Source organism: Aquiflexum gelatinilyticum, from assembly GCF_024813435.1.
Classification (GTDB): Bacteria; Bacteroidota; Bacteroidia; order Cytophagales; family Cyclobacteriaceae; genus Cognataquiflexum; species Cognataquiflexum gelatinilyticum.
This window is the reverse complement of sequence record NZ_JANAEZ010000007.1, coordinates 230,685-274,290: the sequence shown is the minus strand read 5'-3', so window position 1 is coordinate 274,290 and position 43,606 is coordinate 230,685. Positions and strand designations below refer to the sequence as shown.

The 43,606-nt window shown below is 40.9% G+C and carries 38 protein-coding genes (1 of these 38 running past the window's edge); 18 read left to right on the top strand and 20 right to left on the bottom strand.

Features of this window, described 5'->3' with window-relative positions; genetic code table 11:
* Positions 1-57 precede the first annotated feature (57 nt).
* The 3 genes from NK987_RS16215 to NK987_RS16205 form a co-directional block, all read right to left on the bottom strand.
* Entirely contained in the window at positions 58-987 is a 930-nt protein-coding gene (locus NK987_RS16215) for a homoserine kinase (RefSeq protein WP_259264701.1), read from the bottom strand.
* Positions 987-3,440 (bottom strand): bifunctional aspartate kinase/homoserine dehydrogenase I, encoded by a 2,454-nt coding sequence (gene thrA, locus NK987_RS16210; protein WP_259264700.1) that lies wholly within the window; start codon positions 3,438-3,440, stop codon positions 987-989. The genes NK987_RS16215 and thrA overlap by 1 nt, the downstream gene beginning before the upstream one ends.
* A 406-nt stretch (positions 3,441-3,846) precedes the next feature.
* Entirely contained in the window at positions 3,847-4,188 is a 342-nt protein-coding gene (locus NK987_RS16205; RefSeq protein WP_259264699.1) for a cupin domain-containing protein, read from the bottom strand.
* A 79-nt stretch (positions 4,189-4,267) separates the two neighbouring features.
* Between NK987_RS16205 and NK987_RS16200 the strand changes: the two genes are divergently transcribed.
* Positions 4,268-4,696, top strand: coding sequence for an META domain-containing protein (locus NK987_RS16200; RefSeq protein ID WP_259264698.1), 429 nt, complete (start codon positions 4,268-4,270; stop codon positions 4,694-4,696).
* Between the two features lie 180 nt (positions 4,697-4,876).
* Here NK987_RS16200 and NK987_RS16195 read toward each other — a convergent pair whose 3' ends face one another.
* The 6 genes from NK987_RS16195 to NK987_RS16170 all read right to left on the bottom strand — a co-directional run bounded on the left by NK987_RS16195 (position 4,877) and on the right by NK987_RS16170 (position 12,640).
* Positions 4,877-5,479, bottom strand: coding sequence for a DUF2179 domain-containing protein (locus NK987_RS16195; protein WP_258422111.1), 603 nt, complete (start codon positions 5,477-5,479; stop codon positions 4,877-4,879).
* A 173-nt stretch (positions 5,480-5,652) separates the two neighbouring features.
* On the bottom strand, positions 5,653-6,834 hold the full coding sequence (locus NK987_RS16190; protein ID WP_258422112.1) for a CynX/NimT family MFS transporter: 1,182 nt from the start codon (positions 6,832-6,834) through the stop codon (positions 5,653-5,655).
* A 105-nt stretch (positions 6,835-6,939) separates the two neighbouring features.
* Entirely contained in the window at positions 6,940-7,974 is a 1,035-nt protein-coding gene (hemH, locus tag NK987_RS16185; protein WP_259264697.1) for a ferrochelatase, read from the bottom strand.
* Between the two features lie 287 nt (positions 7,975-8,261).
* Positions 8,262-8,963: a hypothetical protein gene (locus tag NK987_RS16180; RefSeq protein ID WP_259264696.1), complete on the bottom strand. Its 702-nt coding sequence runs from the start codon at positions 8,961-8,963 to the stop codon at positions 8,262-8,264.
* Between the two features lie 629 nt (positions 8,964-9,592).
* Positions 9,593-11,932, bottom strand: a complete 2,340-nt coding sequence (locus NK987_RS16175; protein ID WP_259264695.1) for a M1 family metallopeptidase — start codon at positions 11,930-11,932, stop codon at positions 9,593-9,595.
* 126 nt (positions 11,933-12,058) lie between these two features.
* Positions 12,059-12,640: a HupE/UreJ family protein gene (locus tag NK987_RS16170; protein ID WP_259264694.1), complete on the bottom strand. Its 582-nt coding sequence runs from the start codon at positions 12,638-12,640 to the stop codon at positions 12,059-12,061.
* 89 nt (positions 12,641-12,729) lie between these two features.
* Between NK987_RS16170 and NK987_RS16165 the strand changes: the two genes are divergently transcribed.
* Positions 12,730-13,218, top strand: coding sequence for a DUF6702 family protein (locus NK987_RS16165; RefSeq protein ID WP_259264693.1), 489 nt, complete (start codon positions 12,730-12,732; stop codon positions 13,216-13,218).
* A gap of 37 nt (positions 13,219-13,255) precedes the next feature.
* Here the strand turns inward: NK987_RS16165 and NK987_RS16160 are convergent, their stop codons facing one another.
* Positions 13,256-13,768, bottom strand: coding sequence for a 3-hydroxyanthranilate 3,4-dioxygenase (locus tag NK987_RS16160; RefSeq protein WP_259264692.1), 513 nt, complete (start codon positions 13,766-13,768; stop codon positions 13,256-13,258).
* Between the two features lie 124 nt (positions 13,769-13,892).
* On the opposite strand from NK987_RS16160, the gene NK987_RS16155 reads away from it, so the two are divergent.
* Complete coding sequence (locus NK987_RS16155) at positions 13,893-14,879, top strand: dipeptidase (RefSeq protein ID WP_259264691.1); 987 nt, start codon at positions 13,893-13,895, stop codon at positions 14,877-14,879.
* Positions 14,880-15,112: 233 nt separating this feature from the next.
* Complete coding sequence (locus NK987_RS16150) at positions 15,113-16,390, top strand: leucine-rich repeat domain-containing protein (RefSeq protein WP_259264690.1); 1,278 nt, start codon at positions 15,113-15,115, stop codon at positions 16,388-16,390.
* A 270-nt stretch (positions 16,391-16,660) separates the two neighbouring features.
* Here NK987_RS16150 and NK987_RS16145 read toward each other — a convergent pair whose 3' ends face one another.
* Together NK987_RS16145 and NK987_RS16140 are read right to left on the bottom strand one after the other, a co-directional pair.
* The gene (locus tag NK987_RS16145) at positions 16,661-17,812 is read right to left on the bottom strand and encodes a 6-bladed beta-propeller (RefSeq protein WP_259264689.1); all 1,152 of its coding nucleotides are present in this window, start codon (positions 17,810-17,812) and stop codon (positions 16,661-16,663) included.
* Positions 17,813-17,857: 45 nt separating this feature from the next.
* On the bottom strand, positions 17,858-18,868 hold the full coding sequence (locus NK987_RS16140; protein WP_259264688.1) for a dipeptide epimerase: 1,011 nt from the start codon (positions 18,866-18,868) through the stop codon (positions 17,858-17,860).
* 90 nt (positions 18,869-18,958) lie between these two features.
* On the opposite strand from NK987_RS16140, the gene NK987_RS16135 reads away from it, so the two are divergent.
* The 4 genes from NK987_RS16135 to NK987_RS16120 all read left to right on the top strand — a co-directional run bounded on the left by NK987_RS16135 (position 18,959) and on the right by NK987_RS16120 (position 22,132).
* Entirely contained in the window at positions 18,959-20,446 is a 1,488-nt protein-coding gene (locus tag NK987_RS16135; protein ID WP_259264687.1) for a M14 family zinc carboxypeptidase, read from the top strand.
* Between the two features lie 86 nt (positions 20,447-20,532).
* Entirely contained in the window at positions 20,533-21,264 is a 732-nt protein-coding gene (locus NK987_RS16130; RefSeq protein ID WP_259264686.1) for an SIMPL domain-containing protein, read from the top strand.
* Positions 21,265-21,326: 62 nt separating this feature from the next.
* Positions 21,327-21,548, top strand: a complete 222-nt coding sequence (locus tag NK987_RS16125; RefSeq protein ID WP_259264685.1) for a DUF433 domain-containing protein — start codon at positions 21,327-21,329, stop codon at positions 21,546-21,548.
* A 191-nt stretch (positions 21,549-21,739) separates the two neighbouring features.
* On the top strand, positions 21,740-22,132 hold the full coding sequence (locus tag NK987_RS16120) for a hypothetical protein (RefSeq protein WP_259264684.1): 393 nt from the start codon (positions 21,740-21,742) through the stop codon (positions 22,130-22,132).
* Positions 22,133-22,193: 61 nt separating this feature from the next.
* On the opposite strand, the gene NK987_RS16115 is transcribed toward NK987_RS16120, so the two are convergent.
* The 4 genes from NK987_RS16115 to NK987_RS16100 form a co-directional block, all read right to left on the bottom strand.
* Positions 22,194-23,747, bottom strand: a complete 1,554-nt coding sequence (locus NK987_RS16115; protein WP_259264683.1) for an outer membrane protein assembly factor BamB family protein — start codon at positions 23,745-23,747, stop codon at positions 22,194-22,196.
* Positions 23,748-23,997: 250 nt separating this feature from the next.
* Positions 23,998-25,569 carry an Rne/Rng family ribonuclease gene (locus NK987_RS16110; protein WP_241124873.1) on the bottom strand — a complete coding sequence of 524 codons (1,572 nt, stop codon included), beginning with the start codon at positions 25,567-25,569 and terminating at the stop codon, positions 23,998-24,000.
* 184 nt (positions 25,570-25,753) lie between these two features.
* Complete coding sequence (locus NK987_RS16105; protein WP_259264682.1) at positions 25,754-26,572, bottom strand: tetratricopeptide repeat protein; 819 nt, start codon at positions 26,570-26,572, stop codon at positions 25,754-25,756.
* Positions 26,573-26,592: 20 nt separating this feature from the next.
* On the bottom strand, positions 26,593-26,901 hold the full coding sequence (locus tag NK987_RS16100; RefSeq protein WP_241124871.1) for an HU family DNA-binding protein: 309 nt from the start codon (positions 26,899-26,901) through the stop codon (positions 26,593-26,595).
* Positions 26,902-27,055: 154 nt separating this feature from the next.
* On the opposite strand from NK987_RS16100, the gene mutY reads away from it, so the two are divergent.
* The 7 genes from mutY (at position 27,056) to NK987_RS16065 (ending at position 37,672) form a co-directional block, all read left to right on the top strand.
* Complete coding sequence (gene mutY, locus NK987_RS16095; RefSeq protein WP_259264681.1) at positions 27,056-28,144, top strand: A/G-specific adenine glycosylase; 1,089 nt, start codon at positions 27,056-27,058, stop codon at positions 28,142-28,144.
* Between the two features lie 38 nt (positions 28,145-28,182).
* Entirely contained in the window at positions 28,183-28,626 is a 444-nt protein-coding gene (locus tag NK987_RS16090) for a single-stranded DNA-binding protein (protein WP_259264680.1), read from the top strand.
* 63 nt (positions 28,627-28,689) lie between these two features.
* On the top strand, positions 28,690-30,039 hold the full coding sequence (gene gldE, locus NK987_RS16085) for a gliding motility-associated protein GldE (protein WP_259264679.1): 1,350 nt from the start codon (positions 28,690-28,692) through the stop codon (positions 30,037-30,039).
* Between the two features lie 405 nt (positions 30,040-30,444).
* Positions 30,445-34,935 (top strand): glutamate synthase large subunit, encoded by a 4,491-nt coding sequence (gltB, locus tag NK987_RS16080; RefSeq protein WP_259264678.1) that lies wholly within the window; start codon positions 30,445-30,447, stop codon positions 34,933-34,935.
* 1 nt (position 34,936) lies between these two features.
* Complete coding sequence (locus tag NK987_RS16075; protein ID WP_259264677.1) at positions 34,937-36,409, top strand: glutamate synthase subunit beta; 1,473 nt, start codon at positions 34,937-34,939, stop codon at positions 36,407-36,409.
* Positions 36,410-36,674: 265 nt separating this feature from the next.
* Positions 36,675-37,154 (top strand): lipocalin family protein, encoded by a 480-nt coding sequence (locus NK987_RS16070; protein WP_258422133.1) that lies wholly within the window; start codon positions 36,675-36,677, stop codon positions 37,152-37,154.
* Between the two features lie 26 nt (positions 37,155-37,180).
* Positions 37,181-37,672, top strand: a complete 492-nt coding sequence (locus NK987_RS16065; protein WP_259264676.1) for a hypothetical protein — start codon at positions 37,181-37,183, stop codon at positions 37,670-37,672.
* A gap of 70 nt (positions 37,673-37,742) precedes the next feature.
* Here NK987_RS16065 and NK987_RS16060 read toward each other — a convergent pair whose 3' ends face one another.
* On the bottom strand, positions 37,743-38,204 hold the full coding sequence (locus NK987_RS16060; RefSeq protein WP_259264675.1) for a DUF4890 domain-containing protein: 462 nt from the start codon (positions 38,202-38,204) through the stop codon (positions 37,743-37,745).
* 170 nt (positions 38,205-38,374) lie between these two features.
* On the opposite strand from NK987_RS16060, the gene NK987_RS16055 reads away from it, so the two are divergent.
* Complete coding sequence (locus tag NK987_RS16055; protein WP_259264674.1) at positions 38,375-38,815, top strand: gamma-glutamylcyclotransferase; 441 nt, start codon at positions 38,375-38,377, stop codon at positions 38,813-38,815.
* Between the two features lie 46 nt (positions 38,816-38,861).
* On the opposite strand, the gene NK987_RS16050 is transcribed toward NK987_RS16055, so the two are convergent.
* A complete protein-coding gene (locus NK987_RS16050) occupies positions 38,862-39,761 on the bottom strand; it encodes a hypothetical protein (protein WP_259264673.1) in 900 nt (299 codons plus the stop codon).
* 108 nt (positions 39,762-39,869) lie between these two features.
* Positions 39,870-41,213 carry an NAD(P)/FAD-dependent oxidoreductase gene (locus NK987_RS16045; protein ID WP_259264672.1) on the bottom strand — a complete coding sequence of 448 codons (1,344 nt, stop codon included), beginning with the start codon at positions 41,211-41,213 and terminating at the stop codon, positions 39,870-39,872.
* A 152-nt stretch (positions 41,214-41,365) separates the two neighbouring features.
* Here NK987_RS16045 and NK987_RS16040 point away from each other — a divergent pair, with 152 nt between their 5' ends.
* Positions 41,366-42,073, top strand: a complete 708-nt coding sequence (locus NK987_RS16040) for a YebC/PmpR family DNA-binding transcriptional regulator (protein ID WP_259264671.1) — start codon at positions 41,366-41,368, stop codon at positions 42,071-42,073.
* Positions 42,074-42,139: 66 nt separating this feature from the next.
* A complete protein-coding gene (gene yjjX, locus NK987_RS16035; protein ID WP_259264706.1) occupies positions 42,140-42,709 on the top strand; it encodes an inosine/xanthosine triphosphatase in 570 nt (189 codons plus the stop codon).
* Positions 42,710-42,990: 281 nt separating this feature from the next.
* On the opposite strand, the gene NK987_RS16030 is transcribed toward yjjX, so the two are convergent.
* Positions 42,991-43,606 carry the 3' portion of an NTPase gene (locus NK987_RS16030; RefSeq protein ID WP_259264670.1) on the bottom strand. It continues 374 nt past the right edge of the window, so only the last 616 of its 990 coding nucleotides appear in the window; the start codon falls outside the window, past its right edge; the stop codon is at positions 42,991-42,993.

Below are 43,606 nucleotides of genomic sequence, written 5' to 3'. Positions count from 1 at the left end.
ATCAGCTCTCGTTTCTCGCTTCTTTTCTCAAATCTCAAGTCTCACATCTCACATCTCCTACACCACAAACGCTCCGCGTTTATTCACTTCCGACACATACACGTCGACGCCAAGGCCGATTTTTTGGAAAACTTCTTTGGCTTTTTCACCGGCTTCGTGTGCAATGTCTCCATTTGGAGAAAGGACAAATATGGTCGGTCCTGAACCTGAGATTCCTGAACCCAAAGACCCGATGGACTTGATTGCGTCCCGCAATTCATAAAATCCAGGAATCAGCAATGCGCGGGAAGGCTCGGCGATGACATCTTTCAATGACCTGCTGAGCAAAGCCAAGTCGGACTTATACAATGCCGCTATAAACCCGGCAATATTTCCGGATTGCATCACGGACTCTTTGAGGGAAATCTGCTTACGCAGTACACTTCTCGAATCGGATGTTTTCAATTCAATATGGGGATGTACCAAGGTACAGAAAATGCCTTCGGGAACCGGTAGCTTCACAATATCCAAAGGATCATAATCCCTGATCAACACAAAACCGCCCAAGATAGATGGAGCAACATTGTCCGCATGGGCTGAACCGCAGGCGATCCGCTCTGATTCCATAGCGAAAGGAACCAACTCTTCTTTGGTAAATGGATTGCCCAAAAGCACATTCGCAGCTTCCAATGCCGCTGCAGCACTTGCAGCCGAGGAACCCATTCCTGAACCGAGCGGCAATCCTTTTTCAAGGAAAATATCAATCCCCTGATTCGAACCAAGCTTGTTGAGCATGGCTTGAATGGCTACAGAACAGGTATTCTTCTCTGCTTCCAAAGGAAGTTTTCCCCCGTCTCCTTCGATTCCTGTCACTCTCAATATCCCATCCTGATTGAAAGACACCGTCACCTTGTCGCCCAATCTATCGATGGCAAATCCCAGGATATCAAATCCGCAGGACACATTGGCGACAGTTGCCGGGGCGAAAGCTGTAACGAATTGTCCCATTATCTGGAGAAATTACCCAAGCGTATCACATCTGCAAAAACTCCTGCTGCGGTCACATCTGCTCCTGCACCGGGACCTCTAATGATCATCGGGAAGTCATGATAGCGCTCGGTGGTAAATAAGATCATGTTATCAGATCCTTTCAAAGTATAAAAAGGATGCGAACTGTCAAGGGAGTTCAAACCCACTTTTGCTTTGCCGTTTTCCAAAACAGCCATGAACCTGAGTTTCTCGCCTTTGGATTTGGCTGTCTCCAACATTTGGGCAAACTCACCATCGTGCGCTTGAAGTTTGACAAAAAACTCCTCTATTGAGGCTGTTTCCCTGCAATCTTCCGGTACCATACTTTGAATAGTAATATCTTCAAAGTGTAAGTCCTGCTCGGCTTCCCTTCCCAAAATCAGGATTTTTCTACCCACATCCATGCCACTCAAATCATCCCTTGGATCCGGTTCGGTATAGCCTTTTTCCTTGGCAACTTTGACCACTTCCGAAAATGGCGCTCCTTTTTCCAGTTCACTGAAAATATAATTCATCGATCCGCTCAAAACTGCTTCAATCCGCAACACCTTGTCTCCGCTCAGCATCAAATCCTGAAGGGTGTTGATGACCGGGAGGCCGGCAGCCACATTGGTTTCATAGAGAAACTTCACTCCCCGCTTGTAGGCGAGTTTTTTCAGGGACTTGTAATTTTCCAATGAACCTGAGTTGGCTTTTTTGTTCGGAGTGACGATCGCTACTTTGGCTTCCAAAACCTGCTCGTAGGTATCCGCGACTTCCTGACTTGCTGTGCAGTCCACAAATACCGTGTTTGAGAAGTTCATGTCTTCCATCTGTGTGATAAATTTCTGCAAATCCATCGGCTGTGCACCTTTGGAATCTTCAGGTGCGGGGCAATTTGCCAAATCAAATCCATCCTCATGGAAAGCCATAAACCTTGAATTGGCAATGCCGTGGATCTGCACATCCAAATCGTTTTCTTTCTGAAGTTTCTTTCTCTGGAGGGAAATCATCCTGATCAAAGCCTTTCCGATCAATCCGACGCCTATTAAAAAGACGTGCAATACTTTGTTTTCCGAAAGGAAAAATGCCTCATGGAGTGCATTGAGGGCTTTTTGAAGATCGGCTTGGGAGACGACAGCAGAGATATTCAATTCAGAGCTTCCCTGCGCAATGGCGTATACGTTGACGTTGTTTCTGCCCAAAGCCATAAACATCCTGCCACTCGCACCGGGATTGTGTTTCATATTTTCCCCCACCGCTGCGACTACGGCCATCTCCGAAACCACGATCACAGGATCCATTTCCCCGTTCCTGATTTCATTGATAAATTCCTTTTCTATCGCTTCTTTGGCTAGGTGCACTTCATTGGTACGGATGGCCACACAGATACTGTGCTCCGAAGAGGCCTGACTGATAAGGATGACATTGACTCCGGCATCTGCCAAAGCCCCAAAAACCCTATAGCTAACCCCGACAACTTCAATCAACCCTGCGCCTTGAATATTCAACAAGGATATTCCTGCCAGAGAAGAAATCCCTTTGATCAGCTTTCCGGTTGGCGCGTCACTGTTGATCAGGGTTCCAGAGTGCTCGGGTTCAAAGGTGTTTTTGATATAAATCGGAATTCCCTTGCGCATCGCTGGTTGCATGGTCGCAGGGAAAATTACTTTTGCCCCAAAGTGGGAAAGCTCCATGGCTTCGTTGTATGTCAACTGAGGAATGGTAAAAGCTGAATACACAAGTCTTGGATCCGAAGTCATCACGCCGGACACATCTGTCCAGATTTCCAGCAGGTCCGCGGTCAAGGCTGATGCAAAAATCGCAGCTGTATAGTCCGAGCCGCTTCTGCCTAGCGTGGTGGTTTCGCCTTTTTCGGTAGAGGCTACAAAGCCAGTGATGATTTTCATCCCCGGATGGGAATGGAAGTAATCCTGGATCAGGTCATTGGTGACCGGAAAATCCACCTTGGCATTCCCAAAGCGGTTATTGGTACGGATGACTTCCCGCGCATCGAGGTAGTGGGTATCCAAACCTTCGACTTTCAAGGCTTCTGCCAAAACAAAAGCCGACAGCCTTTCGCCAAAACTTCCCACATAATCCAAAGTCTTGGGAGAACATTCTTTGATCAGGTAAATCCCGTGGAAAAGGTCCTCCAATTCATTGAAGCGGACTTTGACATAAGTCAGGACGGTGGATTGCTGCTGAATCGGTATCAGTTGTCTGACCAAATCATAATGCCTGTCTTCCAAAACCTTGATCTCATCGGTGTAGGATTTGTCACCTTCGCGGGCCTTGACCGCACTTCGAAGCAAAACTTCCGTGACGCCTCCCAATGCAGAAAAAACAACTGCAATTTCATCCTTTTTGGCCTGTTTCTTAATGATCTGAAACACCTTCCGGATATTTTCCTGATTGGCTACTGACGATCCTCCGAATTTTAAGATTTTCATAAAAATGAATTTTTTGATTTTGGCGTATATACAATGCTGTTGAGGTCCAAAATGGACCTAAAGATAAGGGGTCTATATGGATTTGAAAACGGGAATTAACCCGTAATGGTGGTGGTGGTAAAAAACATGGAGGTACATCCACCCAAAACACAGCTGTCTCCTGCAAGGGAGAGGTTCAAATTGATGAGTTCATTTGCTGTGAAAAACATAGAATGCTTTTTTTGATGCGGCAATCTTAAGGACAATTTCCCGAAATGCAAAAATGTTTTGTTGTTATTTTAAAGAATTGAGACTTTTATTACCATTTTATCAGTCAATTTGAAAAAATCTTAATATAAATTTAACCATATAGCCAGTATAATATTTGGGAAAGGAAAATAGCTAGGTCTACAGTTAACCGCTATTTTTATTCAGTCCCCAAAAAATCTTCTCGAAAGGGACTGAACACATCGATCAACACTCCCGGTTCGATGCATACCACTCCATGCAGGACGTTTGGCTTGACATAATATCCATCCCCGGTTTTGATCCTTTTGGTTTCCCCTCCGATGGTCATATCATAAATGCCGCTTTTCACATACGTCACCTGACTATGGGGATGGCTGTGTAGCTTACCGACCGCGCCTGCTTCAAATTTTACTTTGACCATCATGACCTGCTCATCATATCCATACATTTTCCTTTGGATTCCCTGGTCAGCCTCCTCCCAAGGTAGTTCGTTTTCAATTTGAAATGGCGTACTTGTCATCAGGTTAAAATAAAGGATTGAAATTTGATTTTTTTGGGATTCCCTCACTAAATTAGGTCAACTCTTCAAATGTAATCTTATGAAAAAATTATCAGGTATCCTTATTTTGACGATTTTCTTGGGTTTATCTTCCTGCAGCTCCGTTGGAAACTTGAATCCGTTGAGCCTTTTGACAGGAAATAATTGGGTGCTGAACTCCATGTTGGGAAAAGCTTTGGATCCTGCAAAGTTTGCCGGAGGCTTACCATTTCTCAATTTTCAGGAAGGTGGAAAATTAGCAGGGTTTGCCGGATGCAATAATTTCAACGGCAAATTCAACCTTGAAGGAACTTCCCTGAAATTGGACCCGGGTGCCATGACCAGAAAAGCCTGTGAGGGAGATGGAGAAAAAGATTTCACCTCCGCCCTGTCCCAAGTGGCCAACTTCAAAGTCAACAAAAACAAACTAACCTTACTCGACGGGGCAGCCAAAGAACTGATGAGTTTTATTCCGCAGGCGAAACCTTAAAGAAAAAGATATTTATGGATATTTGATATTGGTGGATATTGGACCGAAGTGGAAGTTAAAGTAGAATTTGATGTTTTCAGAGCAAGAAAGGGAATAACAAAAAAATCGGAGATGGATTTTATTTCGTCTTCGATAATCTTATAACCTTCCAACTTTTTAACCTTCTAACATTTTCAACCTCTACTTCCTCACCCTACTCCACACTTTCGTAGTAAACCTTGGTCGGTCTTCCATCACATTGAGGTCGTCTTCACTGATTCTTTTGACGCTTTCGATGGTGTAGAATGCTTTGTCATTGATTGACTTTACTTTTCCGATAAAACCTGTGAGGTCATCCCGCTTCATAACGGTAAACAGCAAATTGACTTTACCATATCGACCTTCAGCGCCCACAGAGGTAAACCTGAAATTCTTTTCTTTCATATATTCTATCAAAGCCGGCATTGGTTCAGGAGTAATCACACGAACCAAAACTCTTCCCAAAGCGAGTTTTTCTTCGATGGTCATCCCAACGAATGTTCCCATCGCAAAGCCTCCTGCGTAAGCCACATAGGACATGGGATTGTTGACATTCTGAAAAATCTGCCCAATAGCCAAAAGCCAGATCAAGGACTCGAAAAAACCCAAAATTGGCGCGATTTTCTTTTTGCCGTTCATGACAAACATGATCCTGAGCGTATTGATAGACACATCCATCACCCTAGCGCAGAATATCAGGAAAGGCATAATCAGGTAATTGAATACTTCAGGTGGAATTCCCATTGAAGTAAAGTACTCTTGCATCGCAGTTTATTTTTATTTACAAAGGTAACAGCTTCACAAGTTGGAAACGTTGGAAACCAAAGAATATTCTTTGATTTTTGTCCACTGTCCACAGACCACGGACGACAATAGGCTAAACTGAACACCAAGCCATTAAACTTTAAAGGAGATTTTGACAATTCACTTTTTCGAAATCAGATGACTTTGGCAACTCCAGATTTTGATCCAAAATAGATAAACAGAACCGAACAGGTAAGCATCAGGTAAATCAAAAAATCCCAATCGTGAAAAATATCGAAAGTAATCCCAAAAACTAGCGGCCCCAAAGCTGCAAGGTAATAGCCGGTGGATTGGACCATTCCTGAAAGTGAGGCGGTGGTTTTTTGATGGTGGGTTCGCAATCCGATCAGGGTATAGGCAAGGGAGACACTTGAACCCAATCCCAATCCCGCCAAGGCAAGTCCGGCATAATTCACCCAATGTGTTTGACTGAAAAGTGAGGAAAAACCGATCAGATACATGCAACCTATCACCACGACGATGCCGACTTGGTCCTTGAACCGAACCGCAATCATCGGAGCCAAAAATGATCCGATCAGTCCGATCATCTGCATGATAGAAAGAATCAATCCAGCCTCAACTGCTGAAAACCCCCTCGAAACCAGCATGTCAGGAAGCCAGGCAATGATGGTGAAATACAGCAAAGACTGCACGCCCATAAATAGGCAGATGTTCCATGCCAAGCTCGATTTCCAGACATTTACCTTTGCATGGGTATCTGCAGTCTTTTTGTTTTTGGGATGAAGCTTGACCTGAGGCCACCAAATCAAAATCCCCAATACCAATAATCCCGCCCAAGTCAACAGCGATCCTCTCCATCCCCAACCCAAGTCAATGGCCATCGGGGCAGAAATTCCGGATGCCACGGCAGCAAATAAACTCATACCTGTGGTATAGGATGCAGTAATCAGCCCGATCTGGGTTGGCAAAAGGTGCTTGATCAAGGGAATCAACAACACATTGCAGATGACAATCCCGATTCCGGTCAGGCCTGTTCCGATAAAAAGCAATTCCGGTCCGCCCTGAACCCTTATGACTGTTCCTAAAAGGATCAGGACCAAGGCATAAAGGATGGCTTTTGAATTGCCGAGTTGCTTTCCTATGGCTGCCGAAAAAAGAGAAAAAGTCGCAAAAGTAAGCAGCGGCAAGGTGGTGAGAAATCCTGCCCAACCATTGGAAAGGCCCAAATCCTCCCGGATCATTGGAATCAATGGTCCGACGGCGGTGATCGAAGGCCTCAGATTAAAGGAAACCAACAAAATCCCCAAGATCAGGAACCAAGGTTTTTTGTAGAAGGGTTGGGGTTTGGGAGTCAACTAAGGCAGATATTATTGGTGGTTCCTTTTTTTCAATAAAGACAAGATACGAGAACCGAGAGCCGAGACAATGTGATAGAAGGAATCTCAAAATTTTGCAATCTTTCACGAATTTTCCTCCACTAAATCCTTGACACAGGCTACCCAAGTGTCCCGGGAGTTTAAGCTGGGCACTAGGTCCCATTTTTCACCTCCGAGTTCTTCAAATTGCTCCTTGTATTCTTCTCCTACCTCCACGGTAGTTTCCAGACAATCGGCCACAAAAGCCGGTGAGAAAACGAGTACTTTTTTTACTCCTTTTGCAGATAATTCCTTGATCAGGTCTTCGGTATAGGGTTTGATCCAAGGGTCTTTGCCAAGTCGGGACTGGAAGCAGGTCACTACTTTATCCTCCGGCAAACCCAATTTGGCAGCGATCAGCCTTGTCGTATGGAAGCACTGACCGCGGTAGCAGAACTGGTTTTTCTTGGTGTAGTTGCCACAGCATTTGTCACTGAGTTGGCAGTATCCGTCCACAGAACCTTTTCGGATCTGTCGCTCCGGAAGTCCATGGTAAGAAAAAAGGTACGTGTCGTATTCTTCCTTTTCCATCATTTCTTTTCCCAATTCGGTCCAAGCTTCGACAAAAAGCGGGTGATCGACGAAGTTATTGATAAAAGTGATGTTTGGGATGATCTGCCAGGTACGGGCGATTTCCATGACCTTGTCTACCACCGAACCGTTTGTAGCGGAAGCGTATTGGGGGAAAAGCGGGAGTACGATGATCTTTTTGACATTGGCTTTGTTCAGCTTTTCCAGGCCTTGTTCGATGCTTGGCGTCTGATATCGCATGGCAAATTCCACATGGTATTTTTCAGGATCGAGGACTTTGATGAGTTTCTCCGTCAGGTCTACGGTATGGTACATCAGCGGTGAACCCCTTTCGGTAAAAAGTTTGCGGTATTCATGTGCGGATTTTGGGGCACGGAAAGGTGCGATGATGAGGTTGACCAATGCCCATCTTGGGATAAATGGAAAATCGATAACCCTTCCATCCATCAAAAATTCCCTTAAATATTTTCTGACATCGCCGGTGGCTGTACTGTCGGGAGTTCCGAGGTTGACCAATAGCACACCGATTTTTGCTTTATTTTTACTCATTTCTGTTTCGAATTCTTTATAATTTTAAAGAGAACCAAATTACAGGCTTTTGGTTGGAAAATGCCAATGGATTTGGATAAAGAGTGGATGGGATATGGCACTAGTACTGGGTGTAATTTGAAATTACACCCTTTTATTCTTACCTACTTGCAATTGGGTTCAAATTAGAATCTTCCATTTGAAAGATAATTCTCGGTAAATTGAATTAAAATTCATTTTAAATGAAGGCTTAATTACAAACGCCTAGAGTCAACGCCAATCTTCGCCCAATTAGGCTAACTCCATTCTTATGCAATAAACTTATGTAATGACTCAGGAAGACGCTTTTTTAGAATGTTTAACACAATTGTTTTCGGTGTATTTGAGTCTAGAATCAACAACTCTTCCTTGATGTACTCTACCGAATTCCCTTTCGGGCTAATATCTCTTTCAACACTGAAATCCTCAACATTGATTTTGAAAACTACCTCCCCGTTTAATCCGATGATAGATACCAATGTGTCATTTATCCATTCGATTTTTTTTGACAATATTGAGTAATCAAATTCAGTTGTATCAAGCTTAAAAAGCAAAACTTCCTTAATCGATTCATTTCCCTTAAATATTTCGGCAAAAATATCATTTGAATTCAGTCGTGGATTTAAGGTTACTCGCGCTATTTGCTTTCGGTTTGGAGAACTTTTTCCTTTAATCAGTTCGAAACGTTGGTCGAACCCAGAAGATAACAAAGCATTTTCTGCGCCTCTGATCTCCTTGGTTTCCCAACCGTTTTTTTGAAATATCTCCTGCAAGACTTTCGACAATTCCCTTGTTATTGAATGCCACCTTTTTAATTCGTTGGTACCATCCAAATCCTTTTCTGGATGGAAAGGCCAATAAACTGATAAAACTGAGTACATTAATGGGTCAATACGCACTTTTTCGAATTTAGGTGAGAATTCAATATTTATCCTATTGACACCCTTGATACCGGCATTTCTCAGCAACATGGTATATAACCTGGAAATAAGGAGACCCTCTTTTTTTAGAGTTGAATAAAAATTTGAGTTTTCAGACTGTAAGGTGATTTCAAGAACTATGTGCATAATGAATTAGGTTTTCTAAGGTCGAATATTCAAAGACAAATTTCAAGGTCCATGAATCCTTCTTTGGTCGAAGTCAAACGTCTGATGCTAGTACAGGGTGTATCCATCTGGCCATACGGGTGAAATTATTCCCCCTCTGGGTCTAGTCAAACGTCTAATGGTGGACCTAGTGTAATTTTAAATCTCAGCCTTTAATCTTTTACAATTTGTAATTGGGTTATTCAACCAAACACCCAAACGAAAGTTAATTCTTGGTAAAATGAATTGCAAATTCTACTAAATAAAAAGGTGTAGATGCAATATACACCCAGCGCCATCGCCACTTTACGCCCATAGCGGGATTATCAACCAACAAAAAAGGAAGCAGATTGAATACCTGCTTCCCTTTCATTTTTCTTTTTTTGTCAACTGAGTACTTACTTTTGAGATCCTTCGGTTCCCGAAGAACGGGACAGGTTGTGCCGCCTTCAGGATGACGTTAATTAATCCCGAAAAATGCGTACTGAGACTGCCTACTGAATACTGCCCGCTGATCACTTCTTCGCTGCAGCCGCTTTCTTCATAGGATTATCTCCGGCAGAAGCGCCTCTCACTCTTCCTCCTCCTTTGAACATCTCAAACCTGCTTGGGGTGTATTGTCTTGGCCAGGCATTGTTGGATTCGTCGATGTCAGCAGTCTCGCGGTATGGATCGAGGACGATGCTTTTCACCTCTTTTTTCTTGGCAAAAACCTTGCTTACATCTGATTCATTCAGTCTCCAGATTTCTGCAGGGATTCTTTCCACTTCAGAAGTTCCGTCTGCATAATTGAATTGGATGATCAAAGGCATCACCAATCCACCCACATTCTTGAATTTCATTTCGTAGAAATTCATCCCAGAGTTGATCAGCTCTTTTTCCTTTGGATTGAGGCTTGCCATAAAATCTTTGTAAGCCTTTTCATCTTCAGGAGTTACAGAAAAAGGATTGTATGAATTGTAAAAGTCTTTGGCACTTGGATCAGCTTCCACCACAGTTTGGGGAATGTCTTTTTGGTTGTATTCTTTGCTGATGTAAGTTTCCTCTCTGTCAAATTCCTTCTTTTGGTCTGCTTTTTTCTCAGCAGGAGTTCTATTGTCGAGTTTGTACCAGTTTACTGTTTCCAAGGAAATGTCAACCGGCTCAGTGCCATAGAACCAACCTCTCCAAAACCAATCCAAATCCACTCCTGAGGCATCTTCCATTGTCCTGAAGAAATCATCCGGAGTCGGGTGCTTGAACATCCAACGTGTCGCATACTCCTGATAAGCAAAGTCAAAAAGCTCGCGGCCCATAATGGTTTCTCTCAGAATGTTCAATGCCGTCGCAGGTTTTGCGTACGCATTTGGTCCAAATTGGATGATGTTTTCTGAGTTGGTCATGATCGGCTCGAGGGTGCTTTTCTCGCTTGCCATGTAAGGAGCAATTTTGTGGGCAGGACCTCTTCTTGATGGATAGTCTCTGTCCCACTCCTGTTCGGCTAGGAACTGCATGAAAGTATTCAAACCCTCATCCATCCAAGACCATTGTCTTTCGTCTGAGTTGACGATCATCGGGAAGTAATTGTGTCCCACTTCGTGGATGATCACGGAAATCATGCCGTATTTGACTGCATCGGAATAGGTGCCGTCCGCATCGGGACGTCCATAATTGAAACAGATCATTGGGTATTCCATACCGTTGGTCGCCTCCACGGAGATTGCCACAGGGTATGGATAATCGAAAGTTCTGGAAGAATAAGACTTCAAAGTATGGGCAACTACTTTGGTGGAATACTGTCCCCAAAGCGGATTGGCTTCTTTGGCATAGTAAGACATGGCCATTACTTCATTGCCGCCTTGCTTCACAGCCATGGCATCCCAAATGAATTTGCGTGAAGAAGTCCAAGCAAAATCCCTCACGTTCTCAGCATGGAATTCCCAGGTCTTTTTGTCCTTGGCTTTGGTCTTTTCTAATTTTTCGGCTTCTGCTTGGGTACGGATGACCACAGGGGTATCAAAAGTCTTCTGTGCAGCCTTCCAACGGTCGAGTTCTGTTGCGCTGAGTACTTTGTCCGCATTTTGCAAAACCCCTGTAGAACCTACCATGTGGTCAGCAGGAACGGTGATCTTCACTTTGTAATCTCCGAATGTCAAAGCAAATTCCCCTCTTCCGACGAATTGCTTATGTTGCCATCCCTGGAAATCTGAGTAAACAGCCATTCTTGGAAACCATTCCGCCATGGTGTAGAGGTAGTTTCCGTCTTTTTCAAAATACTCATATCCCGGACGTCCGCCGATGAAGCTCATCCTGTCATGGATATTAAATGTCCAATCCATGGTAAATTCTGTCTTCTGACCGGGCATCAAGGGCTGTGGCAAATCAACACGCATCATTGTCTTGACGATGGTGATCGGAATGTCTTTTCCTGAAAGGTCTTTCACAGATAGGATTTTATAACCCAAATCCAGGTCATGCCAAAGAATCCCTTCTAATTGACGGAGGTTCATCCTGTCATTGATATTGCTTTGGGCAATTTTCGGAGTGTTGGAATCTTTCGCCCTTTCGTTTTGGTCGAGTTGGATCCAAAGGTATTTCAGAGGGTCAGGGGAATTGTTGTAGTACGTGACTTTCTGCCAACCTTTGATGGATTGGTTTTCGTCATTCAGTTCCACTTGGATTTCGTGATCGGCTTTTTGTTGCCAATATTGGTGTCCGGGAGCACCTGATGCAGTGCGGTACACATTTGGGCTGCGAAGCATGGGCCCGAGTTGCTCAAATCGCTCTGCATGGTTTTGCTCTGACCATTGTGCCAAAGCAGGCAGCGAGAGCATTAAGCTAAAAGCAATAATTGCTGCTGATAAGATTCTTTTCATATTATGGTAATTATTCTAAAGCGGGTTGAACTTGTAATAAATGGGCTTTTACTATCCAAAACTCAATTAATACTTTTTTTGTGAATGCTCAATTTAAATTTTTACCAAAGGCAAATTTTATTTTGGTTACCAAAACTTGGTGTCAATCATCATCATGATCGCCATCCCCAAAACTATGGAAGAGATAACCAATGCCCAATCTTTTCTGTTTACGCCGACAATACCAACAAGCAATCCTGCCACTACCACGGTGATGGTCACAATAACCAATTGACCGACTTCTAGACCTAGGTTAAACGCTAACAGCGGTTGGAAAATCGATGCTTCTTTCCCCAACAGTGACCTGAGGTAATTGGAAAAACCAAGTCCGTGAATCAGTCCGAAGAAAAGCGCGAAGACATAATTGATCTGAATGCCTCGACCTGAACTCGGTTTTGGGCTGAAAATATTGCTCACGGCTGTCACCGCAATGGTAACCGGAATCAGAAATTCGATCCAATCGGAATTGACTTTTACCAATTTTAAAGTCGCCAAAGCCAAAGTAATTGAATGTCCGATGGTAAATGAGGTAACCAAAATCAGGATTTTTTTCCAATCCCTAGTCACGTAGATCGCACAGAGCGCCACCACGAAGAGAATATGGTCAAATCCTTTTATGTCTAATATATGTTGAATTCCTAATTGAAAATACAGCTGAAACTGTCCCATTTGCGTTTTTTGATTTTTGTGGCCAAAAGGCGCACAAGACTATTTGATTTCTGTCTAATTTGCAAAGAAAATAAAATATGGTGACCCAAATGCAATTCAATTACATATTCATATTCTTTTTAGGATGGAAGGCTTTATTTCATCCTTTCTATATCAGCCTGACCGAAATCCGCTATAATCCTACCAACCAAAGTCTTGAAATTGCCCAAAAGATTTTTTGGGATGATTTGGAAACTGCTTTGGGAGAAAAATTCAATACCAAAGTGGATTTCCTGAATCCAAAAAATAAAGCTGACCTGGAGAAAATAGTACAAGTTTATCTTTTGGAAAAAAACGAAATCAAGGTCAATGGCCAAAAAGCCAGCCTCACTTATTTGGGTTATGAAATAGAGGAGGAAGCGGCTTGGTTTTATTTGGAATCAACCAATATCCCTTTGCCCAAAAAAGTAGAAATAAAAAATGAAGTCCTGATTTCCAATTTTGAAAGCCAACAAAATATCATCAATTTTTATCTGGAAAAAAGTCCTAAAAGCCTGATTTTATACAAAGACAATGAAAGGGGAGAATTGAATTTTTAGGATGTACCTTTCACCATGAATTTAGAAATTGGGTCAATTATTTTTGCATCTCCGTCCCACATTCCTTACAAGTCGTATTTTCAGGATTATTCCAAAACCGCTCCATGATCGGTGGAAGTTGGTTGACGATATCGGTGATTTCGGCATATTCCTCGTAGAGCTTGTTGCCACAATTTTCGCAGTGCCAGATAAATCCGTCTTTTTCGCCCGCTCTGCGGTACCGCTCAAAAACCAACCCGATCGTATTCGCAGGTCTTCTTGGTGAATGTGGCATCCTAGCAGGGAGGAGGAACATTTCACCTTCTTTGATCTGCACCTCTTTTACCTCGCCTTCGTCCACGACTTTCAAGGTGATATCCCCTTCGATCTGATAAAAAAATTCTTCTCCTTCATCATAGTGGAAGTCTTTTCGGGAATTGGGTCCACCGACGACCATGACGATAAAATCATCATTTCCTTGATAGATAACCTGATTTCCGATAGGCGGCTTGAGCAGGTGACGGTTTTCTTCGATCCACTTTTGAAAATTGATAGGTTTGGAAATGGACATTTTTTTATTGGTTTAAAGAAAAAAACAATAGATGACTGACTTAGGTTTTCATCTGCAATGAATTTTAAAAGTATAAAAAAACTCTCATTTTATGCCTTACTTTGAGGTTCAATCCATTTGATTTATGAATCTTCCCATCATCGATACCCATTGCGACATCCTATCCTACCTGGCCAAAATCCCAAATGCAGCTCCTGACAAATCCAGCGACATTGCCTGTGCGCTGCCTTTGTTGAAAAAAGGAAATGTCAAAATGCAGGTCTGTGCCATCTATACTGATGTCGCTACAGGAAGCATGGAATCCGCTACCCGCCAAGCAGAAAAGTATAGGATGATGCTCAAAGATTTCGCAAAGGACGTTTCTCAGGTGGACAAAGGTTATTTGGAAAGGATGGATCTGGACAGTAAAATCGGTCTGATCGCAGCGGTGGAAAATGCCGCAGGCTTGGCAGATGAGAAAGCACCGATTACATCAGCTTTTGACCAATTGGAAAACCTGATTACACTGACTTCCAGAATCGCCTATATCAGCCTGACCCACCATACTGAAAACAGGTTTGGCGGTGGCAATTACACCGAAGGCATCGGCCTGAAAGATGACGGAAAGAAGATTTTGGATTATATCTCAGGAAGGAAAATCGCAATCGACCTGTCGCATACTTCTGATTTATTGGCGGAAGGAATCCTGAAGCACATCGATACCAACAAACTTCACATCCCTGTTATCGCAAGCCATTCCAATATGCGGAGCATTTGGAAACATAAGAGGAACCTTACGGATGAATTTGCCCAAGAGGTAATCAGGCGGAATGGAATCATCGGCATCAACTTCCTGAGGGCATTTTTGGATGATAAAAATCCCGAAACGATCATCGACCATATCCTTCACGCAATCGAAATCGGAGGGGAAGATAGTCTTTGTTTCGGTGCAGATTTCTTTTATACCAAGGATTTCCCCGATAAAAAGCGCCACCCGTTTTATTTTCCATTGGTAGAGGACGCCTCCAAATATCCTTCTTTTTTGGATGAACTTTCGGATCTCCTTCCACAGAAGCAACTGGAAAAATTAGCTTACAAAAACTGTCAGCGGTTTTTTAAAACCATTGTTTAAAGACCCAAGCGAATTCTTTAGGCAAAAGTGAGTGTCCTCACTCACTTCCATTTTCGGTTGGATAAAGGTTGAGGTTGAATTGTGGAGGCCGTCAGTGAAGACACTGACGACGGCAACAGATGTTATTGACAGATTGACATTTATAAAATTTTATCCTTTGGGTTGTTTAAGTTTTGGTTTTATCAACTTAAAAAGTATTTTTACTATAAAGAGGAATCCTTAATATTTTTACTATGAAGAAATTCTTTAGAATTATTCCAGTCATTTTTCTCCTCGCTTGTAATCAAATAGAAGACCCGATTGAATCCCCCTTGGAGCTTAAAGTTTTCCATTCTTTGGAAGAAGCATTGAAAAATCCTAAGTCCGCAAGACAATTAGCAATCTATGTAGAAAATGAGGGTGACCTCACTACTTTACCTGAGGAGATCGGGAAAATGGAAAATCTGGAGGGTTTATGGATCGTACTGCCGAATTTGACAAAGTTGCCGGAGTCGATTGGTGAATTGCGAAACCTTCAAACACTTGCAATAACAACCGAAAATTCTTTAATAGAAATTCCTGAAAGTATTGGAAACCTTTCCAAGTTGCACACGCTGATAATTTATGGCGGAGTCTTTCAGCATTTCCCAGAAAGTTTGGGAAATCTTTCAACCCTCGCCAAACTTGAAATTCATGACTCAAATTTGGTTGGATTTCCTCAAAGCATTGGAAATTTGAAAGCACTGCGGGAATTGAGAATACTTAAGTCAAATATTGAAAGTTTACCTTCCCAAATTGGTGGGCTGGTAAACCTTGAACTGCTAACAATTAACAAATGTAAATTGGAATCTATACCAAAAGAATTTGGATTGTTAAAGAACCTGAAAGATGTCAGTTTTAGGGGAAATTCAATCACGTCATTTCCCATTGATTTATCAGGAATGGAATCACTAGAGCGCTTGGATTTATCAACGAATAACCTGACTGAATTTGGAGCAGACCTAAGCCAGCTCCCCAAATTGTTTATTATCTCTTTAAATTATAATAACCTCTCACTATTTCCCGTTGGCATCAAGGATTCCAGATCCCTAAACATAATTGAATTGGCATACAATCCAATCGCAGAAATTCCTCAAACATTCTCGACAAATAAAGAATTAATAATTATTAACCTTTCGGGAAGTAGATTAAAAAAATTACCCGATCTGAGTTCAATACCCCGTTTGTGGCAGCTATGGCTAAATGATATCCAGGGACTCCAATTGGAAGACCATATCTTTGAAAATAAGAATTTGCAAATCCTTTCGATGAATAATATTGGTCTAAAAGAACTCAATCCAAAAATCGGTGATCTATCAAATCTTAGTACACTTTATGTTTCAAATAACAAATTGACCACCTTACCTGAATCCATCAAAAATCTTCAAAAATTAGGAACATTGGTTCTTGAGAACAACAACTTTGATTGTGAAGAAATAAAAAGGATCAGGTCGCTTGTTAATGTTCCCATCAGATATGAATCTTGTAATTAATTAGTAAATTTTTAATCTAAAAAAATGGGTTATAAAATCTGTCATCAATTTTTTAAATGTTCAAACCAATTCTCCATACCAATTGAGTGTCCTTATCCAGTTCCACTTTTGGATTGATTGAAGAAAAAATTGCGATTCTTTAAAATTCAAGCCAATAATTTTGGCCAAAGTGAGTGTCTTCACTCACTTCAATTTTCGGTTAAATGAAGACGTCAGTGAAGACACTGACGAAAGCGACAGAGTAAGATAGTTCTGATTGAAAAAATGAGTTTATTTTTCTTTAAAAATCAGAATTATAGGGTTATCGCCATCTTTGACATTAAAAATAGATTGGGAATCCCCCAAAACACTTGATTCAGAAGGCAATACCATATATCCTTGATTATTCCCGATACTGCCAAATGAAACCTCTTCTGAAAAATCAACCAATACAGTTGTATCTTGGTAACTAAACAAGATTTTTTGGCCTGAACTTAGTTGATCCGAGCCTTTATCAAAGAGAGATAAAAAAGAACGTCCCTGATTGAAAAAATTGTATAGGAGTATTTTCTCCAGATTAACAATATTACCCACATTGAATGATTTCTCTGACGAGTTGATATATTGAAATACATCGACGATTGAAGTATAATCCTTTCCTACCAATTCCTCCTCTGTAACTTTCTTATTCCCAAAATCAATATAAAATTCCGGTGCAACACTAAAGTCTGGACTGATTTTATAAATAGTATCGTTAAAAGAATTCACAAAATTAACTCCGCCAATGGTTTTTGAAAAAAAATCATGTCTGTTGATATGCAGGTATTTGGCTTTTTCCGGATTAAAGTTCAATTCACTTTTGGAAAATTCGTAACCTGTTGACAAGTTACTTCCTGCAAAAAAGTGCAGACCAGAAAATTTATCCAAAACATTCAAATACCCACCTGTCCCAACTAATCCACTCTCAAGTAGCTCCAATCCCAAAAGTGGATAAGATAAGGCATAATCAAACTCGTATTCAAAGTCATAGGTATATTGAAAGCTAGCCCGCTGATTGGAATCATATACCCAAATTTTTTTTTGATCCGGCAAAATGATTAAATCTGTTAGGTTAGTATATTCATCTGGCCCACCTCCCTTTTTTGAAAGTTTACCCAGAAAGTTCCCCTGCTTGTCAAACTTGAAGACGGAACTTCCTCCCTTAATAAAAACCAAATCCTCATCGATAAGAACCTTATTTACAAAATCAATTATTGACGAATCAGTCGTATTGAGTTTTATTACCTCGGTAATTTCCAAAAAATTCGTAAGGTCAACTGACGAAGTGCTACTGGGTAAATTTTGAGTAATTGTTTTTAAATTGGAAGTTGTGGACTCATTACTTGAAGACTTACATCCAAACAAGATAAAAATAAATACAGGAAACAAAACTATTTTCTTCATTTCGAAATTTATAACTTTTCTATTGGAAACAAAATCGCAAATCATTCAAACCAACTCCGCTCCGATACCATTTCCCGCAGGAAAAGTCACGCTATCGGGAGTAATGGCCACGCCTTTGGCAATGTCCTCTGCGAGCAACATCGCCCCATCCATGTCCACATAATCCAACAGCGGTGCAATATGGGCGATGGCCGTGATGCCAATCGATGATTCGGTCATACAGCCGACCATTGTTTTCATGCCCAATGACTTGGCCTCGTGGATCATCCTCAAGGCCGGGGTGATTCCTCCGGCTTTCACCAACTTCACATTGATCCCGTGAAAAAGTCCGTAACATTTTTTGACGTCTGATTCGACGATGCAGCTTTCATCCGCCATCACAGGGAGTTTGGAATATTTGAATACTTCCTTCATGCCCTCGAGGTCATCTTTTGCCAAAGGCTGCTCCATAAATTCGACACCGAGTAGGGCGAGTTCCTCCGAATAAGCAATCGCCTGTTGCGCAGTCCAAGCGCAGTTGGCGTCAATCCTGAATTTTGAAGTGGTATGCTTCCTCAGTTCGCGGATGATTTCAAGGTCATTCCCTGTTCCAAGTTTGATCTTATACAGCGGCCAATCGACTTCTTTCATCTTGGCTACCATTTTTTCTAAGGAATCAATCCCGATCGTGAAATTAGTAAGGGGAATATTTTGAGGATCCAAACCCAAATACTCGTAGAGTTTCTTTCCTTTTTTCTTGGTAAAAAAATCCCAAGCGGCCAAGTCCAAAGCACATTGAGCGAATGGATTGTCTTTGAAAACAACTTTGCCCATCTCCCAAAGTTCTTCGGGAGAAGACCAATTGCCATTTTCAACAATGCTTCTGCTTTCTTCGAGTTTGCTGCAGATATTCTCCGCCGTCATCCCATAAAAAGGGTTGGTCGTCGTCTCTCCCAATCCATAAAAATCCCCGTCTTCCAGTTTGACAATGATCGTATCCTGCACATCGCGGCTTTGGTGGGCGATGGTAAAAGTATGTTTGAGAACTAAATCGCGGACAAAGAAAGAAAGCTTCATTTCGGTTTATTTTGGAATTGTGGCAAAAGTAAATTTATTTTTTTGGCTAAGTTTATAACTTAGACAATTAATTTCAATCACTAAGATACCATGCAAATCCTCCAGAAATCCATTTCACTGATTGCCTTTTCTTCGATTTTTTACTTTAGCATTTCTTGTCAGCCAAAAGAACCGGAAACAGCATCGACGCCTGTTGACGTGACAGAACTGGAACAGGCCTATGAGAAATACCAGGAAAAAAGCATCACAGAACGCAGGTTTAAGCATGCGGATGTGATCCATTTGGTCAAAGACAGAAAAGGTAAATTCGCAGTGGAAGAAATCGGTAAGTCTGTGGAAGGAAAGGAAATCTATCAGATGACCATTGGCACAGGCGAAACCAAAGTCATGCTTTGGTCGCAGATGCACGGCAATGAAAGCACGGCGACGATGGCCTTGTTTGACCTCTTCAACTTTTTTGAAGGGGAAAATGATGGCTTGGATGAGTTGAGAAATAAACTGTTGGAAAAGCTGACCATCCGTTTTATTCCGATTGTCAATCCTGATGGAATGGATAATTGGATGAGGAGAAATGCGTTGGATATTGACCTCAATAGAGATGCTGCGAAACTCGCTTCACCTGAAGCAGTAATCTTGAAAAATGCGAGAGACACATTTTCCCCGGCATTTGGGTTTAACCTTCACGACCAACAGACCTATTACACTGCAGGGGAAGTAGCAACTCCGGCAACCATATCCATATTGGCGCCGGCTTACAATTTCGAAACAGAAATCAATGATGTCCGCAAAAAAGCCATGCAAGTGATCGTCGGAATGAACAGGATGATGGAGGCCGTCGCACCGGGCCATGTGGGCAAATACGACGATGCTTTTGAGCCGAGAGCTTTTGGAGATAATTTCCAGAAATGGGGTACCAGCACCATCCTGATCGAATCCGGCGGATATCCGAACGATCCCGAAAAGCAATATATCAGGAAGTTGAATTTTATGATTATGCTTCATGCCATGGAAGAAATCGCCGATCAGTCCTATGAGAATTATTCTTTGGACGAATATGACTCCATTCCCGAAAATGCGACAAGGCTGATGGATGTCGTAATCAGAAACCTTCCGATGGAAAAAGATTCATTGTCCTACCCAATTGACTTGGGTATTCGCAGAAGGGAAATAGACGCCAATGGCGCTTTCTATGTGAGTGGAGGAATTGACGACTTGGGTGATTTGTCGATTTTCTATGGCTATGAAGAATTGGATGCAAGCGGAATGGAAATCACAGAAGGTAAAATTTATGAAACTGCTTTTGCGAAAGTCTCCGATATCAGTGCAGAAAAAGCCTTGGAATTGTTGAAATCCGGTTATCTAGCCGTCAAAGTAAAGGAATCGGAAGCCAGAGAATTACATGGCTTGCCGATTTTGGTATTTAAAAACGCCACTTCAATACCTTTTGGGATCCGTACAGGAGGAAGTCCCAACTTCTTCCTTTCAAAAGACGGCGTATTGAAATACGCTGTGGTGAACGGATACCTAGTGGATCTTGAAAAGCCAATTGAGAAAAATTATAGAATGAGTGTCAATTGAAATCATTTGACTTAATTGAAGTTAATCATCCTGTTTTATTCTAAATTTAAGAATCACTTTCTTATTATTTCCAAACTATGCAAACCATGAGAAAACACCTGACCGCAATCATCTTTGCTACTGCCATCATTGTTTCCGCTGCAATTCTTGGTAATTCGATCGTAAACAGAAACAAGAAATCAGGAACTGTCGATGTCACCGGTTTGGGTGAAAAGAACTTTACTTCTGACTTGGTAGTTTGGGAGGGGAATTTTAGCAGGGACAATTTTGATATCAAAACAGCTTATACTGACCTTGAGAAAGACAGAAAAGCCGTAACAGACTACCTGGTTTCCAAAGGCATTCCCAAGGAAAAAATTATTTTTCAAGCAGTAAACACCAACCCGCTTTACCAACAAAACTACAGCAGCAGCGGAAACTTCACAGGGCAGACTTTCTTGGGATACCAACTCAACCAAACCCTCTCGATAGAATCGACTGAAGTGGATAAAGTAGAAAAAATCAGTAGGGAAATTACTGAACTCTTGCTTCAGGGAGTGAAATTCTATTCCCAACCTCCCCGCTATTACTATACCCAATTGGAAAGCCTCAAGATCGAAATGATCTCCAAAGCTACCGAGGATGCACGGGTCAGAGCAGAGAAAATAGCCGAAAACTCAGGTTCCAAACTCGGAAACCTGCTTTCAGCCAACATGGGAATCTTCCAGATTACCGGTCAAAATTCTGCCGAGGACTATTCTTGGGGCGGTACTTTCAATACCTCTTCCAAAGAAAAAACCGCTTCGATTACGATGCGATTGAGTTATGGGGTGAGGTGAAAAGTTTTGAATTAAGAATCATAAATTAACAAATGGTTTAATGTTTGGAAAAATCGTAGAATATGAACTATCAAGAATATATTGAAATTCGGGCAGAAAAAAGATTTGGCAAACCTTGCATCAAAGGCACGAGGATTACTGTTTATGATGTTTTGAATTGGATGTCAAATGGCATGAGCAAAGAAGAAATAATGAATGATTTCGAGGAGCTTAACGAACAGATGATCAATCCCTGCTTGGCATTTGCGGCGGATAAGGAAAATAAAATCCGGATTGCATCTTGAACTTTTTGATTTAATTATGTCTCTGAAAATATTTAGGCAAGTCACAATTTGAAATACTGGTATGTCAGTGCAGACACTGCAAAAGGCGGGCAGAACAAAGGCGAAGTAAGTTTAGACTTCTTTCTGTCAAACTTTATTTTTAATATTCCGTGAAAATTGATATATTTTTAAGGTTGCAAAAGCATCTAAATATGAAAAGACTAATCGTAATTTTTGTTATCATCTTACTTGCTTCTTGTACAGGCCAAAAAAAATTAATGAACAAGTGGGTAGGTTCACCCAAAGAAAATCTGATTTCGGAATGGGGAATGCCATCAAAAACTGTAGAAGTTGAACCGGGCGGAGAAATTTTGGTATTTGCACAAGAGGTAAATTTCCGGCACTCTTCCGCAAATGTGGGATCTACATCAGGTGGTCAAATGGGAAGTGTTACGCAAAATAATATCGAGGTTAAAAAGTGGCAATACACCCTATTTTTGGTTGATCCGGAAGGCATCATCTATCATTTGACTCAAAAATTCTATTCGATTTCTCCTGAGAAAATAAATTTTCAGCTTAGTCAAAAAAAAGAAGAGAAAAAATAATTGTACAAGTTTAAAGACGCTTGATGGTTAATTAGGGGTAAATTTTATCCATGCATTCTTATTACTGAATCAACAAATCCAGGTCAAATTTTTTAACTGCCTCGTCTTGAATTATCAATAGAAATTTATCAGAAACCAAGGCAATACCTTTGTTCTTGATTGTTGCAATTTCCATTTGGTTGCCGTCAATCACTGAGATTTTTCCATCTTTTTGCAAGATCAAAAGGTCTTTATACCTCCCCACTAGGCCATAAAAATCAAAAAGAGAGAATTTCCCTTCATATTCCAACTCCTCATTTATCATCAACAATTGGTTTTTTGCAGTCCTTATAAATTGAGAATTGGAATTCCCCTCCCGGATGTCGTAGAACTTTTCATTTTCTTTGTAATAGACAGGAAAATCTAACCGTGATATAAACTCCTCCCCTTTTTCCAAAGTCAAATTCAATTGTTTAATAATCTGTCCACTTTTTTTATCTATTCTGACCAATTCCTGATTGGAAAGAATATCAAAGGAGGCCTCATTCATTTGATGGTCCAATACAAAACCATCAAATGGGAAAGGTGTATAAAATCCCTGTTTGCCGGTATCTTGATCATATACCACCATATAAGGAACACCCATTTTTACCCGCCTTCCGTTGTTTTGTGCCCTACCCAAATTCAATTGGTAAAGGATACCATTTTCCAAGTACAGATGGCCGGAGCTGACCAATTTATCAGAAAGAGGATTGCTCCATAAAACCTTTCCGGTGAGAGCATCTATACAGGCAATTTTTTCAAAAGAGGTGATGAAAAGTTTGTTCTCGTGGTAAATTACATTAGAAACAATATCTGTTACGACATTAATCCCCACTCCATAGCCATAATACCCTGTCAAAAGGCCTAAGCCAACTCCCACTGCAGTCATAGCCGCAGTTGACTTGCCATCTATCTTTTCTGTCCCTGTGGTTGTATAGTAGGCCCATCCCGAACCATCATGGATATTCACAGCCTGTATTCCTGATGCTACAATTCCCACAGTTGAATCATTCAAAGTAATGACATCATTCCATCCATAATCCCTATGAATGATCCTTTTCCACACCTCTTCGCCTGAACCGATATCAATTCCTTTGAGAACATTGGAAGGTTTTTGTCCCGGCCTCAAAAATGGATATCCGATTCCAATATTTGTTGGTTTATGGATATGGTAAATATCGGTTTTTGCTTCCCATTGAACCTGACCGGATTCAAGATTCAAACTGTAGCTTTGAGTCAAACTTGATTCTAAAAGATAATCCGGAAATTGTTGAAATTCGGTAGTGGCATAATTGATAGGTTTTGACCATTTAAGTTTTTCAGCGGAAAGGTCAAAAAACAGAATTTCTCCTGAATTCAAGAATTTTGTCTTTGTTTTATTGACTTCTCTCAGCTTTAAAGTAAAAGTGTTTCTTGGTGTATCCAGGTAATAATCAATGATCATTTTATCAAACCTATATTCAACTGCACTTATGGAATCGCTGTGGAAATAGGAATAGCCAATCGGTACTTGGCTTATCTGGACCTTTGTCGATTGGGCTAAACTTGGAAATACAACAAGGATGGATAGAGAAAATAAAAGATGGATTTTCATATAGAATCTCAGGGCCTCAATCGGTAAATAATGTTAAAGGGAGGAAAGGGGTGACTTCATTGGATTCAGCAAAAAAAATGAATATTAGTTCATTTTAAAAATATTTTTCACTTATTCTTTTCGAAATAAATTTGAGGCTACTTGATTGTTAGGCAAAGGCGGATTCGTATTTATCAGCCATCAAAATTTCTTTCAAAAATTTCATAAAAGTCTCCTTTGGAACCGAAAATTGGCAAAAAAAAAGCGGGACCTATTCGGTCTCGCTTTTTACGGTTAGTTCTATTTCTTCTCCTGAGTCGTCCAGGAATTTGTACTCCGTCACCGGGAGTGAAGAGTCTTTTGTCAGCTTTACCCACTTAAAGTATTTGAAAAACCACCTTACTCTCTGAGAGATGACTCCATGCGTGAAGTACGCATACAGGTAAGGGTGTAATCCGATCTGGATGTTGGAAACATTTTGGATAGTAGCAATGTGCTCGAGGTCTTTTTCCAATTGATCGGCCACCAAGATGGAGGCCTGGATCTTTCCTGTGCCGTTACATGCCGGACAGGTTTCTTTGGTGACAATGTTGACTTCGGGTCTCACGCGCTGCCTTGTAATCTGCATTAGACCAAACTTGGTCAATGGCAATACGGTGTTTTTAGACCTGTCATCTTTCATCTCTTCTCTCATGGCATCATAAATGGCCTTTTTGTTGTCGGCCTTTTTCATGTCGATGAAGTCGATGACGATGATTCCTCCCATATCCCGGAGGCGAAGCTGTCGTGCAATTTCTTTTGCTGCGACCAGGTTGGTTTTTAATGCTGTTGTTTCCTGATCACTTTCTTGGTTTGACTTGTTTCCACTGTTGACGTCTATGACGTGAAGGGCTTCGGTATGCTCGATAATGACATAACCGCCCTGTGGAAGACTTATCGTCTGACCAAACAAGCTTTTGATTTGCTTTTCTATTCCAAAACTTTCAAAGAGCTTCGCTTTACCGTTGTAAAGCTTCACAATTTTTTCCTTTTCAGGGGCAATGGATCTGATGTAAGACCTGATTTGATCATAGGTCAATTCATCCTCTACGGTGATTGCATCGAATGATTCGTTGAGCAGGTCTCTGATGATAGAGGAAGCCATGCTCATTTCTCCAATTACTTTGTCGCGTCCTTTGGCTTTAGCCAGTTTTTTCATGCCTTCTTCCCAGGTCGTCAGCAGATTTCTGAGGTCTTTGTCCAGTTCTAATACTGACTGACCTTCTGCAACCGTTCTGATGATGACACCAAAATTGGCCGGCTTGATAGAGGTAATTAAGCGTACCAGCCTTTTTCTTTCTTCGGCACTGCGTATCTTTTTGGATACGTTGACTGTGTCAGAAAACGGGACTAATACCAGGTAGCGACCTGCGATGGAGAGCTCGCACGATAGTCTTGGGCCTTTGGTGGAGATGGGTTCTTTGACCACCTGCACCAGAACCTGATTTCCTTTAGTCAATACATTGGAGATTTTTCCAAGCTTTTCTATATCAGGTTCTTTCTCAAATCCTTTAAGATTCAAGTTGGGATAATTATTGTTGCGAACGAGTTTTGTAAATTTGTTAAGGCTTGTGATTTGGGGACCCAAATCCTGATAATGCAGGAAAGCATCCTTTTCATAACCGACATCAATGAAGGCGGCGTTGAGACCATTGACAATTTTACGGACTGTACCCAAATAAATATCTCCGACTTTAAACTGATTTTCCCCACCTTCTGAGTGGATTTCTACCAGGTTTTTGTCTTTGAGAAGGGCAATGCGACTACCGTTCTGAGCAGAATCGATTAATAATTCTGTGCTCAATCGTGTCTGTTTTTATATGATGTAAATGAACGTTTAGTGTAAAAACTCAAAAAGAAGAAGTGTATTACTTCTTCTTATGTCTGTTTTTTCTAAGTCTTTTCTTACGCTTGTGCGTAGCGATTTTGTGTCTTTTTCTTTTTTTACCGCAAGGCATAATTTTAAGGATTTAAAGTTGAATAATAATTTATAACCTCTCAAGGTAACCCTCCACACTTGCCAAAACCATAGGGTCTTTGCTCATGCTTTGAACCAACTCGAATTGCTGTTTTGCTTTGTTGTTTTGCTTGGATTCGAAGTAGCTTACGCCTAGATAAAATTGTCCCTGTACATTTTCAGGGTGGTGTTTTACCAATTCTTCAAACCTTTCGGCAGCTCTTTTGTACTGACCGGACTGCATCGACAAAACTCCCATATTGAAGAGGCCATCTTCATTGGTCGGATCTTCCTCCAATACTTCCCTCAGCATGGTGATACCTTGCATCGGGTTGGCTGAAGATACGTAAGTCATTGCCATTTTTGTTTTCAGGTCCAGTCTTTTTGGATCTTGCTCCAAAACTTTGGTTAGGTAAGTACGGGTTTTTTCTGCAAGAAGAGAAACTTTTTCTTGATCTAAGGCAAAAGTGTAGGCTTCATAATAGGCAGCCCCTGCTTTTTCCCAACTTTGAGGTGTTTCTAGTTTTACTGCAGCCCTATCAAGCGTATAAGCCGCACTGTCAAATTTTCCTGCTTTGATATAAATCGATGCGATTTGATCTGACAATGCCTCAATTTTTTCCTTATTATCCTGATTATCAAGATTTGCTAATAATCCAATCAAAACTTCCCTGTCCTCAGCTTCCATTGGCGCATCATGCAATTCTTCGGCCTTTTGGGCAAGAGAAGGCTGATCTTCGGTGATCTGGGTACTGCCCTCTTCATTGTCTACAACCACACGTGGAAGAGAATACAAAATACCGATCGTCGCTACCCCAAGGATTAGAACTAGAATTTGGGATTTTTTCATAAGGAAAAAAGCACTCAGGATTAATCCTGAGGTGCTAGTTCTTTGATTTTTTTACTGTTTTTAATTTTTTCAATAAACACTTTAGAAGGTTTGAAAGATGGAACAAAATGCTCATCGATCACGATCGCTGTGTTTTTGGAGATGTTTCGAGCAATTTTTTTAGCTCTCTTTTTATTTACAAAGCTGCCAAAGCCTCTTACGTAAATATTATCTCCCTCCGCCATGGAATCTTTTACCACTTTGAAGAATGCCTCAATTGTCTGAGTAACATCGTCTTTTTGGATTCCGGTTTTGTCCGAAATCTTGGTGATTACTTCTGCTTTAGTCACTGTTTAATGAATTTAATTTATTACGGAATAAGCTTAACGACCTATTAACCAACTATTTTTGGGACTGCAAATTTAAAGGAAGCATTCCAATATAAAAACAAAATGTCCAAAATTAGATTGAAATGTTTAACATTGTCTTAACACCTTAAATGCTTTGATTTTGATTTCTGATCCGTTTGTCCATACTTTATTAGAGTGGTACCCCCATAACAAGCGTGATTTGCCATGGAGAAACACCAATAACCCATATATCATTTGGTTGTCTGAAATTATTCTCCAACAAACAAGAGTGGCCCAAGGCCTGCCTTATTTTGAAAAATTTTTGGAAAATTTTCCAAATGTTGAAGATTTGGCAAATTCTTCAGAGGAAATGGTAATGAGACTTTGGCAGGGCTTGGGATATTACAGCAGGGCACGTAACCTCCACCGCTGTGCCCAAGACATCCGGGATTTCCACTCAGGCATATTTCCTGACTCCTATCAATCTCTACTTCAATTGAAGGGAATAGGTAGCTATACCGCTGCGGCAATTGCATCTTTTGCTTTCAATGAACCTGTTGCGGTAGTGGATGGAAACGTGTTTAGGGTTTTGGCAAGGTATTTTGGTATTGCCACCGATATTGCAAGTAACACAGGGAAAAAAGAGTTTGAAGCCTTGGCAAATGCAATAATTCCAAAAGACAAACCTGCAGAATTTAACCAAGCCATCATGGAATTCGGGGCTTTGCAATGTGTCCCAAAAAACCCCCACTGCGATCAATGCCCAATGAAAGCCGGTTGCTTTGCATTCAACAATGATTTGGTCGGTTCCCTTCCTGTCAAAATCAAAAAGCTGAAAATCAAGGAACGGTATTTCAGGTATGCTTTTATTTTATGTGAAAATGAGATAGTGGTACGCAGGAGAGGGGAAGGAGATATCTGGCAGGGGCTCTATGATTTTCCAATGGATGAATTATCGAGTCAAAATGAAAGTGAGGGACAAATCGGCTTTTTGGAAGAAATTCAAGGTTTTATGACAACCTATGTCAATGAATCAGAAAAGTGGTACAAACACATCCTTACTCATCAAAGAATTTTTGCCAACTTTGTCACAGTCATTGTCCAAAAAGAGAGCAAGACTATACTAAAGGAATGGACAGACCAAAAGGGATATCAACTCCTAGACTTTGAAGATCTGGAGGATTTGGGAAAACCGAGATTGATAGTGAAGTTTTTGGACGACCAAAAATTATCATTAAATTAAAGACAAAGTTTTCGTTAACAATATAAACAAACAACAATATGGCCGGAGTAAACAAAGTAATATTGGTAGGCAACTTAGGAGCAGATCCTGAAGTAAAGCATTTAGAGGGGGATAAAGTGGTAGCCAATCTGAGGCTTGCGACCACAGAGGCCTACAAAGACAAGTCAGGAAACCGAGTTGAAAATACGGAATGGCATGATTTGGAGCTTTGGGATGGGCAGGCACGTATTGCAGAGCAGTACCTCAAAAAAGGAATGCAGCTGTTTGTAGAAGGAAAAATCAAATCCGATACATGGCAGGACGACCAAGGTCAAAACAGAAAAAGAACTAAAATCAGGGTGTTGAGTTTTACTATGCTCGGAGGCAAACCTGAAGGCAGTGGTGCACCTTCCAGCCCACCAAGTTATACTTCAAACTCCTCCTCCAATCAGCCTTCCGCAGTGAGCGAACCTCCAATGGAAGATGATGATTTACCCTTCTAAATCAAATTGTTGAAAAATTTCTGAGTATTTGATTAATTTTGCATTGATCATATTCTGGAATTAATGGACGACCCCTACCCGAGTCTTATATTACTGGCTGAAATCGTCGAGGTTTCAGCCGGTTACATTTTGTTTAATTCATTGACTTTTATTTTGCTTTTAATCGCCTCAGGGTTGGTTTCAGGCTCAGAGGTGGCATTTTTTTCTTTGAATTCGGATGATATCGCGTCTTTCGACGAGAAAGCAGATCCAAGAGCTACCAAAGCGATTCTTCTTGTTGAATCCCCCAAAAAACTTTTAAGCACGATCCTGATTCTCAACAATCTTATCAATATCGGAATCGTAACCTTGACAACTTTTGTGGCTTGGAAGTTTTTTGGACACAATGCTACAGGAATAATCGTCATCTTGGTTCAGACAATCGGCGTAACTTTTGCCATTGTTTTTTTCGGAGAAATCGTTCCAAAAGTTTATGCCACCAAAGCCAAAATAGAGTTTTCTCTCTTGATGGCCCCATACATTCACTTTTTTTCAGTTGTGCTGCGTCCGGTATCTGCCTTTTTGATGGCAATCAGCAACGTTGTCGAAAAAAGAATCGTCAGGAAAGGATATTCTTTGTCAGTGGATGAACTTAATCAGGCTCTGGAAATCACCACAGAAGACACATCTGATGAAGAAAAAGACATCTTAAAGGGTATCGTAAACTTTGGGACATTATCGGTCAAACAAGTGATGCAGTCGAGAATGGACATCACAGCCATTGAAATCGATATGGATTTCCATGAATTGATGGATAGAATCAACAAAAGCGGCTATTCTAGAATTCCTGTTTACAGGGAGACGATTGACAATGTAGAAGGGATTCTTTACATCAAAGACCTACTTCCCCACATCGATCAGGATGAAAATTTTGAATGGCATGCATTGATACGCAAAGGCTTTTTTGTACCTGAAAACAAAAAAGTGGATACCCTTCTGAAGGATTTTCAGAAGAAACGAGTCCACATGGCTATTGTCGTAGACGAATATGGGGGAACTTCCGGGCTAGTGACTTTGGAAGACCTAATTGAAGAAATCATAGGCGAAATCAATGATGAATTTGATGATGTAGAGGATTATTATTTCAAAGAAATTGACCCTTCCACATTTATTTTCGAAGGAAAAATTTCATTAAACGACTTCTGCAAAAAACTGGAATTGGACCAACAGATGTTTGATGAAGTCAAAGGAGAAAGCGAATCTTTGGGTGGGCTCTTGTTGGAAATCAATTCGAGTTTTCCCAAAAACGGTACTAAGATAACCTTTGAACAATTTGAATTTACCATCTTGGCAGTGGACACCAAAAAGATAAAGAAGGTGAAAGTCAGGATTCTTGGCAATGAAAAGGAGAATGGTGGTCACAATGTAGATTAATGTAATTTTTTTAACAGAATATTATTCTGATAAATTTTATAAACATTTATTTTTATTCTTCACATTAACCATTCCATGATTTTTACTGGATTCACTTCTATTTTTTACGATATAAAAAATTTAAAAAAAATTTCACTTTTTTGGAAATTAACCAAAATTCCAAATATCTCCTGAATTTTTTGAGATTTGGGGTAAAAAAGACACTTACTTCCGGATAATTTTTGTTATTTTAGAAAAATAAGATTTAATTTTTTATCAAATTATAATTTTTGCAAAGTGTAAACAATGCTTCATTTAAGTACAAACTATGTATTATAAAGCCCGTTTCGTTGCCTCAATTTTAAAAAATACAAAATTTTTTGTAATATTCGCAACTATTTCTTAAACCTATTAAACCTGATTATAATGAATAACGGACTTTATCATGAGGAATTCGAACATGATTCCTGCGGTATAGGAGCTGTAGTGAATGTCAAGGGGACAAAAAGCCATGAGACAATCAGTGATGCGCTCTTCATGCTAAGCAACATGGAACATAGAGGCGGTCGGGGAAGTGATCCAAAAACAGGAGATGGGGCAGGCATTTTAATACAAATCCCCCATTCTTTTCTCAGAGAAGTAACAGCAAGAGCAGGTTTTCAATTGCCTGAACAGGGAAGCTATGGTGTCGGCATGACCTTTTTCCCAAAAAACAGACAGCTTTACAAAAAATCCAAAGAGCAGCTTAACCAAATCATAGATGAATTGGGTTTCAACCTTATCGGATATAGGAATGTACCTGTAGATGAAACCGTACCGGGTTCAGGTGCTTTAGATGTGATGCCAAATATTGAGATGGTTTTTGTCACTCACAAAAACGGGCTCAAGGGATTAGACCTGGAGCGAAAACTATATGTTCTGAGAAATTATTCCTCGAAGACAATCAATCTTTCTATTCCCGGAGTCAATTCAGCATTTTATTTTGCAAGTTTTTCTGCATTTACATTGATCTATAAAGGTCAGTTGAGAACGGACCAAGTCCTTCCATTTTACAAAGACCTCCAAAACAAAAACATTACTTCCGGATTGGCAATCGTCCATTCTAGGTTTTCGACCAATACTTTCCCAAACTGGAGATTGGCACAACCATTCAGATACCTCTCCCACAATGGGGAGATAAACACCATTCGGGGAAACCTCAATAAGATGAAGTCTAAAGAGACTTTGATGCGCTCAATCTTCTTCAGCGACGATGAACTTTCAAAGTTGATGCCTATCACCAATAAGAAAAATTCGGATAGTGCCAACCTTGATGCCATGGTGGAATTGCTGACTTTGAGCGGTAGAACCCTTCCCCATGTGATGATGATGATGGTGCCTGAGGCTTGGCAGGACAATCAAATGATGGACAAAGACCGCAAGGCATTCTATAAATTCCATGCTTCATTGATGGAACCTTGGGATGGGCCGGCTGCGCTATTGTTTACGGATGGAAAATCTCTTGGAGCGACTTTGGACAGAAACGGTCTGAGACCTCTCCGGTATTTTATCACCAATGATGACAGGTTAATTCTTTCTTCAGAAGCTGGAGCTTTGCCAATCCGTGAAGCTACAATCAAGGAAAAAGGAAGAATCAGCCCCGGAAGAATGCTTTGGGCGGACCTTGAAAAAGGAAAAATCTCGTTTGATGATGAAATCAAATCCACTGTCTGCGACAACAAACCTTATGAAGCTTGGGTAAGAGAAGAGCGTCTAAAACTCAGAATGATGCCGGATCCAGTTAAATTGGAGTATCCATATACCACAAATGAAATCAAAAAAAGACAGACGATATTTGGTTACACCTCTGAGGAACTGAAAGTGATCTTATCCCCAATGGGTGAGGCGGGATATGAGGCGGTGGGTTCAATGGGAGCCGATACGCCTTTGGCAGTGCTTTCCAAACAAAGTCAGCATATCTCCAATTATTTCAAGCAGCTGTTTGCTCAAGTCAGTAACCCTCCGATCGATCCGATCAGAGAGAGATTGGTTATGTCATTGTTTACCAGAATCGGAGAAAGCCACAATATCCTAGCAGAAAGTCCACGGCATACAAGACAGATCCACATTTCCCAACCTGTCTTACTCAACGAAGACTTAGAAAAGATCAAACACCTTGAAGATCAGGGATACCGGACTGTTACTCTGTATGGGCATTTTGAAACTGATCATCAGCCGGGCAGGTTACTTGAGGCTTTGAATCAGCTCTGCAAAGAAGCCGAAGGAGCGATATATGCTGGTAAAAATATCATCATTATTTCTGACCGAAACAGTACTGATTCCAAAGCGCCAATTCCAACTTTGCTTGCAATCGGTGCTGTACACCACCACTTGGTAAAAAAGAAACTCAGAACCCGTGCAGGTTTGGTGGTGGAAGCAGGAGACATCCGCGAAACACATCATTTTGCAACGGTAATCGGATATGGAGCTTCGGCGATAAATCCATATTTGGCTTTGGAATCCCTCATTCATCTGAATGAAAAGGGAGCATTTGCCAAAGATATCCCACAAAACCAGCTTTTCTATAATTTCCAAAAAGCGGTTGGGAGCGGACTTTTGAAAGTCCTTTCAAAAATGGGAATCAGCACTTTACAGTCTTACCAAGGTTCGCAGATCTTTGAAGCCATCGGCCTTGGCCCAGAAGTTATTGACAGGTGTTTTAAAGGAACAGTAAGCAGGATTTCAGGGATTTCATTTGATGAATTGGCGGAAGAAGTTCTCATCCGTCACCATGCTGCCTATGAAACTGAAAGTCCGATTTTGGAAACTGGGGGTGTGTATCAGTGGAAAAGAAGGGGTGAAAAGCACATGTTCAATCCTGAAACCATCCACCTGTTACAGAAGTCAACCAAGCTGAATGATTATGGCATGTACAAGAAATTTGCCCAGAAAATCAATGAGCAGACCAAAGACGCTTTGACTCTTAGGGGGTTATTTGAATTTAAGAAAAGGATTTCAATTCCGATAGAAGAAGTTGAACCCGTTGAATCCATCCTGAAGCGATTTGCAACCGGCGCGATGTCATTCGGATCGATTTCGCATGAAGCCCATTCTACTTTGGCTATCGCTATGAATAGAATAGGGGCAAAAAGCAACAGCGGTGAGGGAGGAGAAGATGAAATCCGGTTTGAGAAAAAAGAAAACGGTGATTGGGAAAGGTCTGCCATCAAGCAGGTAGCCTCAGGAAGATTTGGCGTCACGAGTAATTACCTGACCAATGCCGCTGAGCTTCAGATCAAAATGGCTCAGGGAGCAAAACCCGGGGAAGGCGGACAGCTTCCCGGACATAAAGTAGATGAATGGATCGGAAGGGTAAGGCACTCCACTCCTGGAGTTGGGTTGATTTCTCCACCACCGCACCATGACATCTATTCCATCGAGGATTTGGCACAGTTGATCTTTGACCTGAAAAATGCAAACAGAAAAGCACGTATCAATGTCAAGCTTGTATCGCAAGCAGGAGTCGGAACCGTGGCTGCAGGTGTCGCCAAAGCGATGTCCGATGTGATTTTGATTTCAGGTGCAGATGGAGGCACAGGCGCCTCTCCTTTGAGTTCGATCCGTCATGCGGGATTGCCTTGGGAACTTGGATTGTCTGAGGCCCATCAGACTTTAGTCAAAAATAATTTACGTAGCCGTGTGGTATTGCAGACAGACGGTCAGTTGAGAACAGGAAGGGATATAGCCATTGCGACATTGTTGGGGGCTGAAGAATGGGGTATTTCCACAGGAGCGTTGGTAGTGGAAGGCTGTATCATGATGCGTAAATGCCATTTAAATACTTGCCCTGTGGGCGTGGCAACACAAGATCCTGAACTGAGAAAACTCTTTACCGGAAATCCTGACCATGTCGTCAATTACTTCATGTTTTTGGCACAGGACCTAAGAGAAATCATGGCCTCTCTTGGATTTAGCACCATATCTGAGATGGTCGGACAAAGCGATGTACTCAAAGCAACAGGACACATGAACCACTGGAAATGGGACAAAATAGACTTGAGTCCGATTTTCCATAAGGTAGAAGTACCTGATCATGTGGGGATCCATAAGCAGATCGATCAGGAATTTGATTTGAAAAATGTCTTGGACAGACAATTGATACAAGCTGCAATTCCAGCTTTGGAACAGGCAAGCCCTGTGATTGGCACCTTCAAGATCAACAACATTGATAGGACCGTGGGTGCCATGCTTTCCAACGAGATTTCGAAAATTTATGGTAGTCCCGGTTTGCCCGAAGATACCATTCATTTCAATTTCTCAGGATCAGCAGGACAGACATTCGGAGGTTTTCTGACAAAAGGCGTGACTTTTGAGCTAGAGGGAGAATCCAACGATTACTTCGGAAAAGGACTTTCGGGTGGAAAATTGATCATCTATCCTAGCCGCAATGCCAACTTCCTTGCACATGAAAACATCATTATCGGAAACGTGGCGTTTTACGGTGCTACTTCAGGAGAAGCATATATCAATGGAAAAGGAGGCGAAAGATTCTGTGTAAGAAACTCCGGAGTAAAAGCTGTAATCGAAGGAATTGGAGACCATGGCTGTGAATACATGACAGGAGGTCTCGTAATCAATCTAGGTGAAATCGGAAGAAACTTTGGCGCAGGGATGAGCGGGGGTATCGCATACATCCTCAAGGATTATATCCACCTGATCAATCAGGAAATGGTGGATTTGGACCCGCTTAACGAAGACGATTTTGTAACTATCAAAGAACAGCTAAACAAACACTTATCATTAACCAATAGTCAATTGGCACTTGAATATCTCGACAATTGGGATGAATACAGGGAACGTTTTATCAAAGTGATTCCGAGGGATTACAAAGAAGTTTTGAGAAAAAGAGCATTGGAAAAATCAACAACATTGGTGTAAGATGGGAGCTAAAGAGGGATTTATTTTATTTAAAAGAGAACTTCCGGAAACCAGAAATCCTGAAGAAAGAATTCACGACTATAAAGAAATATATAAGCCTTTTGATGGGGAAAAACTCAACCATCAAGCAGCAAGGTGTATGGATTGCGGAATACCTTTTTGTCATCAGGGTTGTCCTTTAGGAAATATCATCCCGGATTTCAATGACGCGGTATATAGGAATGAATGGGAAGAAGCTTTTCAAATTTTGAGAAGTACAAACAACTTTCCTGAGTTTACAGGCAGGATTTGTCCTGCGCCATGTGAGGGTTCTTGTGTCCTTGGCATCAACAAAGATCCGGTGGCCATTGAACTCATCGAAAAAAACATCGCGGAAAAAGCCTATGAGCTTGGCTTTGTCAAGCCAAAGATGCCATCCTTAAAAACAGGTTTTAAGGTAGCAGTGATCGGTTCGGGCCCTGCAGGATTGGCAGCCGCGGACCAACTCAATCAGGCCGGGCATGAAGTCACTCTTTTCGAAAAAGACAAAAAAGTCGGAGGATTACTACGTTACGGTATCCCTGATTTCAAGCTCGAGAAATGGGTCATTGACCGAAGGGTAGAAATCATGGAAAAAGAAGGTGTCATATTCTCAACAGACACAGAAGTGGGGTTCAATATCAAAGCGGAAAACATTTTGAGAAACTTTGATGCAGTGGTATTATCCACCGGGGCACAGCAACCCCGTGAACTGAAAATCAAAGGATCTGACCTTAAAGGTGTCCATTTTGCTATGGAATTTCTTGGTAAACAAAATCAGGTAATAGCAGGAGAAATTCCCTCAAATCCGATTTCGGCAGAAGGAAAGCACGTCCTAGTCATCGGAGGCGGAGACACGGGCAGTGACTGTATCGGCACTTCCAACAGGCATGGCGCTGCCAGCATTACCCAATTGGAATTGCTGCCCAAACCTCCAAAACAAAGAACTGTACTCAATCCTTGGCCGGAATGGCCTATGACTTTGAAGACCTCAAGTTCTCACGAAGAAGGTGCAGATCGGGTATTTTCTGTGTTGACAAAGGAGTTTGTCGGCAATGAAAAAGGAGAAGTCACAGGGTTGGTATTGGTAGATCTGGAATGGAAAGAGCAAAACGGCAGGATGCAGTTTGTGGAAATTCCTGGCACAAGCAGGACCGTTCCATGCGACCTGGCATTTATCGCAATCGGCTATGCCGGACCTGCTCAGAATGGATTATTGGAAGCTTTTGGTGTACAAACCTTTGACAATTCACTACCAAAATCGAAAGACTATCAAAGCACAAACAAAAAAGTATTCCTCGCAGGAGACATGAGAAGAGGCCAATCTTTGGTGGTTTGGGCGATTTCCGAAGGCCGTGAAGCAGCATTCAAAGTAGATGAATTCCTTCAAGGAAGTTCGGCATTGCCAAGAAAAGACGAGGGATATTACGAAGTGGAACAACATATCCACAATTGAACCTAATGAAGCAATAAGCCTAAAATAAGAGTAAGCGTGATAATAAGTTTAGTTTGTGATTGTTATGATTTTTTAGCAATCTAATCAGAAAGAGCAGGTCGGTGGCCTGCTCTTTTTGGTTTTTTACATTTAAAAATTTTGGTAAAAACTCAATGATGCCATCTTGCAAACCGCTCTATATAAGCATTTTCAAAAAAATGAACTTCAATCAGGACATCCTTTTAATTGACTACGTCCTTACAAAAAACCATAACTTTTAAAACCTATGAAATTATCATCTTCACTTGTTATAGCTACTATCCTCTGTTTTACATTTTCCTGTAATATGGATGACAACGATTTTAGCCAAGAAAATCTTCATGGAACATGGGAACTGAGTTCCTATTGGGAGGAATCAGAACTCTTTTTAGTTCAAGCATATGAATTCAATGAAGACGGCACATTTGAACATAGGGTGACCGCAAGACAACAGGATTCCAACATTGATTTTGGATATAATTCTCTCACTAGCGGAACGTATTCATTGGCAGGGAATAAGCTATCTCTTGAAGAAAAAGAGTTTTTAACAATTCCTGAAGAAAGTACGGTTTGGTATACTGGAATGGATAAACTTGTCGGAGGAGACTGGAACAGGGAAACAGAAATAACAATATCTCTAAAAGAAAGAAAGTCTCAATTGGTGTTGGATTTTCCATGCCCTCCCTTTGCTCAGTGCACCGGTCCAATCACTTTTTATCGCAAATAATTAAGTTAAAATAAAACCTCAAATTCATGAGAATATTTTCCAAACTAGCCTTAATCTCAATCCTATTCATTACTTTTTCTTGTAATCTTATCGAAAAAGATGACAAGAATTTTAGTCTCCAAGATCTGCATGGAATTTGGGAATTGAGTAGATATCAACAAGAGTCACAACTGTTTTATGTCGATACCTATGAATTCAAGGAGGATGGAACTTTTGAAAACAGAAGTACGGCCCGACAGCAAGATAACAACATGGACCTTGGGTATAATTCAATCACAAACGGAACATACCGGTTATTAGGAAATGTTTTGACGCTTACAGGAGACCAATTTTTGACGCTCCCTGAAGGGAGTACGGTATGGTATACTGCACCGGATAACCTTGTCGGATCGGACTGGAACATAGAAAGAGAATACACCATAGCACTAAAAGAAAGAAAGTCACAATTGCAACTTGAATACAAATGCGCACCAAATGAGCTTTGTAGTACCAGTCCCATCACTTATTTCCGCAAGTAGGCAATGAATAAACCAGAAAAAGCAGACCATTGGCCTGCTTTTTTCTACAAATAAACCCAATCAATCTGTTTTAAATATTTCTTCCGGAGCTGCCTTTTCCTCCTGATGAACCTTTGCCTCCACGGTGACCTCTTCCGCTTCCACTACGTTCTCGAATTTCTTTTCGGTTTTCTTTTTTGACTTCCTCCCACTTGGTTTTTTGTTCAGGAGTCAAAATAGCCTCAATCTGTTCATTTTGAACCTGGTTTTGTGCCTGCATCTCTGTTCTTTTTGCTTTTCTTTCCTCCTCCATCGCCGCTCTCTGTGCTTCTCTTTTCTGGGCATTTTCGAGATTGATTTGGTAGATCTTTTGTTTTTGATCTTCAGATAGTCCCAATTCTTCTGTCATTTTCGTGGTAATCCTTTCGGCCCTCTGTTCGGGGGTCAACGATTCTTTTTGCTGTCCACCTCGAGGTCCACCCTGTCCTCTTTGGGCAAATGCCCCTGCAAATGTCAAGGTGAATATTGCTGCAATCATCAATAGCTTTTTCATTTCTTTATTTTGTTTTTAGTATTTTTTTAAAATGATAATCTTAGAAATTTAGATTTCCCGGACAAATCAGTGGAATCTCTAAGCTGTGAATTTGATGATTAGACTTAGGCAAAGACAGATGGTTTAATCCTTATTTTGGAAAATACTGTTAACAAATCTTAAATTGGGAAATGGAAAATTTCTATTATTTCGGGTATGCAAGCAACCTGGATTCAAGCACCTTGGAAGGAAGATTGCATACCAACCCATTTAAAATCGGTATCGGTGTTTTGCCGCATCATGGCTTTCGATTCAACCATCCTAATCCTGATGGATCAGCGAGGGCTAATATTGTATTCAGTGAAAATGAATCCGTTTATGGCTTAATTTTCAAAATTCAAAAAGAGGATAAGGCATATTTCTTGACCTCCGAACCTGGATATGACTTTGTTGAAAAAGAGATTTTTACAAAGAATGGAAAAATCAATGCTTTTGTTTTTATATCCAAAAACACTAAGGAAGGCCTATTCCCTAAAGAAGAATATTGGAAAGTGATTCTCAAAGGAGGAAAAGAGTCAGGAATACCTGATTCCTATCTTGCGCAGGTCATCAACAGGGTGGGGAAAATATGATTTTCCGGAAAAGTTTCTTCCCGGAAAATCTTTCTGGTTTCGATGTTTATTTTTTACATCCTGTGGCCTCACTTGCATAATACCGCTCGTCGCCGACAAAAAGTTCTTCATCCTTTAATTTAAGTGGAACGGTCAACGGACTCAACCCCTTTTTGTCAAAAGTAAGATTCAATATCGCTTCAGGCCCTTTTCCTTCTACCGTCCAACTTCCCCTCATTCTGTTTTTGTATTCTGGATTGACATTCCTCATGATGCCTCTTTTTTTAACATTTGCATTGAAGGTGCCATTTTCGCAAAGGTTGATCTGTGTTTGCCTTGCACCTCCCAAAACTTCATCATAGGTAATCATCAGCTTGTTGGAAAGAAATTCCTTCCAATTAAAGTTCTCATAAGGAGACTCAAAAGAAGGGCGTTCAAAAGTACCTTTCTGTAATAATTGCAGGGCCGCTTTCGAAACATTGTCATAAGATTCCTCAGACCCTACTGCCAATACAGTGATACAGGTGCCCTGATTTCCACATTTGGTTGCAGCAAAGGCCCTTGATTGTCTTTGTACATAATTCCCATCCGCTACAACTTCAGACTGCAATATCTGATCTGAAATTTTTGGATCAATGGCTTTCAATCTTAACTTATCTGTGACATCCACCCCTTCCTTCCATAGCTCAGAAAGCTGTTGAAGGTCTACTGCGGCCCTACCAAAGACATAAATTTCGCCAAAACCTCCATTGCCTGTCGTCAATAAAAAAACCTCCGTTTCCCGCGGCAAGGTTCCTACCCAGCCAACAGGTACCTGAGAAGTAAATCCATAAATCGGCGAAAAAAGCGTGTCCTGAGAATTATACATTCTACCCGGTTGGATTCTTTTTTTGGCTGATTGGCCTACTGTCGGGTTATTGAAACTTGCACCGATAAGGATTGCGGCTAGGATAAGTATGTTTCTCATAAAAAAGAGGTTTTATGTTTTAAATATAACCATCAAAAAGGAAGACCGAATCAGCTTCGTTGAAAATGATTTGGTAATGGGAAAAAAGAAAAGCATTTTATTCTGCCATCAATCTTCATAATCCTTTTCTTCAAGCATCCATTGTCTTTTAAATTCCTTGACATAACGGGGCCTGATCAAAAGCCTCAGGCTTGGGTCAAAAGAGAGGTATTTCCAAGACCAAGTAAGGAAAACCATAAGCTTGTTTTTAACTCCCAAGATTGCCATTAGGTGGACAAACAGCCATACCAGCCAAGCAAACGAACCTTGAAAACTCACAAATGGCAAATCTACTACGGCCATCTTTTTACCTATCGTTGCCATGGATCCAAGGTCATTGTATTTAAATGGTATCCAAGGTTTGCCTTTCAGTTCATTTTTGAAGTTTTTGGCAAGATTGGCAGCTTGCTGTATCGCTACCTGCGCTACTTGAGGATGTCCATTTGGAAATTTTTCTTCCTTCTGCACACATTGGTCGCCAACTACATAAATGTCTTGTTCATTGACCATCTTATTGAATTCGTCGACCAACAATCTCCCATTTGGCGCTTTTTGATCGTCTTCAACACCAATAAGCGAATTGGCTTTTATGCCGGCGGCCCAAAGTAAAGTCAAGGTTTTGATAGGTTCTTTGTCAAGAAGTTTAACAATAAACCCATCGTAATCCTCCACCCGCGTATTGAGCATGACTTCTACACCGAGCTCCTGAAGGTATTGAAGTGCTTTTTCCCTGGATTTTGGCGTCAAACCACTGAGCAAAGAACCACCGGACTCGACAAGGATGACACGCATGTTTTTAAAGGATAACTGGGGATAGTCTTTGGGTAGGACTTTATTTCTCAATTCCGCTATAGATCCCGCAAGCTCCACCCCTGTGGCCCCGCCGCCCACAATGACGACATTCATGATCGGCTTTCGTTCATCTTCATCAGCAATGTTGACCGCTCGCTCATAGTTGGAGATGATTTTATTTCGGATATATAAAGCCTCAGAAGTGGACTTCATGGGAGCACAGAATTTTTGGATATTCTGGTTGCCGAAATAATTGGTATTGGCACCTTGGGACAAGACCAAATAGTCATATTGTATTGTTCCCAGGTTGGTATAGATGGTTTTCTTTTCTTTATCTATTTCCCTCACCACTGCCATTCTAAAGACCACATTATCTATTTTGTGAAAAATCCTTCTCAGGGGAAATGAAACAGCACTTGGTGAAAGTGCCGCCGTTGCGACCTGATAAAGCAAGGGTTGGAATTGGTGATAATTGTTTTTATCAAACAACACTATCTGATAATCGGTATGGGCAAGCTTTTGGGCGATTTTTAGTCCAGCAAATCCGGCTCCGACGATTACAATCCTTTTATGTTTCGGTTGTGGAATATTGGGAATGGGCAGGTTTTCAGATTGGCTCATGATAAAAGTTATTGGATTCAAAATATCAGTAAATCTATTAAATTTTGACTTAGGATTACCGTTCTAAGAAGATTTGTTGGCATTGGTTTTCTTTGTTTTAGGCACTTTAAAAAGATTTATTAATTTTACCCACCTTTTAAAACAGATCAGCAATGGGAAGAGCATTTGAATTTAGGAAAGAAAGAAAATTTAAACGTTGGAGCCAGATGTCCAAGGTATTTACCCGCCTTGGAAAAGAAATTGTAATGGCCGTCAAAGCAGGCGGTCCGGATCCGGCAAATAACACAAAGCTCCGAACCGTCATCCAAAACGCAAAAGGCGCTTCGATGCCAAAGGATAGGATCGAGGCTGCTATCAAAAGAGCTTCCAACAAGGATGAAAAAAACTATGAAGAGATTGTCTATGAAGGTTATGGACCCTATGGCGTAGCTGTAATCATCGAAACCTCCACAGACAATATCAACAGGACTGTAGCCAATATCAGAAGTTATTTTACCAAATCCGGCGGATCTCTAGGAACCTCAGGTTCAGTCAGCTTTATGTTTACCAAAAAAGCAGTATTCCGATTTGCACAAAAAGACCTTGACATAGAAGAGTTGGAGCTAGAACTGATCGACCATGGATTAGAAGAAATTGCTGAAAATGAGGGTGAAATTTTTGCATACACAGAATTTGAGGATTTTGGAAAAATGCAAAAAGCACTTGAAGACAAGCATATTGAAGTAATCAACGCAGACTTCCAATGGTTCCCCTCCACCACTGTCGAACTCACCGAAGAACAGGAAGAGGAAATAAACAAAATGATAGAAAGACTTGAGGAAGACGATGATGTCAACCAAGTATTTACCAACGTTGCTTAAAACTATACCTTCACCACCAATTCACATAATTTTAATCTTTACCGCTGATCATCCATGACTGGACCAATGAGTTTTCCAAAAAGAAAGAATATCCAAGATCAACAAAGGCAGAATTTAGTAATTGTAGGAAGTAGAAATCCAGTTAAAATCAATTGCACCAATAGTGGTTTTCACCAAGTATTTGAAGGAACTTATCTCGTAGAAGGGTTAAATGTAAGCTCAGATGTGGAAGCACAGCCAGTAGGCGATGAACAGACTTACAAAGGGGCATTTAACCGTGCAAAAAATTCTAAAGCAGTGTTTCCAGAGGCAGATTTTTGGGTAGGTATTGAAGGTGGTGTGGAAAAATTCCAGGGAGAAATGGCTGCTTTTGCATGGGTTGTGGTCTTGGATAGGAATGGAAAAATAGGTAAAGCAAAAACTTCCATATTCTTCCTTCCAAAAGCCATTGCCGATATGGTAGATGGCGGGATGGAACTTGGAGCAGCTGATGATGCTTTTTTCAACAGGGAAAATTCCAAGGAAAATGATGGTGCAGTGGGTATTTTGACAAAAGGGGCGCTTGATAGGAAAAATTATTACCAACAGGCAGTTATTTTGGCTTTGATACCTTTTGTAAAAGAAGATTTATATTAAAATTTCCTAAATGTCTGATAGATTTTTTCAATTGGATTTAGGAAATGATTACGATTAGATTTGTTCAAAAATTTTACTCTTATACACATAAACTTCTCTTGAGTTTATTGAAAAAGGATAAAATTGTTGCACAATTAAATTTGCCAAAAAGACTTACAGATTTAAAAAATAAAAACTTGAATCCAATCAACCGAAGAATTTCAAGTCAAATAGATAAATAGCAGAGAGTGTTTGGTCACCACTACAGTCAGCTGTAATTTTTAAAGAGCCCTTCGAAGGGCTCATTTTATTTTCAGGTTATTTAGAAAATTGCCCAATGATACCCTCCAATCAGGGTCTGCGTCCCATACAGGACCGATATATAATTCATTTCTTACCAAGAATCGGATGTAATATTTGACCACAATCCTGTCTCCATCAGTAAGACTATCTGTGGGTAAACCCATATTCTGCATCAGGTCACTTTCTCTTGCTTCTATCCTCATCAGGACAAACTGTACCTTGTCTTTGATCAAGTCTGCATCGGTCCTGGGACTGCTGAGAAACTCCACTTGATGAGGATACAGTTGTGTGAAAATCGCCTGCAAACCATTCCTTTCCTCATTCTGCTCCGCAAGTATACTCTCCTCGGATTTTCCCAAAAGGTCATATCTAAATGTATTTAAGTAACCACTTTCGCCAGCAGCTCCAGATAATGGAATTCCCAACTTGAAAACATCAAGGTTCAGTGGATTTCTATTAAGGTATCTTTGGGCAGCAGATGCGGTGGCATTGGCGCCTGACGGAAACTCAGGAACTTCCAAAACCATCAGGTTCTTGGATTTAATATTTAGGCCAATTGTAGCCAAAGACTCCTTCATCTGACCTATTTCTTTTGCATCCATACTCCACATACCG

Coding starts and splice junctions, on each gene's coding strand:
- NK987_RS16215 (WP_259264701.1), bottom strand. CDS start 987: ATGGGACAATTCGTTACAGCTTTCGCCCCGGCAACTGTCGCCAATGTG.
- thrA (WP_259264700.1), bottom strand. CDS start 3,440: ATGAAAATCTTAAAATTCGGAGGATCGTCAGTAGCCAATCAGGAAAAT.
- NK987_RS16205 (WP_259264699.1), bottom strand. CDS start 4,188: ATGACAAGTACGCCATTTCAAATTGAAAACGAACTACCTTGGGAGGAG.
- NK987_RS16200 (WP_259264698.1), top strand. CDS start 4,268: ATGAAAAAATTATCAGGTATCCTTATTTTGACGATTTTCTTGGGTTTA.
- NK987_RS16195 (WP_258422111.1), bottom strand. CDS start 5,479: ATGCAAGAGTACTTTACTTCAATGGGAATTCCACCTGAAGTATTCAAT.
- hemH (WP_259264697.1), bottom strand. CDS start 7,974: ATGAGTAAAAATAAAGCAAAAATCGGTGTGCTATTGGTCAACCTCGGA.
- NK987_RS16180 (WP_259264696.1), bottom strand. CDS start 8,963: ATGTTGCTGAGAAATGCCGGTATCAAGGGTGTCAATAGGATAAATATT.
- NK987_RS16175 (WP_259264695.1), bottom strand. CDS start 11,932: ATGAAAAGAATCTTATCAGCAGCAATTATTGCTTTTAGCTTAATGCTC.
- NK987_RS16170 (WP_259264694.1), bottom strand. CDS start 12,640: ATGGGACAGTTTCAGCTGTATTTTCAATTAGGAATTCAACATATATTA.
- NK987_RS16165 (WP_259264693.1), top strand. CDS start 12,730: ATGCAATTCAATTACATATTCATATTCTTTTTAGGATGGAAGGCTTTA.
- NK987_RS16160 (WP_259264692.1), bottom strand. CDS start 13,768: ATGTCCATTTCCAAACCTATCAATTTTCAAAAGTGGATCGAAGAAAAC.
- NK987_RS16155 (WP_259264691.1), top strand. CDS start 13,893: ATGAATCTTCCCATCATCGATACCCATTGCGACATCCTATCCTACCTG.
- NK987_RS16150 (WP_259264690.1), top strand. CDS start 15,113: ATGAAGAAATTCTTTAGAATTATTCCAGTCATTTTTCTCCTCGCTTGT.
- NK987_RS16145 (WP_259264689.1), bottom strand. CDS start 17,812: ATGAAGAAAATAGTTTTGTTTCCTGTATTTATTTTTATCTTGTTTGGA.
- NK987_RS16140 (WP_259264688.1), bottom strand. CDS start 18,868: ATGAAGCTTTCTTTCTTTGTCCGCGATTTAGTTCTCAAACATACTTTT.
- NK987_RS16135 (WP_259264687.1), top strand. CDS start 18,959: ATGCAAATCCTCCAGAAATCCATTTCACTGATTGCCTTTTCTTCGATT.
- NK987_RS16130 (WP_259264686.1), top strand. CDS start 20,533: ATGAGAAAACACCTGACCGCAATCATCTTTGCTACTGCCATCATTGTT.
- NK987_RS16125 (WP_259264685.1), top strand. CDS start 21,327: ATGAACTATCAAGAATATATTGAAATTCGGGCAGAAAAAAGATTTGGC.
- NK987_RS16120 (WP_259264684.1), top strand. CDS start 21,740: ATGAAAAGACTAATCGTAATTTTTGTTATCATCTTACTTGCTTCTTGT.
- NK987_RS16115 (WP_259264683.1), bottom strand. CDS start 23,747: ATGAAAATCCATCTTTTATTTTCTCTATCCATCCTTGTTGTATTTCCA.
- NK987_RS16105 (WP_259264682.1), bottom strand. CDS start 26,572: ATGAAAAAATCCCAAATTCTAGTTCTAATCCTTGGGGTAGCGACGATC.
- NK987_RS16090 (WP_259264680.1), top strand. CDS start 28,183: ATGGCCGGAGTAAACAAAGTAATATTGGTAGGCAACTTAGGAGCAGAT.
- gldE (WP_259264679.1), top strand. CDS start 28,690: ATGGACGACCCCTACCCGAGTCTTATATTACTGGCTGAAATCGTCGAG.
- gltB (WP_259264678.1), top strand. CDS start 30,445: ATGAATAACGGACTTTATCATGAGGAATTCGAACATGATTCCTGCGGT.
- NK987_RS16075 (WP_259264677.1), top strand. CDS start 34,937: ATGGGAGCTAAAGAGGGATTTATTTTATTTAAAAGAGAACTTCCGGAA.
- NK987_RS16070 (WP_258422133.1), top strand. CDS start 36,675: ATGAAATTATCATCTTCACTTGTTATAGCTACTATCCTCTGTTTTACA.
- NK987_RS16065 (WP_259264676.1), top strand. CDS start 37,181: ATGAGAATATTTTCCAAACTAGCCTTAATCTCAATCCTATTCATTACT.
- NK987_RS16060 (WP_259264675.1), bottom strand. CDS start 38,204: ATGAAAAAGCTATTGATGATTGCAGCAATATTCACCTTGACATTTGCA.
- NK987_RS16055 (WP_259264674.1), top strand. CDS start 38,375: ATGGAAAATTTCTATTATTTCGGGTATGCAAGCAACCTGGATTCAAGC.
- NK987_RS16050 (WP_259264673.1), bottom strand. CDS start 39,761: ATGAGAAACATACTTATCCTAGCCGCAATCCTTATCGGTGCAAGTTTC.
- NK987_RS16045 (WP_259264672.1), bottom strand. CDS start 41,213: ATGAGCCAATCTGAAAACCTGCCCATTCCCAATATTCCACAACCGAAA.
- NK987_RS16040 (WP_259264671.1), top strand. CDS start 41,366: ATGGGAAGAGCATTTGAATTTAGGAAAGAAAGAAAATTTAAACGTTGG.
- yjjX (WP_259264706.1), top strand. CDS start 42,140: ATGAGTTTTCCAAAAAGAAAGAATATCCAAGATCAACAAAGGCAGAAT.